At 71.5% G+C, this 57,671-nt stretch carries 51 protein-coding genes (2 of these 51 running past the window's edge); 28 read left to right on the forward strand and 23 right to left on the reverse strand.

Annotated elements, in window-relative coordinates:
- Both IE302_RS01660 and IE302_RS01665 read left to right on the forward strand, forming a co-directional pair.
- Positions 1–306, forward strand: partial view of a hypothetical protein gene (locus tag IE302_RS01660; RefSeq protein WP_229907546.1) — the 3' portion only. 240 nt of this gene lie to the left of the window's left edge; the window shows 306 of its 546 coding nt (coding positions 241–546); its start codon lies beyond the left edge, outside the window; its stop codon occupies positions 304–306.
- 114 nt (positions 307–420) lie between these two features.
- Positions 421–1,827, forward strand: a complete 1,407-nt coding sequence (locus IE302_RS01665) for a PepSY-associated TM helix domain-containing protein (RefSeq protein WP_191251014.1) — start codon at positions 421–423, stop codon at positions 1,825–1,827.
- Here the strand turns inward: IE302_RS01665 and IE302_RS01670 are convergent.
- Positions 1,817–2,728, reverse strand: coding sequence for an SDR family NAD(P)-dependent oxidoreductase (locus tag IE302_RS01670; protein WP_191251022.1), 912 nt, complete (start codon positions 2,726–2,728; stop codon positions 1,817–1,819). The two genes, IE302_RS01665 and IE302_RS01670, sit on opposite strands and share 11 nt — an antisense overlap.
- Positions 2,729–2,808: 80 nt before the next feature.
- Here IE302_RS01670 and IE302_RS01675 point away from each other — a divergent pair, with 80 nt between their 5' ends.
- Positions 2,809–3,384: a TetR/AcrR family transcriptional regulator gene (locus IE302_RS01675; RefSeq protein WP_191251024.1), complete on the forward strand. Its 576-nt coding sequence runs from the start codon at positions 2,809–2,811 to the stop codon at positions 3,382–3,384.
- 28 nt (positions 3,385–3,412) lie between these two features.
- On the opposite strand, the gene IE302_RS01680 is transcribed toward IE302_RS01675, so the two are convergent.
- The 4 genes from IE302_RS01680 to IE302_RS01695 are packed head-to-tail and all read right to left on the reverse strand — an operon-like array spanning position 3,413 to position 5,760.
- Positions 3,413–4,009, reverse strand: a complete 597-nt coding sequence (locus tag IE302_RS01680; protein ID WP_191251026.1) for a maleylpyruvate isomerase family mycothiol-dependent enzyme — start codon at positions 4,007–4,009, stop codon at positions 3,413–3,415.
- Positions 4,006–4,446: an SRPBCC family protein gene (locus tag IE302_RS01685; protein ID WP_191251034.1), complete on the reverse strand. Its 441-nt coding sequence runs from the start codon at positions 4,444–4,446 to the stop codon at positions 4,006–4,008. The genes IE302_RS01680 and IE302_RS01685 overlap by 4 nt, the downstream gene beginning before the upstream one ends.
- Positions 4,443–4,790 (reverse strand): ArsR/SmtB family transcription factor, encoded by a 348-nt coding sequence (locus tag IE302_RS01690; RefSeq protein ID WP_191251036.1) that lies wholly within the window; start codon positions 4,788–4,790, stop codon positions 4,443–4,445. The genes IE302_RS01685 and IE302_RS01690 overlap by 4 nt, the downstream gene beginning before the upstream one ends.
- Before the next feature lie 31 nt (positions 4,791–4,821).
- Entirely contained in the window at positions 4,822–5,760 is a 939-nt protein-coding gene (locus IE302_RS01695; RefSeq protein ID WP_191251038.1) for an AraC family transcriptional regulator, read from the reverse strand.
- 92 nt (positions 5,761–5,852) lie between these two features.
- On the opposite strand from IE302_RS01695, the gene IE302_RS01700 reads away from it, so the two are divergent.
- The gene (locus tag IE302_RS01700; protein ID WP_191251040.1) at positions 5,853–6,773 is read left to right on the forward strand and encodes an NADP-dependent oxidoreductase; all 921 of its coding nucleotides are present in this window, start codon (positions 5,853–5,855) and stop codon (positions 6,771–6,773) included.
- A 34-nt stretch (positions 6,774–6,807) separates the two neighbouring features.
- Here the strand turns inward: IE302_RS01700 and IE302_RS01705 are convergent, their stop codons facing one another.
- A complete protein-coding gene (locus tag IE302_RS01705; protein WP_191251042.1) occupies positions 6,808–7,041 on the reverse strand; it encodes a hypothetical protein in 234 nt (77 codons plus the stop codon).
- A 113-nt stretch (positions 7,042–7,154) separates the two neighbouring features.
- On the opposite strand from IE302_RS01705, the gene IE302_RS01710 reads away from it, so the two are divergent.
- A complete protein-coding gene (locus tag IE302_RS01710; RefSeq protein ID WP_191251044.1) occupies positions 7,155–8,051 on the forward strand; it encodes a MerR family transcriptional regulator in 897 nt (298 codons plus the stop codon).
- On the opposite strand, the gene IE302_RS01715 is transcribed toward IE302_RS01710, so the two are convergent.
- Genes IE302_RS01715 through IE302_RS01730 form a run of 4 tightly spaced genes read right to left on the reverse strand, consistent with a single transcriptional unit; the run spans position 8,048 to position 12,310 of the window.
- Positions 8,048–9,025 carry a methyltransferase gene (locus IE302_RS01715; RefSeq protein WP_191251046.1) on the reverse strand — a complete coding sequence of 326 codons (978 nt, stop codon included), beginning with the start codon at positions 9,023–9,025 and terminating at the stop codon, positions 8,048–8,050. The genes IE302_RS01710 and IE302_RS01715 overlap by 4 nt on opposite strands.
- 45 nt (positions 9,026–9,070) lie before the next feature.
- Positions 9,071–10,246, reverse strand: coding sequence for a 4-hydroxybenzoate 3-monooxygenase (locus IE302_RS01720; protein ID WP_191251048.1), 1,176 nt, complete (start codon positions 10,244–10,246; stop codon positions 9,071–9,073).
- A 32-nt stretch (positions 10,247–10,278) separates the two neighbouring features.
- The gene (locus tag IE302_RS01725) at positions 10,279–11,052 is read right to left on the reverse strand and encodes an IclR family transcriptional regulator (protein WP_191251049.1); all 774 of its coding nucleotides are present in this window, start codon (positions 11,050–11,052) and stop codon (positions 10,279–10,281) included.
- Between the two features lie 25 nt (positions 11,053–11,077).
- A complete protein-coding gene (locus IE302_RS01730) occupies positions 11,078–12,310 on the reverse strand; it encodes an SLC13 family permease (RefSeq protein ID WP_191251051.1) in 1,233 nt (410 codons plus the stop codon).
- A gap of 84 nt (positions 12,311–12,394) precedes the next feature.
- Here IE302_RS01730 and IE302_RS01735 point away from each other — a divergent pair, with 84 nt between their 5' ends.
- Positions 12,395–13,618, forward strand: coding sequence for an FAD-binding protein (locus IE302_RS01735; protein ID WP_191251053.1), 1,224 nt, complete (start codon positions 12,395–12,397; stop codon positions 13,616–13,618).
- A 207-nt stretch (positions 13,619–13,825) separates the two neighbouring features.
- Here IE302_RS01735 and IE302_RS01740 read toward each other — a convergent pair whose 3' ends face one another.
- On the reverse strand, positions 13,826–14,176 hold the full coding sequence (locus tag IE302_RS01740) for a hypothetical protein (RefSeq protein WP_191251055.1): 351 nt from the start codon (positions 14,174–14,176) through the stop codon (positions 13,826–13,828).
- A 111-nt stretch (positions 14,177–14,287) separates the two neighbouring features.
- Between IE302_RS01740 and IE302_RS01745 the strand changes: the two genes are divergently transcribed.
- The gene (locus IE302_RS01745; protein ID WP_229907547.1) at positions 14,288–15,472 is read left to right on the forward strand and encodes an aminotransferase-like domain-containing protein; all 1,185 of its coding nucleotides are present in this window, start codon (positions 14,288–14,290) and stop codon (positions 15,470–15,472) included.
- On the opposite strand, the gene IE302_RS01750 is transcribed toward IE302_RS01745, so the two are convergent.
- Complete coding sequence (locus IE302_RS01750; protein WP_191253028.1) at positions 15,469–16,173, reverse strand: FadR/GntR family transcriptional regulator; 705 nt, start codon at positions 16,171–16,173, stop codon at positions 15,469–15,471. The genes IE302_RS01745 and IE302_RS01750 overlap by 4 nt on opposite strands.
- Positions 16,174–16,333: 160 nt before the next feature.
- Here IE302_RS01750 and IE302_RS01755 point away from each other — a divergent pair, with 160 nt between their 5' ends.
- Genes IE302_RS01755 through IE302_RS01770 form a run of 4 tightly spaced genes read left to right on the forward strand, consistent with a single transcriptional unit; the run spans position 16,334 to position 21,116 of the window.
- Positions 16,334–17,611 (forward strand): SLC13 family permease, encoded by a 1,278-nt coding sequence (locus IE302_RS01755; RefSeq protein WP_191251057.1) that lies wholly within the window; start codon positions 16,334–16,336, stop codon positions 17,609–17,611.
- A gap of 11 nt (positions 17,612–17,622) precedes the next feature.
- Positions 17,623–19,047: an acyl-CoA synthetase gene (locus tag IE302_RS01760; RefSeq protein WP_191251059.1), complete on the forward strand. Its 1,425-nt coding sequence runs from the start codon at positions 17,623–17,625 to the stop codon at positions 19,045–19,047.
- Positions 19,040–20,296, forward strand: coding sequence for a carboxyl transferase domain-containing protein (locus IE302_RS01765; protein WP_191251061.1), 1,257 nt, complete (start codon positions 19,040–19,042; stop codon positions 20,294–20,296). The genes IE302_RS01760 and IE302_RS01765 overlap by 8 nt, the downstream gene beginning before the upstream one ends.
- 10 nt (positions 20,297–20,306) lie before the next feature.
- Positions 20,307–21,116 carry an SGNH/GDSL hydrolase family protein gene (locus IE302_RS01770; protein ID WP_191251063.1) on the forward strand — a complete coding sequence of 270 codons (810 nt, stop codon included), beginning with the start codon at positions 20,307–20,309 and terminating at the stop codon, positions 21,114–21,116.
- On the opposite strand, the gene IE302_RS01775 is transcribed toward IE302_RS01770, so the two are convergent.
- Positions 21,097–22,047, reverse strand: a complete 951-nt coding sequence (locus IE302_RS01775) for a helix-turn-helix domain-containing protein (protein ID WP_229907548.1) — start codon at positions 22,045–22,047, stop codon at positions 21,097–21,099. The two genes, IE302_RS01770 and IE302_RS01775, sit on opposite strands and share 20 nt — an antisense overlap.
- A 101-nt stretch (positions 22,048–22,148) precedes the next feature.
- On the opposite strand from IE302_RS01775, the gene IE302_RS01780 reads away from it, so the two are divergent.
- Complete coding sequence (locus IE302_RS01780; RefSeq protein WP_191251065.1) at positions 22,149–23,150, forward strand: saccharopine dehydrogenase family protein; 1,002 nt, start codon at positions 22,149–22,151, stop codon at positions 23,148–23,150.
- Here IE302_RS01780 and IE302_RS01785 read toward each other — a convergent pair.
- Positions 23,140–23,637 carry a M15 family metallopeptidase domain-containing protein gene (locus IE302_RS01785; protein ID WP_191251066.1) on the reverse strand — a complete coding sequence of 166 codons (498 nt, stop codon included), beginning with the start codon at positions 23,635–23,637 and terminating at the stop codon, positions 23,140–23,142. The two genes, IE302_RS01780 and IE302_RS01785, sit on opposite strands and share 11 nt — an antisense overlap.
- 154 nt (positions 23,638–23,791) lie before the next feature.
- Here IE302_RS01785 and IE302_RS01790 point away from each other — a divergent pair, with 154 nt between their 5' ends.
- The 16 genes from IE302_RS01790 to IE302_RS01865 all read left to right on the forward strand — a co-directional run bounded on the left by IE302_RS01790 (position 23,792) and on the right by IE302_RS01865 (position 48,682).
- Positions 23,792–24,526, forward strand: coding sequence for a response regulator (locus IE302_RS01790; RefSeq protein WP_308436834.1), 735 nt, complete (start codon positions 23,792–23,794; stop codon positions 24,524–24,526).
- On the forward strand, positions 24,523–25,929 hold the full coding sequence (locus IE302_RS01795; protein ID WP_191251067.1) for an ATP-binding protein: 1,407 nt from the start codon (positions 24,523–24,525) through the stop codon (positions 25,927–25,929). The genes IE302_RS01790 and IE302_RS01795 overlap by 4 nt, the downstream gene beginning before the upstream one ends.
- Positions 25,926–26,387: a GerMN domain-containing protein gene (locus IE302_RS01800; RefSeq protein WP_191251068.1), complete on the forward strand. Its 462-nt coding sequence runs from the start codon at positions 25,926–25,928 to the stop codon at positions 26,385–26,387. Before IE302_RS01795 ends, IE302_RS01800 begins: the two co-directional genes overlap by 4 nt.
- Before the next feature lie 636 nt (positions 26,388–27,023).
- A complete protein-coding gene (gene dhbA / locus IE302_RS01805) occupies positions 27,024–27,773 on the forward strand; it encodes a 2,3-dihydro-2,3-dihydroxybenzoate dehydrogenase (RefSeq protein ID WP_191251069.1) in 750 nt (249 codons plus the stop codon).
- Positions 27,774–27,911: 138 nt separating this feature from the next.
- Complete coding sequence (locus IE302_RS01810; RefSeq protein ID WP_191251070.1) at positions 27,912–29,108, forward strand: isochorismate synthase; 1,197 nt, start codon at positions 27,912–27,914, stop codon at positions 29,106–29,108.
- Positions 29,105–30,727 (forward strand): (2,3-dihydroxybenzoyl)adenylate synthase, encoded by a 1,623-nt coding sequence (locus IE302_RS01815; protein ID WP_191251071.1) that lies wholly within the window; start codon positions 29,105–29,107, stop codon positions 30,725–30,727. The genes IE302_RS01810 and IE302_RS01815 overlap by 4 nt, the downstream gene beginning before the upstream one ends.
- On the forward strand, positions 30,724–31,395 hold the full coding sequence (locus IE302_RS01820; protein WP_229907549.1) for an isochorismatase family protein: 672 nt from the start codon (positions 30,724–30,726) through the stop codon (positions 31,393–31,395). Before IE302_RS01815 ends, IE302_RS01820 begins: the two co-directional genes overlap by 4 nt.
- Positions 31,392–31,625 carry a phosphopantetheine-binding protein gene (locus IE302_RS01825; protein WP_191251075.1) on the forward strand — a complete coding sequence of 78 codons (234 nt, stop codon included), beginning with the start codon at positions 31,392–31,394 and terminating at the stop codon, positions 31,623–31,625. Before IE302_RS01820 ends, IE302_RS01825 begins: the two co-directional genes overlap by 4 nt.
- Positions 31,622–32,476, forward strand: a complete 855-nt coding sequence (locus tag IE302_RS01830) for a siderophore-interacting protein (RefSeq protein ID WP_191251077.1) — start codon at positions 31,622–31,624, stop codon at positions 32,474–32,476. The genes IE302_RS01825 and IE302_RS01830 overlap by 4 nt, the downstream gene beginning before the upstream one ends.
- Before the next feature lie 31 nt (positions 32,477–32,507).
- A complete protein-coding gene (locus tag IE302_RS01835; RefSeq protein ID WP_191251078.1) occupies positions 32,508–33,512 on the forward strand; it encodes an ABC transporter substrate-binding protein in 1,005 nt (334 codons plus the stop codon).
- Complete coding sequence (locus IE302_RS01840) at positions 33,509–34,492, forward strand: FecCD family ABC transporter permease (protein WP_191251080.1); 984 nt, start codon at positions 33,509–33,511, stop codon at positions 34,490–34,492. The genes IE302_RS01835 and IE302_RS01840 overlap by 4 nt, the downstream gene beginning before the upstream one ends.
- Positions 34,489–35,511: a FecCD family ABC transporter permease gene (locus tag IE302_RS01845; protein WP_191251082.1), complete on the forward strand. Its 1,023-nt coding sequence runs from the start codon at positions 34,489–34,491 to the stop codon at positions 35,509–35,511. Before IE302_RS01840 ends, IE302_RS01845 begins: the two co-directional genes overlap by 4 nt.
- Entirely contained in the window at positions 35,508–36,284 is a 777-nt protein-coding gene (locus IE302_RS01850) for an ABC transporter ATP-binding protein (RefSeq protein WP_191251084.1), read from the forward strand. Before IE302_RS01845 ends, IE302_RS01850 begins: the two co-directional genes overlap by 4 nt.
- Entirely contained in the window at positions 36,278–46,246 is a 9,969-nt protein-coding gene (locus IE302_RS01855; protein WP_191251086.1) for a non-ribosomal peptide synthetase, read from the forward strand. The genes IE302_RS01850 and IE302_RS01855 overlap by 7 nt, the downstream gene beginning before the upstream one ends.
- Positions 46,243–47,649: a DHA2 family efflux MFS transporter permease subunit gene (locus IE302_RS01860; RefSeq protein ID WP_191251088.1), complete on the forward strand. Its 1,407-nt coding sequence runs from the start codon at positions 46,243–46,245 to the stop codon at positions 47,647–47,649. The genes IE302_RS01855 and IE302_RS01860 overlap by 4 nt, the downstream gene beginning before the upstream one ends.
- Complete coding sequence (locus IE302_RS01865; RefSeq protein WP_229907550.1) at positions 47,642–48,682, forward strand: 3-deoxy-7-phosphoheptulonate synthase; 1,041 nt, start codon at positions 47,642–47,644, stop codon at positions 48,680–48,682. Before IE302_RS01860 ends, IE302_RS01865 begins: the two co-directional genes overlap by 8 nt.
- A gap of 104 nt (positions 48,683–48,786) precedes the next feature.
- Here IE302_RS01865 and IE302_RS01870 read toward each other — a convergent pair whose 3' ends face one another.
- From IE302_RS01870 to IE302_RS01910, 9 genes are all read right to left on the reverse strand, one after another.
- Positions 48,787–49,227 (reverse strand): SRPBCC family protein, encoded by a 441-nt coding sequence (locus tag IE302_RS01870; protein ID WP_191251092.1) that lies wholly within the window; start codon positions 49,225–49,227, stop codon positions 48,787–48,789.
- A gap of 118 nt (positions 49,228–49,345) precedes the next feature.
- Positions 49,346–49,975, reverse strand: a complete 630-nt coding sequence (locus tag IE302_RS01875; RefSeq protein ID WP_191251093.1) for a hypothetical protein — start codon at positions 49,973–49,975, stop codon at positions 49,346–49,348.
- Positions 49,976–50,111: 136 nt separating this feature from the next.
- Positions 50,112–50,654, reverse strand: coding sequence for a hypothetical protein (locus IE302_RS01880; RefSeq protein WP_191251095.1), 543 nt, complete (start codon positions 50,652–50,654; stop codon positions 50,112–50,114).
- Between the two features lie 99 nt (positions 50,655–50,753).
- Positions 50,754–51,410 carry a response regulator transcription factor gene (locus IE302_RS01885; protein WP_191251097.1) on the reverse strand — a complete coding sequence of 219 codons (657 nt, stop codon included), beginning with the start codon at positions 51,408–51,410 and terminating at the stop codon, positions 50,754–50,756.
- Positions 51,389–52,459, reverse strand: coding sequence for a histidine kinase (locus IE302_RS01890; RefSeq protein WP_191251099.1), 1,071 nt, complete (start codon positions 52,457–52,459; stop codon positions 51,389–51,391). Before IE302_RS01890 ends, IE302_RS01885 begins: the two co-directional genes overlap by 22 nt.
- Complete coding sequence (locus IE302_RS01895; protein WP_191251101.1) at positions 52,452–53,555, reverse strand: sensor histidine kinase; 1,104 nt, start codon at positions 53,553–53,555, stop codon at positions 52,452–52,454. Before IE302_RS01895 ends, IE302_RS01890 begins: the two co-directional genes overlap by 8 nt.
- Positions 53,556–53,580: 25 nt before the next feature.
- Complete coding sequence (locus tag IE302_RS01900) at positions 53,581–54,480, reverse strand: TolB family protein (protein ID WP_191251103.1); 900 nt, start codon at positions 54,478–54,480, stop codon at positions 53,581–53,583.
- A complete protein-coding gene (locus IE302_RS01905; RefSeq protein WP_191251105.1) occupies positions 54,477–55,691 on the reverse strand; it encodes an MFS transporter in 1,215 nt (404 codons plus the stop codon). Before IE302_RS01905 ends, IE302_RS01900 begins: the two co-directional genes overlap by 4 nt.
- 16 nt (positions 55,692–55,707) lie before the next feature.
- Positions 55,708–57,671, reverse strand: the 3' portion of a protein-coding gene (locus IE302_RS01910; protein WP_191251107.1) for a metallophosphoesterase. Its footprint extends 157 nt past the window's final position; the window shows 1,964 of its 2,121 coding nt (coding positions 158–2,121); the start codon falls outside the window, past its right edge; the stop codon is at positions 55,708–55,710.

Here is a 57,671-nt window from a genome sequence, read left to right on the forward strand (position 1 = left end):
GCCTCCCTCACCTTCCTCACCTGGGAATCGCACTCCCACCACGCGGACACCCCGGGCAACGGCCTGCCCATGGCGGCCGGGCACGCCGTCGCGACCCTCGTGGTGGTCGCGGCGCTCGCCGGCGCCGAGCGCGTCCTGTTCGCCCTCCTGACGCTGATCGCTTCGGTGCTTCCGCGCCGCCTCACGCCGCGGCCCGCGACGGCACCGCTGCGGATCCGTGTCCCGCTCGCGGTGAAGTTCCCCGCGACCGAGGCGCTCCTGCGAGACGTCCTTTCGCGGCGCGGCCCGCCGGTGTCGTTCGCCTGATCCCCGAAACCCTGCCGAGACCCGTGTCCCGGCAGGGCTCAGCACGCGTGCCGTGACCACCCCGGCGCGCGGCGCAGGCGCACGTCTCCCCACCGACGCCTCAGGAGTTCCCCCATGGCAACGCAAACCGAACCGACCTCGAGCCCGCCGCGCGCGTCCGGCTGGCGCGGGCTGTTCCTCCGGCTCCACTTCTACGCCGGCGTTCTCGTCGGCCCGTTCGTCCTCATCGCCGCTCTCACCGGTGTCCTGTACGCGGCGACACCGCAGATGGAGTCCTGGATCTATTCCGATCAGCTGCGGGCACCCGTCGGGCTGAACCAGGCCTCGCTCGCCGATCAGGTCAAAGCCGCGCAAGCGGCCCATCCCGGCGGTGACCTGGTGGCCGTCCGTCCCGCTCCCGCACCGGGCGACACGACCCGGGTGCTGTTCGCCGAAGAGGGACTCGGCGAGTCCGAACGCCGCGCGGTCTTCGTCGACCCCGCCACCGCGCAGGTGCGCGGCGACCTCGTCGCGTACGGCTCCAGCGGCGCGCTGCCGTTACGGACCACCCTCGACCAGTTGCACCGCAACCTGCTGCTCGGCGAACCCGGACGGCTCTACAGCGAACTCGCCGCGTCCTGGCTGTGGGTGGTCGCGCTCGGCGGTCTCGTGTTGTGGGTGAGCCGCCGCCGCACCCGGCGGAACGAGAAGGCGGAGAAGGCCGCGAAGACCGAGTCCGCACGCGGGAAGTCGGTGCGCCGTCACGGATCCGTCGGCCTGTGGGTCCTGCTCGGCGCGTTGTTCCTGTCCGCGACGGGACTGACGTGGTCGGCGTACGCGGGCGAGAACGTCAGCGCCCTGCGTGAATCCCTCGGCTGGGCCACCCCGGCGCTGAAGGTGACCGGCGGGGACGAACACGCCGGGCACGCGGGTCACGGCGAAGCGCCGTCCGCTCCGGCGCCCGCGCGGCCCGAGAGCGTGGACGCGATGCTGGCCTCGGCCCGCGCCGCCGGGATCGACGCGGCTTCGGTGGAGATCGGTCTGCCGACCAAACCCGGCGCTCCCTGGCAGGTGGCGGAAGTCGAACGCGGCTGGCCGACGCAGGTCGACGCCGTCGCGGTCGACGGGACCACCGGGCAGGTCCTCGGCGAGGTGCGGTTCGCCGACTACCCGCTGATGGCGAAGCTGGCTCGGTGGGGGATCGACGCGCATATGGGCGTGCTCTTCGGCTGGCCCAACCAGATCGCGCTGCTCCTGCTCGGCGCCGGGCTGGTCACGATGGTCGTGCTCGGCTACCGGATGTGGTGGCAGCGCAGGCCGACCCGGGCCACCGGGCTGACCTTCGGCCGCCCGATCCCGCGCGGTCAGTGGCGGAAGGCGCCGCCCGCGCTGGTGGCGGGGCTCGTCGTGCTCGCCGCCGCGATCGGCTGGTTCGTGCCGCTGTTCGGCATCAGCCTGCTGGCGTTCCTGGTCATCGACCTGCTGCTGGGCCTGAGGTCCCGTCGCCGGTCCGAACCGGAATCCACCGACGTCACCGTGTGACCTCGACGCCGGTGAGGCCGACGCTCGCCGCCCACACCCGGGCGGCGAGCTCGGTGTCGGCGAGCTTGCCGCGGACCGGTTCCCGCCGGGGTTCACCGCGCAGGCCGAACACGCGGGGCCCGTACATCTCACCGCCGCGCACGGCCGGGTCGAGCGCGGCGCGGACGGCGGGCCAGGCCCCGGCTTCCTTGCCGTGCAACAGAAGCCCGGCCGGGAACTTCCGTCCGTCCGGCGCCGGGTGCACCGGGCGCGACGGGGTCAGGGAGTCGAGCGCGCCGCCGGGATGGTCCACGACGCTGAGCACCGTGCTCCCGGCCGCGCGCAGCCGCCTGTCGAGCTCGAAGGCGAACAGCATCTGTGCCAGCTTCGAGCGCGCGTACGTGCGTTTGGGCTGGTATTCCCGCTTGTTCTGGAGATCGTCCAGGTCGAGTTCCGCGGACTTGCCCACGAAGCTGCCCGTGGTGACGACGCGACCGGCGTCCGCCGCTTCGAGCAGGGGCATCAGATGGTGCACCAGGACGAAATGCCCGAGATGGTTGGTGGCGAACGTCAGCTCGTGGCCCTCGGCGGTCTCCCTCCTGGGCTGATCCTCCAGGAGCACGCCCGCGTTGCAGACGACGGCGTCGAGCCGCTCGACCCCCAGACCGTCCACAGCGGACTCGAGGGACGGGAGATCGGAAAGGTCGAGCCGCAGGTGCCCGAGCTTCGCGTCCGGGACCAGGGACCGGATCGACGCCATCGCGGCGTCGGCCTTGGCGGCGTCCCGGCTGCCGAGGAGCACGGTGGCTCCGGTCCCGGCGAGTTGTTCGGCGGCGAAGTAGCCGATCCCCGCGTTGCCGCCGGTGACCAGGAAGGTCTTGCCGTCGGCGCGCGGCAAGTGGTGGACGTCCCAGTGGGTCATGCCGGCCCCCTCAAAGTCGAAGTCACTTCGAATATATACTCATTTCGTTTTCGGAGTGACTTCGATGTATCGTGGATCGCATGGCACAGGCCGAGCCGGGCAGGCGTGAACGCAAGAAGGCGGCGACCCGACAGGCCCTGTCGGGGGCGGCGCGAGAGCTGTTCCTGGAACGGGGCTTCGACGACGTCACCGTCGCGGAGATCGCGGACGCCGCGGACACGGCGGTTTCGACGCTGTTCGCGCATTTCCCGGGTGGCAAGGAGGCGCTGATCCTCGGCCACGGGCACGAACGCGAAGCGGCGTTGGCCGCCGCGGTCCGCACCCGGGCCGAGGGCGTTTCGATCCTGCGGGCGTTGCGGGACTTCCTCGCGACCCGCGGCCCGTTCGACCCGGATCCCGATCCGCTGTCGCGCCGGGTCGCGGACCTGGTGGTCGCCACCCCGGCGTTGCGCGCCTACGCCAGGACGCTGTGGACCGGGTGCGAGGACGCGCTCACGGAGGTCATCGCCGAACAGAGCGGGCAGGACGACTTCTCCGTGCGCCTGCTGGCCCGCTACGTCCTGGAGATCCCGGACCTGGCCGGGGTCGAGCCGGACCCCGCCGCCGCGCTGGACGCCGCGTTCGTCTTCCTGGGGCGAGGCTGGCCGGGGTTCTGATCCGTCCGTCCCGAGTCGCCCCGGTGGCTCAGTGCTTCGGTAGTTTCCGGCCGCTGGGCAGTGTGCGGCCGCTGAGAAGCGCCACGAGCGAGCCGCTGTCGGCGCGAACCAGCCGGCCGTTTCCCCAGCTCCAGTCGATGTCGTCGGCTTCGAGCCGGATGTCGGTCAGATCGATGCCGAACACGGCGCCGTCGGCGGCGGTGAGCTGGTCGAGGATGGCGGTCACCGCTTCTTCCGGTGCGACAGCGGGCCGGGCGAGCGCGACCGTGACGTCCAGCGAGTGGACGACGGCGTGGTTCAGCGCACCGGCGGCACCGCCGCCGGGCGGCTGCCAGGCGTGCAGTCCCGGCGAGCGGAGCTGGGCGAGGAGGTCGGCGACCGGCAGCGAGGCGTCCCGCGCGGCCACGGTGTCGGAGAGCGTGGCGAAGTCGCCGCCTGCCGCCGCCATCTCGGCCCCGAACCGCTCGGGTGTCAGCCGCGCCGGCATCGTCACGTGCGCGATCACGTGGCGGACGAGCCACTTCTCGCACAGCGACGGGGCGTCCCAAGTCTCGGCGGGTGCGGCGTCGAGGACATCGGCGAGCCGGTCGTAGGTCGGCGCGACCCAGGCCTGGGGATCGGTCACGGTCGGCCTCCTTGCGTGAGGTGGGTGAGGTGCTCTTCGAGCTTGTCGAGAGAGGTGAGGAACCCGGCGCGGGCCTCGGGCGCGCGCATCGCCTCGGGCACGTGCCGCTGATGGATGACGACCTCGGTGCTGCCGTCGCCGAGGTCTTGGAGGGTGCTGGTGGTGCGCATCCCGCTCTCCGGCTCGACCCAGGCGAGTTGTTCGGGCGGGACGACCTCGGTGAAGGTGGCGACCATCCGGTAAGCGCCGTGCTCGCCGAGCATCCGGGTCTCGAAGCGGCCGCCGGGACGGAGTTCGACGACGATGCCGTCGATCGGGGTGGTCATGCCTCGCGGGCCCCAGAAGTGCGCGAGCTCGGTGGGTTCGGTGAGGCACCGCCACACCAGCTCACGCGGCGCGCGGAAGACCCGGCGGTAGACGAATTCGTCCTCGTTCACTGGTTCTCCTGCCGCTGCAGGTGAGCGAGGTGCGTCTCCAACCGGTCCATTCGCTCCGTCCAGGTGCGCCTGCTCTCCTCGATCCACGACACCGCGGCCTCCAGCGCCTCCGGTTCGAGCCGGCACGGTCTGGTCTGCCGGTGCCGTCCCCGGCTGATCAGACCGGACCGTTCGAGCACCCCGAGGTGCTGCGACACGGCCTGCATGCTCATGGCGTACGGCTCGGCCAGCTCCTTGACCGTCGCCTCGCTTTCGCTCAACCGGGCCACGATGTCGCGCCTGGTGCGGTCGGCGAGCGCGGTGAACAGGGCATCGAGTCGCTCATCCTCGGCGGTGGATCTCATGGCCTTACTCAAGCATTTGCTTTATCAAGTGTCAACTGGAGAAAGGTGCCGTCGATCGCCGGTACCTGCCCGGCGGGGTGTCGTACCGGCGTTTGAACGCGACGGCGAAAGCGAATTCGGAGTGGTAACCGACCGCGCGGGCGATGGCGCTGAGAGGCGTGTCGGACTCGCGCAGCAGCCGGGCCGCGGTGGTCATCCGCCACCAGGTCAGATAGCGCGCCGGTGGTCGGCCGACCAGATCGGTGAACCGTCGGGCGAACGGCGCCCTGGACAGGCCGGCCAGTTCGGCCAGCGACGCGACCGTCCACGGGTGCGCCGGTTCTCGGTGGATGGCGTGCAGGGCCGCCGCGACGGCCGGGTCGCCCAACGCCGCCGCCCAGCCGGTACCCGCCTCGGCCGGTGTGCCGTCGAACCAGGCGCGCAGGGCGTAGAGCAACAGCATGTCCAAGAGCGCGGGAATGACGGCGTCCGTGCCCAGCCTCGGCCGCGCCAGCTCGGCGCCGAGCATGTCCACCACGGTCTTCAGTTCGGTACGGCCGTCGGCACGGGAATCGAGGTGGACGACCTCGGGCAGGTCCCGCAGCAAGGGGTGGTGGCCCTCGGGGGCGAGCTCGTAGGCGCCGCACAGGGTCACGGTGGAGGAGCCCGCGATGTCGGCGATCGCGAGGGGATGGCTCTCGCGGAAGTCGTCGTCGGCCGGGTCGCACGCCCGAGCTGTCGGTGGCGTGGCCGGACTGTCGGCCAGCACATGCCCGCGGCCGTGCGGCAGGAGCACGACGTCGCCCGCGGCGAGCGGTACCGGCGCGGCACCGGCCGGGACCAGAACACAGCTGCCCCGAACCACCACCCGGAACCCGACGGCGCCGGGCACCGGCAGGAACTCTTGAGCCCATTGGCCTTGCCACGTCACGAGGGCCGACCTCGGCCGCCCGGCGCGGACGACCGCCAGCACGTCGCTCAGCACGTCCATGGCGGCGAGCCTAGGCCGCCGAAGACGATCGCGAAGGAAATGAGCGGTTTGACACATGGTTCGTCTCCGGCATGGACCCTACGGTCGAGTTCATGAAAGCCGCACGGATTCATCAGTACGGTGACGAGACCGTCATCCGGATCAAAGAGATCGCCCAGCCGTCACCCGCGGCGGGCCAGGTGCTGATCAAGGTCGCCGCCACCTCGTTCAACCCGACCGAAGTCGCCCTGCGCGCCGGTGTGCTCCGCGACCTGGTGCCGGTGGACCTGCCGCTCACGCTGGGCTGGGATGTCGCGGGCACGATCGTCGAACTCGGCGAAGGAGTGCACACGCACGCCGTCGGCGACCAGGTCATCGGCTGGATCGACGGCGCGGCCGCGGACTTCGCCGTGGCCGACGCCGCGACGATGGTCACCGCGCCCACCACCATCCCGCTCGCCGACGCGGCCGCCCTGCCACTCGCCGGATTGACGGCGTGGCAGGCGATCGAGCGGAGCGGACTCGCCGCCGGGGAACGGGTCCTGATCAACGGCGCGGGCGGCGGGATCGGCGGATTCGCCGTCCAGCTCGCCAAACACGCCGCGGCACAGGTGATCGCCACCGCCAGTCCACGCAGCGAGCACGCGGTCCGGCGACACGGCGCCGACCGGATCATCGACTACACCGCCACCTCCCTCGGTGACGCGCTCGACGATCAGGTCGACGTCCTCCTGAACCTCGTCGGCCTCGACCAGCGGCAGGCCGCGGCGCTGGTTCCGCTCGTACGACCCGGAGGCCGTCTCGTCTCGGTCACCAACGAGATCGAGGCACCACCCGCCGGCGGCGTGACCACGGCGCGCGTCGTGGTCCGCAACGACCCCGCCCAACTCGCCGGACTGGTGGCGTTGGTCGACAGCGGCGCGATGTCCGTCGAGGTGACCGAAAGCCACTCACTCCACGATCTCGCGTCCCTGCACCGCCGAAGCGAAACGGGCGACATCCGGGGCAAAGTCATCGTCGTCCCGTCGTCCTGAGCGCACGAGCGCGGGGAAGCCGGACTCAGGTCGGCTACAGCAACTCCAGGAAGACGCCGTCTTCAGCCTCGGTGCCACCGGGACCGTGGTCGCGGATGATGTCGACGATGTCGTCGAACAGCGTCGGTCCCTCGCCGCGCCGTGCGTTGTCGAGCCTGGTGCCGATGTGCGGCCGGGGCCGCGAGAACTCGCGGGCGAAGCCTTCGAAGTCGGAGAAGCGGGCCCCGTCGACGACGAGCACAGGAAGGTCGTCGCCGCGGCCGGTCATGCTTCCAGCATCGCACGACGGCGTCGTCCATGGCGCCGCTGTCGCCACCCCGGAGAAGGAGGTCTTCCTGTTGTCCTTGTATCTCCCCTGAGGGGAGGTGCGAAGGTGGCGGTATGGACGACTCCGGGTATTCGATCGGTGAGCTGGCCCGGAGGACCGGGCTGACGGTGAAGGCCATCCGCTTCTACTCCGATCGCGGCGTCGTGGCGCCGTCCGGCCGGACCGTGTCCGGTCACCGCCGCTACGGCACCGAGGCGCTCGCGCGGCTGGAGTTCGTCCGCACTTTGCGCGAGCTGGGCCTCGACCTGGCCACGATCCGCAAGGTGGCCGACAGCGAAGTCGCCCTTTCCGACGTCGCCGCGGCGCACCTCCAGGCGATGGAGGTCCAGATCCGGGTGCTGCGCCTGCGGCACGCGGTGCTGACAGCGGTGACCAAGCGCGGATCCACTCCCGAGGAGATGACTCTCATGCACCAGCTGGCCAAGCTGACCCAGGACGAACGCCGCCGCTTGATCGGCGACTTCCTCGCCACCACTTTCCGCGGGTTGGAGCATCCCGCATTCGCCGGGATCGCCCGGTCGATGACGCCCGAACTACCTGACGATCCCGAGGCCGAACAGGTCGAAGCCTGGGTGGAGCTGGCCGAGTTTTCCGAGGACCCGGACTTCCGTGCCCTCATGCGGCGTATCGCCGAACAGCACGACGCCGGCCGCACCGGCATCGGCGTGTGCCGGGACGCGGCCGCGGACATCCGCGACGCGGTCACCCCAGCCCTGGACGCCGGAATCGACCCGAGCTCATCGGAGGCCGCCCGGGTGGTGGCGGCTCTCAGTTCACGCCACGGTCCCGACCGTCTTCTGGCCTGGCTGGACATCGTCGGCGACTCTCGCCGGGAGCGGTATTTCGAGCTGCTCGCCGTGATCAACGGCTGGGCGGCTCCGGACAGCCTGGCGCCGGTGTCGCAGTGGCTTTCCGACGCTCTGCGTGCCCCCGCAAGGGTTGCCGGCTAGCCCGCGACCCGGAACTCGACCGCCGTTCGCTCATCCGAGACCTGCCGGGTGTCGTGGAGGACCAGTCCGCATTCGGCGCCCAGTTCCGCCAGTTCGCCGACCGTCCGTTCCCGGCCGGCGTAACACATCAGCATGAAGAGATCGGTCGCCGTGTCGGCGCCGCGTTCCCGGAGTAGTTCGAGCACGACGACGGCGCCGTCCGGTGCGGCGGCCCGGCGGCAGCCGGTCAGGATCGCGCGTGCGTGCGCGTCGTCCCAGTCGTGCAAGATGTCGGACAGAAGGTACGCGTCGGCGCCCGCGGGCAGCGGCTCAAAGAAGCTGCCGGTGACGGTGCCCGCGCGATCGCCGAGTCCCGCGTCGGCGAACCTGGCGGTGGCCGCCGCGGTCGCGGGCGCCAGATCCAGGACCCGGCCGCGGACGCCGGGGTGCGCCCGCAGGATCGCCGTGAGGATGGTGCCGTCGCCACCGCCGACGTCGACGACGTCCTGGAAACGGCTCCACTCGAACCGTTCGGCGACTTGCGGTGCCTCGCGGTGGATGCGCCAGGTCATCAGGTGGTCGAACGACCGTCGCAGCTCCGGATCGGCGTCGACGTCGGACCAGAAGTCGCGGCCGTAGCGTTCGATGTAGGCGGGTCTTCCGGTGGTGATCGTGCCGAGCAGGTCCACGAAAGCGAGTTCGGCGCGCCCACCGGCGGCGTTGATGTCCAGCAGGGGCCCGAAATCGGCGATCTGGGCGCCGAGCCGCGTGGGGTGGTAGCGGCCGGATTCCTCGTCGAGAGCGAAGACACCGACCGAGACCAGATGGTCGAGCAGACATTCCAGCGGCCCGGGGGAGGTCCCGGTTTCGGAAGCGAGATGCTCGGCCGTGGCTCCCTCGGCGCCCGCGCGCTCGGCCAAGCCGAGAGTCGCGGCCACCCGGATGGCCATCGGGGTGGCCAGGCCCGCCAGGTCCAGAATCGACGATTCGTCCATGGCGCCGAGGCTAGCCAGCGGCGCTCGAAAACCGGACCAGGCGAATCAGAACCCGATGGGCAGGCCCGCGTAGTTCTCCGCCAGTCCCGCCCGGCCCGCCTCGCTCCGCGCCAGCCACCTCAACTGTGAGAGCTGCAGCTGCCGGTCGAACGGATCGCCCGACCGGTGCAGCATCGTCGTCATCCACCACGAGAAATGCGTGCACCGCCAGACCCGGCGCAGCGCGGTGTCGGAGTAGACGTCGGCGAGCGTCGAATCCTTGTCCCGCACCAAAGCAGCCAGGGCGGGGGCGAGGAGGGCGACGTCGGCGACGGCGAGGTTGAGGCCTTTGGCGCCGGTGGGCGGCACGATATGGGCGGCGTCACCGGCGAGGAACAGGCGCCCGTGCCGCATGGGCTGCTGCACGAAACTGCGCATGGGCAGCACGCTCTTGTCGGTGATCGGCCCGGGCGTGAGTGTCCAGCCGTCCTGGCCGTGGCCGAGCCGGGTCGCGAGCGCTTCCCAGATCCGCTCGTCGGACCACGTGCCGATGTCGGTGCCGTTCGGTACTTGCAGATACAGGCGGCTGACGGTGGCCGAACGCATCGAATGCATGGCGAAACCGTCGGGATGCCAGGCGTAGATGAGCTCGTCGGTCGACGGGGCGACGTCGGCGAGGACGCCGAGCCACGAGTACGGGTACGTGCGTTCCCAAGTCTGCTTCGCGGCGTCGGGAATCGCGGTGCGGCAAGGCCCGAAGGAGCCGTCGCAGCCGACGACGACGTCGGCGTCCAGCCGGTGAGGTGTGCCGTCCGGGCCGGTGAAGGTGACGTACGGCTTGTCGGTCTCGATGTCGTGCACGGCGGTCTCGGTGACCTCGTAGTGGATCTGCTGTCCGGCCGCCGCCCGTGCCTTGCCGAGGTCCTTGGTCACCTCGGTCTGGCCGTACACGGTGACGCTCCGCCCGACCAGGTCGACGAAATCGAGATGGTGCCTTTCTTCCGGCCATTGCAGATAGATGCCGCGGTGTTCGTCGCCCTCGCGGTCGAGCCGGTCGGCGAGGCCCGCCTCACGCAGAAGGTCCACTGTGGACTGTTCGAGAATGCCCGCGCGGATCCGCGCCTCGACGTACTCGCGCGAGCGGGTCTCCACGATCACCGATTCGACCCCTGCCAGATCGAGCAGATGCGACAGGAGCAGTCCGGCCGGGCCGGCGCCGACGATGGCGACTGGGGTTCGCATGACCGGAGTCTGGTCGCGCCTCCGCCGAACTCCTAGCGTTCGCTTCCGCTCAGTGAAACCCGCAGGCTCCGCCCGATTCCGGCCGCGGCCACCTGGAGCGCGGAGACCAGCCGCGCCCGGCCGCGGCTGAGATCCGGGACGACCAGGCCGAGCGCCGCGACGACGTCACCGGCGGCGGACGCGCGGATCGGGACGGCGACCGAACAGGCGCCTTGGCTCATCTCCTCGACGGTCTGCGCGTACCCCTCGCGCCGGACCCGCCGCAACTGCTCGCGCAGCCGCCCGGGCTGCGTGATGGTGTACGGCGTGACGCGGGTGAGCGAGGCGAGCACCTGCCGCTGGACGTCCTCCGGAGCCCAGGCGAGCAGGACCTTCCCGACGCCGGTGGCGTGCAGCGGCAACCGCCCGCCGATCCGGCTGACCACCGGTACGGACGCGTTCCCGGACAGCCGGTCGAGGTAGAGCACCTGGCCGCCGTCCCGTTCGCCGAGATGCACGGTGGCACCGGTCGCGCCGTAGAGATCCTGGAGGAAGGGCGCGGCGACCTGGCGCAGTTCGAACTGGACGGGGGCGAGCAGGCCGAGATCCCACAGACGCCTGCCGATGGCGTAGCGATCCTCGCGCCGCTCCAGCGCGCCCAGGCCCACGAGCTCGCGCGCGAGCCGGTGCGCGGTGGGCAGCGGCAGACCGGCGCGGCTCGCGAGCTCGGTCAGCGACAGCTCGCGATGGTCGACGTCGAACGCGCCGAGCACCGCGAACGCCCGCGACGTGACGCTGGCGCCCGGCGTCGAGAGATTCCCGGACATCCGGTCATTCTCTCACTGAGTGGAATCAATGCAGGACGGCGAGGCCGAGCCACAGCCCGGCGACGGCGAGCACGATGGACGCCGGGACGGTGAGCAGCCCGAGCCGGGTGAATTCGCCCAGATCGGGCCGGGTGTCGTGCCGGTGCAGGATCCGCCGCCACAGCAGCGTCGCCAGCGAGCCGACGTAGGTGAGGTTCGGTCCGAGGTTGACCCCGATCAGCACGGCCAGCACCACCGGTGTCCCGCCCGCGGTGGCCAGCGGCAGCAGCACGAGCACCGCGGGCAGGTTGTTGATCAGGTTGGCGAGCACGGCCGCCACCGCGGCGGCGCCGAGCAGGGCGAGGAACGAACTGGAGGTCGGCACCAGATGGCTGAGCGCCTCGTCCAGGCCGTTGTCGACGACGGCGCGGACCACGATCGCCAGCGCGAGGACGAACGCGAGGAACGGGATGCTCGCCGACCGGACGATCGCGGCGGGGGAGGTCCGGCGCTGGGCGAGGGCACGGCAGGCCAGGACGGCGGCGCCGGCGAACGCGGCCCACGCGGGGCTGACGTCCAGCAGTGAGGTCACCACGAACCCGGCCAGCGTCAGGCCGAGAACGACCAGGACGAACGCCGGGACCTTCCCGGCCGGGACCGTCTTGCCGCCGCGCGGCCGGGCCGCCAGATCGGTGGCGAAGAAGCGGCGGAACACGAGGTACTCGGTGAGCACCGCCGCGAGCCACGGCAAGGTCATCAGCGCGGTGAACCGAAGGAACGAGATCCCGGTCGCGGCGACGGCGAGCAGGTTGGTCAGATTGGACACCGGCAGCAGCAACGACGCCGAGTTCGCCAGATGCGTGCAGGCGTAGGCGTGCGGTTTGGCCCGCGCGCCCATCCGCGCGGCGGTGGCGAACACGACCGGTGTCAGCAGGACGACGGTGGCGTCCAGGCTGAGCACCACGGTGACCGCCGCGGCGACCACGAACACCGCGGGCAGCAGCCGTCGCGGCTTCCCCCGGCTGAACCGGGCCATGAGCGTCCCCGCCGCCTGGAACAGCCCTTCGTCGTCGCACAGTTTGGCCAGCACGAGCACCGCGGCGAGGAAGCCGACGACGGGCGCGAGCCTGGCGACCTCGTCGACCGCGTCGGGGAAGGAGATCGCCCCGGCCGCCAGCACGATCCCGGCGGCGGGGACGGCGGCGACCGCCTCCGGCAGGCCGCGTGGCCGGATCACCGCGAAGGCCAGGACGACCAGCAAGAGCGCGATGGACACCATCTCGCCGGGAATGCCCGTCAGGGGAATCCTCCTCCGTAGGAAGCCTTGGTGTTAAGCCGACCTCGGCAATCTAAGCTGGGCCTGGTGCGTGAGACGAACTGGGCGGGTAATCAGATCTTCACCGCGGAGCGGCTCCTCCGTCCGCGCACGATCGAGCAGGTTCAGGAGGCGGTCGCCGGAGCGAGCGCGGTCAAGGCGCTCGGAAGCCGGCATTGCTTCAACGACATCGCGGACTGTCCCGGCGGTGTCCAGCTCGACCTGTCCGAACTCGACGTCGAGACCGAACTGGACGCCGGTTCCGCGACGGTCACGGTGCCGGCGGCGGCGCGGTACGGCGACATCGCCGTCCAGGTGCACGAGGCCGGGTTCGCGCTGGCCAACCTCGCTTCGCTGCCTCACTGCACGGTGGCGGGCACGGTCGCGACGGCGACCCACGGTTCCGGGCTGCGCAACCAGAGCCTCGCGTCGGCCGTGTCCGGGTTGGAGCTGGTGACCGCGGACGGCGAGACGCGGACCTACGAGCGGCACGACGGCGTGGTCGTCGGCCTCGGTGCGCTGGGCGTGGTGACCCGGCTGACCCTCGACCTGGTGCCGTCCTTCGAGCTCCGCCAGGACGTCTTCGACGGCCTGCCCTGGGAGTCGGCCTACGAGCACTTCGAGGAGATCCAGTCCGCCGGCTACAGCGTCAGCATGTTCACGAACTGGGCCCGCGACACGATCGACCAGGTCTGGATCAAGGGAACGGGACAGCCGGACGCGGACTTCTTCGGTGCGCGGGCGGCGGACGGACCGCGGCATCCGGCCCACGCGGCGGGCATCCGGGCGGACAACTGCACGCGGCAGCTCGGGGTCCCGGGACCCTGGCACGAACGGATCCCGCATTTCCGCCTGGACTTCACGCCCAGCATCGGGAACGAGCTGCAGACCGAGTACTTCGTGCCCGTGCGGCACGCGGTCGCCGCGATGGAGGCGCTGCGCGGCATCGGGCACCGGCTGGCGCCCGTGGTGCTCACCTCGGAGATCCGGACGGTCGCGGGGGACGAGCTGTGGCTGAGCCCGTTCCACGGCGGCGACCGGATGGCCCTGCATTTCACCTGGCTGCCGGACGAGGACGCCGTCCGCGGGCTGCTGCCCGTCATCGAGGAACGCCTGGCGCCCTTCGGGGTTCGCCCGCACTGGGGAAAGCTCTTCCACCACGCCGCGGACTACCCGAAGCTGGCCGATTTCCGGGCGCTGGCCGACGAACTGGACCCGGACGGGAAGTTCCGGAGCCCGTTCGTGCGGCGCCACGTCTTCGGAGAGCTTTGAATGCGGCGGGGCAGAGCCGGGGACGGGGTGAAGGGGCCCTTCACCGCGTGAGACGAAGGGAAAGCGTCCTTCGGCCCCGGGACCGAGCCGCGGCGGCCGGCCCAAATCCGTGAAGGCCCCCTTCCCGCGGCTCAGCCGAGGGAAGGGGGCCTTCACGCGCATCGCGGCGCGAGGTGGCGCAAGTAGAGGACGTTCTGTTAGGACCCCCTAGTCCGACTGCGACCACGCGGCGACGGGCAGTGAGAGGTACACGCCGACGTCGTCGATCCCGGTCGCCGATTCGATGCTCGTGCGCAGCAGGTCCACCCGCTCCTGGCGGTTGTCCGCCCGGCTCGGGAACCACTTCGACCGGACCTCGACCAGAAGGTCCAGTCCGAAGCGGTCGAACGGTCCCGGCTGCCGGAAGCGCAACTCCACGTCGCCTGGTTGAAGGTCACCGTCGTAGGGCTCCTCGGGGCATTCCACCGCGACGGACACGAGATGCGGCAAAACCGAACCCAGCTCACGCAGCTTGGCTTCGGGAAGTTCGGGGGAGTAGGTGATTTCCACGAGAGGCACGACACCAGCTTAGGGCAGGCGCGAACTGCTATCGTGGCGGTAGTTGCTTGCTCGCGCGGGAAGATCCCCGGCTGCTGCACTGGGGCCGCACGTTTCTCCCGAGGAGCTTCCATGTCTCTTCCCCTTGCCCGTCGTATGGACGGTGTCACCAGTTCTCCCGTGCGCGACCTGCTCGCGCTCACCGCCCGCCCGGGCGTGATCTCCTTCGCCGGCGGCATGCCCGCGCCGGAACTGTTCGATGTGGACGGCCTCCGTGCCGCCTTCGACCGCGCGCTCGACGGCGAGCCCGGCCGCCGCGCACTGCAATACTCGCCAACCGAGGGGAATCCGCGGTTGCGTGGGCTGCTCGCGGACCGGCTGTCCGATCGCGGGCTCCCGACCACTGTGGACGATCTGCTGATCACCACGGGTTCCCAGCAGGGCCTGCAATTGCTGAGTACCGCGTTGCTCGATCCCGGCGCCACCGTGCTGGTCGAGGAACCGGTGTACCTGTCCGCGTTGCAGTGCTTCCAGCTCGCCGAGGCGAGGATCGTGCCCGTTCCCGGTGACGCGGAAGGGATCGACCCGGCCGCCTTGGACGAGATCGCGGCCAGGGAACGGCCCGCGCTGCTGTACCTCGTCCCGACGTTCTCGAATCCGTCCGGCCGCACGATCAGCCCCGATCGACGTCGTGCGCTCGCGGAAGTCATCGCGCGCCACGGTTTCTGGCTCGTGGAGGACGATCCGTACCACGAGCTGCGGTATCGCGGTGAACGCGAAGAGCCGATGTCGGCCCATCCGGAACTCGCCGAGCGCGCGATCTACCTCGGCAGCTTCTCGAAGGTGATCGCCCCGGGGATGCGGCTGGGCTGGCTCCGCGCGCCGGCCGAACTCCTGCGCCGCGTCGCGATCCTCAAGCAGGCGAACGATCTGCACACCTCGACCGTCGATCAGGCGGCCGCGGCCGAGTACCTGGCCGCCGCGGATCTCGATACGCACGTCCGGACACTGTGCGCGACCTACCGGCTGCGCCGGGACGCGATGCTGGCCGAACTGCCCGCGATCACACCGTCCGGGACCACCTGGACCGACCCTGACGGCGGGATGTTCGTCTGGGTCACCCTTCCCGGCGGGGCGGACACGGATCTGCTGCTTCCCGAGGCGTTGCGCCATGACGTCGCCTTCGTGCCCGGTTCGGCGTTCCAGGTGGGGGAGCCGGACCGGTCGGCGTTACGGCTCTCGTTCGCCACGCACGCGCCGGAGACGATCGCCGAAGGATTGCGGCGGCTGGGAAAGGCCCTGTCCGCGTCGGTCTAGTCGGTCTGCGGGTCCCAGGTCAGCAGGCGGACCTTGCTGACGGTCTGGACGTGCCGTCGCATCGCGTTCGCGGCCGCCTTCGGATCGCCGTCGCGGATGGCGTCGGCGATCTTCTGGTGCTGGCCCAGCGATCGCGACGGCCGTCCGGGCTGCCGCAGCGACTCGTTGCGGCTTTCCGCGATCTGCGCGTCGATCGAGCGCATGAACTCGGCGAGGAGGCTGTTGTTCGCGGCGGCGGTGATCGCTTCGTGGAACCGGCGGTCACCTTCGGCGCCGTGCCCGCCGTCGGCGATCTCGGCCGCCATGTGCGCGAGCGCGGAGTCGATCGCGGCGAGATCGGTGTCGGATCGGCGCAGCGCGGCCAGTTCCGCGAGCTTGGTCTCCATCGCCTCGCGGGCTTCGAGTACTTCCGGAAGCCGTCTGCGGCGGGCCACGAGTTCGTCGACCGGTTCTACGTCGAGGTGATCGTTGCGCAGGTACGTGCCGCCACCGTGACGGGACTCGAGCAGCCCTTGGACCTCCAGCACGACGATCGCCTGCTTGATCGAGGCGCGGCTGACCCCGAGCCGCTCGGCGAGATCGCGTTCGCTCGGGAGCTTGTCGCCCGCGTGCAGGCCGGACTCTTCGACGTGCGCCTTGATCCGCTCGACGACCTGCTCGTAGAGCTTCGCCCGGTTCAACCGGCTCAACGCCTCCGGCACGCGATCCCCCTCGCTGACCCTGGACAAGTGGCTCAGCCAATTTACCACTCATGGGTTGACAGGTGGTCGCCGTCACAGGGAAAGTGGCTCAGCCACTAGTCCAGTGAGCCATCAGTTCGTCCGGCCGCTAGCCAGGGCCCCGCCGTCAAGGAGGACGGTCATGTCCGCCCAGCTGATCTCGATCCTCGTCCTCGTGGTGATCTTCGCGCTCGCCACGACCCGCTCGATCAACATGGGGGCGCTCGCCTTCGCCGGTGCGTTCCTCGTCGGCACCCTCGCCGGTGGCCTGGACACCGATGGCATCTTCGCCGGATTCCCGGGCGACATCTTCGTGGTGCTGGTGGGGGTCACCTATCTGTTCGCCATCGCCAGGGCCAACGGCACCACCGACTGGCTGGTGGCCGCGGCCGTCCGGCTGGTCGGCGGCCGGATCGCGCTCATCCCGTGGGTGATGTTCGTGGTCACCGGCGCGCTGACCGCGATCGGCGCGGTGAGCCCGGCGGCCTGCGCGATCGTCGCGCCGATCGCGCTCGGGTTCGCCGCCCGCTACAAGATCAGTCCGCTGCTCATGGGCGCGATGGTGGTGCACGGCGCGCAGGGCGGCGGGTTCTCGCCGATCAGCGTCTACGGCTCGATCGTCAACGGGATCGTCGAGCGCAACCATCTCGCGGGCAGCCCCGGCGTGCTGTTCTTCGCGAGCCTGGGCATGAACCTCGCCATCGCGGGCGTCCTCTTCGTCGTCCTCGGCGGCACCAAACTGCGGCGCCGCCAGCTCGTCACGGCGGGCGCCGGTGGTCCGGAGACCGACGAGGAACCGCTGCCGCACGAGCAGCGTATTCCCTTGGACGGCCCCAAGATCGTGACGCTGACCGGTCTGGTCGCGCTCGTCGTCGGCACCCTGGTGTTCGACCTCGATCCGGGCCTGACCGCGATCACCGTCGCCGTCCTGCTGAGCGTCGCGTGGCCCAAGACCAGCCGGTCCGCGGTCTCCGAGATCACCTGGCCGACCGTCCTGCTGATCTGCGGTGTGCTGACCTACGTGGCGGTGCTGAAGGAGATCGGCACGATCGACTACGTCGGCAACGCGGTCACCACCGTGGGGATCCCGCTGCTCGCGGCGCTCCTGCTCTGTTACATCGGCGGCATCGTGTCCGCGTTCGCGTCGTCGGTCGGGCTGATGGGCGCGCTCATCCCGCTCGCCGTGCCGTTCCTGGCGCAGGGCACGATCGGGCCGGTCGGCATGATCGCCGCGCTCGCGGTCTCGGCGACGATGGTGGACGTCAGCCCGTTCTCCACCAACGGCGCGCTCGTCCTCGCCAACGCGAAGGACGTCGACCGCGACAAGTTCTTCAAACAGCTTCTCGTCTACGGGGCGCTCGTGGTGGCCGTCGTGCCGCTGATCGCCTGGCTCGTGTTCGTCGTGCCCAACTGGGGCTGAGGAGGAGATCCATGCTGTCCGGACTGACCACCGGGAACGACCGCGTCGCCCTGCGGTTCGGTGCCGAATCCCTGACCTACGGCGAACTCGCGTCCGTCACGGGTCCGATCGCCGCCGGGCTGGCCGGCCGGACTCGGGTCGCGGTGTGGGCGACGCCGACCCTCCGGACCTGCGTCGCGATCGTCGCCGCGCTGACCGCCGGGATTCCGGTGGTACCGATCAACCCGAAGGCCGGATCGCGCGAACTGGCGCATATCGTCGCCGACAGCGCGCCCGATCTGGTGCTGGCCGAACCGGACGCGGCGCTGCCGCCGGAACTCGACGTGCTGCCGCGGCTTCCGGTGGAGTCGGACGTCTCGGGCACGCCGTGGCGAGGCGACGAGCCGGATCCGGAGACCCCGGCGTTCGTCATCTACACCTCCGGGACCACCGGGCCGCCCAAGGGTGTCCTGCTCCCGCGCCGCGCGGTGGCGTCGAACCTCGACGCGCTCGCGGAGATCTGGGGCTGGACCGGCGCCGACGTCCTCGTCCACGCGCTGCCGCTCTTCCACGTGCACGGGCTGATCCTGGGCGTGGTCGGCCCGCTGCGGCGGGGCGGATCGCTCTGCCACCTCGGCCGGTTCTCCAGTGAGGCGGCCGCGAAGGAACTCGCGGGGGAGGGCACGATGCTCTTCGGCGTCCCGACGATGTACCACCGGCTGGCGGCCGACTGCGAAGCCGATCCCGCGCTGGCCGCCGGGGTGGGCGCGGCCCGGCTGCTCGTTTCGGGTTCCGCGGCCCTGCCCGCCACCGACCACGAGCGGATCACCGCCGCGACCGGGCAGCGGGTCGTCGAGCGCTACGGCATGACCGAGACGCTGATGAACTGCGGTGTCCGTGCCACCGGGGACCGGCGGCCCGGTGCGGTCGGCCCGCCGCTGCCCGGTGTCGACCTGCGGCTGGTCGACGACGACGGCGTGCCGTTCGAAGCCGTCGACGGCGAAACGGTGGGGGAGATCGAGGTCCGCGGCCCGAATCTGTTCCTCGGGTACCTGAACCGGCCGGACGCCACCGAGGCCGCGCTGCGAGACGGCTGGTTCCGGACCGGGGACATGGCCGTCCGGGACGCGGACGGCTACGTGCGGATCGTGGGCCGCCGCGCCACCGACCTGATCAAGAGCGGCGGGTACAAGATCGGCGCGGGCGAGATCGAGAACGCGCTCCTGGACCATCCTGGGGTGGCCGAGGCGGCCGTCACCGGGGAACCGGACGACGACCTCGGCGAGCGCATCGTCGCCTGGATCGTCCCCGCCGAGGTCAAGCCGACGGCGGACGAACTCGCCGATCACGTCGCGAGCCTGTTGTCGCCGCACAAACGGCCGCGGGTGGTCCACTATCTGGAAGCGTTGCCCCGCAACGAGATGGGCAAGGTCCTCAAGCGGGCGCTCCATGGCTGACCCGCTCGGCTGGGACGGCTACGCCGCCTCTTTGGCCCGGGCGAGGCAACGCACGGGCACGGCCGAGGCGGTCGTCTGCGAACGCGCGAAGTTCGGCGTCCACGAGGTCGTGGTGATCCGGTTCGAGTTCGGCTTCCTCGGCGGCTCGGTCGGCACCGGGACCGGCGCGCTGATCGAGGGGGCGCTCGATCAGGCCCGCAAGCTCCGCTTGCCCGTCGTCTCGCTGCTGTCCACGGGCGGGACCCGGATGCAGGAGGGCGTTCCCGCCCTGCGGCAACTGCAGCGGATCGCCCGGGGTTTGGCACTGCTGCGTGGAGAAGGGCTGCCGCACATCACCGTCGCACGGCATCCGACGACCGGTGGCGTGTGGGCGTCCCTCGGCGCGGACGCGGACGTCGTCCTGGCGGTGCACGGCGCCCAGATCGGGTTCGCCGGGCGCCGCGTGCGGGAGGAGCGCTACGCCGACGATCCCGCGTACACGGCGGAAAACCAGTACGCGGCCGGGTATGTCGACGAACTGGTGACCGAGGACGCGCTCGACGGCAGGCTGGAGGCGTGGCTCGGTCTTCTGACCGGTGGCGCCCGGAACCGTCCGGCGGACCTGCCCCGGGCACTCGGCGCGCTCGACTCCGCGCGCGACGGCTGGCACGCCGTCCAGCGTGCCCGGTCGGCGGCCCGGCCTCACGCGGGCGCTTATCTCGACGACTACTTCGACACCCGCGTCACCCTCCGCGGCGGCATCGACGACGGCGTCCTCTGCGGGATCGGGAGCCGGGGAGGACGGCCGATCGCGTACGCGGCGCAGACCGGGACCGCGACCACACCCGGCGGCTTCCGGACGGCGACCCGGCTGATCCGCCTCGGCGACCGGCTCGGACTGCCGGTGCTGACACTCGTCGACACCCCGGGAGCGGCCGCCGATCCGGCCGCGGAGGCGGCCGGGGCCGGGAACGCGATCGCCGAACTGTTCGGCGCGGTCGCGGCGGCGGACGTGCCGATCACGACGCTGGTGATCGGTGAGGGCGGTTCGGGAGGCGCGCTGGCCTTCTGTTCCGCGGACCGCGTCTGGATCGCCCCGGACGCCTGTTTCTCCGTCATCGCCCCGGAACTGGCGGCCAGGATCCTCAAACTGGGGCCCGAAGAGATCCCCGCGCTCGCCGGAAAGCTGAAGCCACGCCCCGAAGATCTGCTCGGCCTCGGTGTCGTCGACGGCATCGCGGGATCGGAACCGGTTTCCTTCGTGAGATAAGGGGTTCGAAATGCTCAAGCGAATACTCGTCGCAGCCACGCTCGCCCTCCTGATCGCCCCACCGGCCCAAGCCGGCGAAGCCGCCCGCTATGTCGCGATGGGCAGTTCGTTCGCGGCGGGACCGGGAATCCCGCCGCAGCAGCCGGGGACACCGGCCGCGTGCGGACGTTCGGCGAAGAACTACGCGAGCCTCGTCGCCGCGAGACGCGGGCTCGCCCTCACCGACGTCACCTGCAGCGGCGCGACCACCGCGAACATCCTCACCACCGGACAGGCCGGTCAGCCACCGCAGATCGAGGCCGTCACGCCGGACACCCGGCTCGTGACGGTCACCATCGGCGGCAACGACGTCGGCTACGTCGGCAGCCTGTTCACCTACGGCTGCCAGAACACCGGCGGCGCGAACTGCGGCCAGGTCGATCAGAACGCCGTCCGCGCGGCGCTCAGCACCGTGCATCAGAAGATCGGCGCCGTCGTCGCCGCGGTCCACCAGCGTGCACCGCGGGCACGGGTGCTGGTCGCCGACTACCTGACGATCGTCCCGCGCACCCGGCCCGCTTGTGACGGCGTGCCGCTCACCCCGGAGCAGCTGGCGTTCGAAAACGAGGTCGCGGACCGGCTCGCCGCGGCGACCCGGCGGGCGGCCCGCGAGGAGCGAGCCACGCTGGTCCCGGCGGCCGCCGCCAGCGCGAACCACGACGGCTGCGCGACCGTTCCCTGGATGGAGCGGTACTCGACCGCTCAGGGACGGGTGCCGTACCACCCGAACGAAGCCGGGATGGCGGCCGTCGCGAGCCTGGTCACGGCAAGGATTCCGTAGCCGCGCGGAAGGTGCGGCGGTAGCTGTCCGGCGGTACCCCGACGGTCCGGTTGAAATGCCGCCGCAAGGTGGCGGCGCTGCCCATCCCGGTGGCCTCCGCGATCAGGTCGACGCTGTCGTCGGTGCGCTCCAGGAGTTCCTGCGCCCGGCGGATGCGCTGGTTCAGCAGCCAGCGCAGCGGGGTGGTCCCGGTCGCCGACCGGAAGTGCCGGGCCAGGTTGCGGGAACTCATGTTGGCGCGCCGGGCGAGGTCCTCGACGGTCAGCGGCCGGTCCAGCCGTTCGGTGATCCAGGGGAGCAGACCGCCGAGCGGATGGTCGTCCTGCTCGGGCACCGGGGCGGTGACGAACTGGGCCTGCCCGCCCGCGCGGTGCGGCGGGACGACCAGGCGGCGGGCGACGGTGTTCGCGACCGCCGAGCCGTGGTCGGAGCGGACCAGATGCAGGCACAGGTCCATCGCGGCGGCCTTGCCCGCCGAGGTGAGCACGCTGCCGTTGTCGACGTAGAGGACGTCCGGATCGACCTCGACCAGCGGATGGCGGGCGGCGAGGACGTCGGTGTGCGCCCAGTGCGTGGTCGCGCGGCGGCCGTCGAGCAGACCGGCGGCCGCCAGCACGAACGCGCCCGTGCAGAGGGACGCCACCCGCGCGCCGGCTTCATGGGCGGCGCGGACGGCGTCGACGAGGTCGGCGGGCGGATCGACGTCGATGTCCGCCCAGCCTGGGACGATGACGGTGTCCGCGCGCGCGAGATGGCCGAGCCCGTGATCCGGTTCGAGGAGGAACCGGCCGACCTTCACCGGCGCCGGACCGCAGACACTGAGTTCGTACCGGGAACCGAATCCCGGCAAGGGCGAGCCGAAGACCTCCTGGGCGATGGCCAGCTCGAACTGGAGCATCCCGTCCGTGGCGGCGAGGGCGACCGTACTCATGTCCGAAAGTGTACGCATGATGGCGTTCCGGACACTGTCGGCGGACGTGTCCCGTCGCCAGGATGGTCCACAGTGGATCGGTCGAGGACAGGGAGAACCCCATGGGTACGTACGACGTCGCGGTGTTCGGGGCCTACGGGCACACCGGGCGGTTCGTGGTGGAGGAGTTGCGCGCGCGAGGCTTGGGCGTGCTGGCCGTGGGCCGCGACGAGGCCAAACTCCGCGCTCTGCCCTGGGCGGACCTGGAGATCCGCCAGGCGTCGGTCGACGATCCGGCGTCCCTCGATCGTGCCTTCGCGGGCGCGGACGCGGTGATCAACGCCGCCGGTCCGTTCGCCGGCACCGCCGCGCCGGTGATCGAAGCGGCGCTGCGGGCGGGTGTCCCGTACCTGGACGTTGCCGCGGAGCTCGAAGCGAACATGGACACCTTCGCGCGATTCGGCGACCGGGCGGCGAGCGCGACGGTGATCCCGGCGATGGCGTTCTTCGGCGGCCTCGGCGACCTGATGGTCACCGCCGCCATGGGCGACTGGACGTCCGCCGACGAAGCGCACATCGCCTATGGGCTGAGCAGCTGGCACCCGACGGAAGGGACCCGTGCGGCGGGCAAGGTCTCGCGGGAGCGGCGGAGCGGGAAGCGGATCCGGTTCTCCGGCGGCCGGATCGAACACCGCGACGACGCGCTGCCGGAGTCGGACTGGGATTTCCCCGCGCCGCTGGGGACCCGCGCCGTGCTCGGCGAGTTCTCGATGGCCGACGTCGTCACCGTCCCGAGTCATCTCGACATTCCCGAAGTGGTCACGTACATGACCACGAACGCGGCCCGCGAGGTGGTGACACCCGAGACGCCGGCGCCTCCCGCGGACGGCCCGTCCGCGCAGACGTTCGTGGTCGACGTCGTCGTGCGGTCCGGTGGCGAGGAGCGGCGGATCGTCGCACAGGGGCAGGACATCTACGCGATCACCGCGCCGCTCGTGGTGGAGGCGGTCCAGCGGGTGCTCGACGGGCGGACCAAGGCGACCGGGGTCGTCTCGGCGGGGGAGGTCTTCGACGCGGCCGACTTCCTGGCGGCGCTGGCCCCGCGGGTGACCGTCACCGGGTGACCTCCGCCTGCCAGCCGGGGTGGGGCAGCCGTGCGGGCGGAACCGCGCCGGGCCGGTACTCGAAGTGCCACCATTCGTTGTCGTAGATCCGGTAGAGCGCGAAGCGGGCGCCGTGGTCTTCCAGCCACTGCGCGCCTTCGCGCGGCCGGATGTCCAGCGCGGTACCCCGGACGTGCGCGGAATCCTTCGGCGGCAGGACACGCTTCCCGGTCTCCACGAGGAACAGACGGTGCTGCTCGGCGGCGTCGCGATGGCCCGAGGTGACGCCGAGCAGGGTGCGGTGCCGCCAGAACGCCTCGGTCCTCGCGGCGGTGAACGCGGCCAGGGTCCCGCCGGTGAGCCCGGCGAGGTCCTCGGCCGGGAATCGCAGCGACAGCGCCCATCCGCAGGCCAGTCGCCGGGCGTCGCGGGGTGACCGCAGCCACGCCGGGATCAGCAGCAGTACCGCGAGGACGCGGGTGACCATCGCGAAAACGAGTTCTTTCATACCGTCCACAGTCGACGCCGCTTGTCCCGGCCCGATCGTGACGATGTGCGCGGACAACGAGGAAAACGTCACCGTTCCGCACGGATCGCGCCGTGACAGAACCAGGACATTCCGTGGACGTTCCGCGGAACCGGGACGGGCACGATGGCGTGTCATGGACGAGCGGATTCCGGCCGGCGCTGCGATAGTCGTCGGCATGCCCAGGGTGCTGCTCATCGAAGACGACCAAGCCGTGCGCGACGGGCTGAGCATGGCGCTGGGCGGACGCGGTCACGCGGTCGACGCGGTGGCCACCGGCGAGGAGGGACTGGCCAGGCTCGCGTCGCGGCCGCCGGACATCGTCGTGCTGGACCTCATGCTGCCCGGACTGGACGGATTCGAGGTCTGCCGCCGGATCCGGGCCGGCGGCGATCTGCCGATCATCATGCTCACCGCGCGCAACGAGGACATCGACGTCGTGGCCGGGCTCGCCGCGGGCGCGGACGACTACGTGGTCAAACCCGCCAGGGCCCAGGTACTGGAGGCGCGGATCCGCGCGGTGCTGCGGCGCAGCGGGCAGGCGTCGCCTTCAGTGCCCGTGCCGGCCGGGATCGAGCGGCACGGCGACCTCGGCGTCGACCGCGCGGGGCTGACGGTGACCAAGGCCGGCGATCCCGTCGCCCTCGCCCCGACCGAACTGCGGCTGCTGCTGGAGCTCACCCAGGTGCCGGGCCGCGTGCTCAGTCGCCAGTATCTGCTGGAAAGCGTCTGGGAGCACGGCTATTTCGGCGATTCCCGGGTCGTCGACGCCTGCGTGCAGCGGCTGCGCGCGAAGATCGAGGACGACTCGTCCGCCCCGGTGTACGTCCAGACGGTCCGCGGGTTCGGCTACCGCTTCGGACCGCTGTGAAGCTCGGTGGGCTGCGCACCCGGTTGCTGCTGGCGTTCAGCCTGCTCGTCGTGATCACCGCGGCGACGGTCGCCGGAGGCACCTATGTCCAGTCCCGCACCGTGATCCTCCAGCAGGCGCAGGACGCCACCGCCCGGGTCCTGGTCGACAAGGCCACCGCGCTGTACCCGCTCGGCCCGCTGCCGCCGGGCGACGGGACGCTGGGCCGGATCAGCGGCGAACTGTCCGATCGCGACTTGAGTTCCCTGGTCCTGTACGAGGACCGCGCCAGTGGGAGCGAACAGCTCCGATCGCTGATCTCGCCCGAACTTCGCGAGCGGGTGCGGTCTGGAATCGTCGCCTGGCAACGGGTCGACTCCGGTGGCACGCCGATGCTGGTGGTGGGCACCAGGTTCACCGTGCTCCTTCCCGGCGGGCAGCAGCGGGCTTCGGGCATCGAGGCCTACATCGCGCGCAGCATGGTCCCGGAGGAACAGAGCATCGACGAACTCGCCAACCGGGCGTGGCTGATCGGCGGGGCGGCGCTCGTGTTCGCCATCGGGCTGGCGCTTTTGGCCGCGCGCGGTGTCCTGCGGCCGGTGCGGGAGCTGGGCGACGCGGCGCATCGGCTTGGGGAGGGCGATCTGCGGACCCGGATCGACGTGCGCGGGGCGGACGAACTGGCGGGCGTCGCGCGGACGTTCAACGAGACGGCCGAAGCGCTGGAACGTCACGTCGGTGACCTGAAACGGATGGAGGCCGACGCGCGGCGGTTCGTCGCCGACGTCTCGCACGAACTGCGCACTCCGCTGGCCGCGATGACGGCGGTCGCGGACGTCCTGGAACAGGAGGCCCCACGGCTCTCCGGGGACGCCGGTCGGGCCGCGCGGATGACCATCGAGGAGACCCATCACCTGACCCGGCTGGTGAACGACCTCATCGAGGTGTCCCGGTTCGACGCCGGCGCCGCCGCGCTCGCGCCGGAGGAGGTCGACGTCGCCGAGGTGGTCACGGCGAGCCTGCGCATCCGCGGCTGGGCGGGCGAGGTGGAGGGAGACCTGCCCGCCGGGATCTTCGCCGGGCTGGACCCCCGGCGACTGGACGTCATCGTGGCGAATCTGGTCGGAAACGCCTTGCGGCACGGGGAAAAGCCGGTCACGCTCCGGCTTTCCGAAGCGGGGGAGTGGATCACGCTGGAGGTCACGGATCGCGGACCGGGGCTGGCGCCCGAGGTGCTGCCGCACGTGTTCGACCGGTTCTACAAGGCGGATTCGGCCAGGGCCCGCTCCGGCGGCAGCGGACTCGGGCTCGCGATCGCCTGGGAGAACGCGCGTCTGCACGGCGGCACCCTGATCGCCGCGAACGGCGAGGGCGGTGGCGCGGTCTTCACGCTTCGCCTGCCAAGCCAAGGAGTGACGGCATGAAGAAGACCTGGTTCTTGCTGATGCTGGTGGTTTCGGTCGTCGCCGGGTGCGGTGTCCGGCCCAGTGGCGTGATCCCCGGCGCGCCCGCGCCGGTGGGCCCGGCCGACGGCGCGGTGCTCTACTTCCTGTCCGGCGGTCAGCCGGTCCGGGTGCTGCGCCCGCTCGCCGGCGGACTGACCCCGGCGAACCCCGTCGACCTGCTCGCCGCCGGACCGGACGAGAGCGAGCGGGAACGGCGCTATACCAGCGAAGTCCCGTCCGGGATGGTGGTTCTCGACCAGACGTCCGCGCCGAACGGCGCCACGGTGACCGTCTCGGTCGGTCTCGCCGGGCTTTCGGCGCTCGCGGTCGACCAGATCGTGTGCACCGCCAGGGATTCGCTCGGCGGAAGCCCGCAGATCACCTTGCGTGGCGAGGGAGTCGTACGCGGTCCGTTGTCGTGCCCCCTGCCTGGTTAGGTTCTGGCCGCGGTCGGTCTCGCAGGTCACGGAATCGCGGGCGCCACGTTGGCCTCACCTGTGCCAGCAGTCACAGGGGCCGCGCGTGAAGGCCCCCTTCACGCGGCTCAGCCGAGGAAACTCGACCTTCACGCCAGCCCAAGTACATGAAGGCTCCCTTCCTTGCGCCTAGCTACAGGAAGGGGGCCTTCATGTACTTCAAGCGGGCAAGGGCGCCGGAACCGAGGCGGTCGGGGGACGTGAGTGGTAGGTGGGGTTAGAGCGGACCGGTATTTGCCGCCTACGCCTGAGCTGCCGGCCTCGGACCTTGATCAACGGAGGATCCGGGACACTCAACGTCCCCGATCCTCCGTTGATCATGGTCGCGCTGGTCAAGTCCGGTGACAGACGACGTGACGGGGGACGATTCAGGCCGTTCAACGTCCCGAATCCTCCACGCTTGACCGCAGCCACCTCAGTGGGTAAGCAAAAGCGAGTCCGTTCTAACCTCACCTACCACTCACGGCCAGCTGTACCGACGCCTCACCTCCGCTTTCCCAGGAGTGGCCTGAATCACCGGTGTCGGTCCCTCGCTTTGTCCGGATTCGCCCGCTAGCTTAGGCAAGGCTAAGCAAATGGGACGTGGGGTGGTTTGGCGTGGAAGGGATCGAGGGCAGGGTCGCGCTCGTAACCGGAGGCGCGCGCGGGATCGGCGCGGCCGTCGTGGACGGACTGGCCGAGGCGGGCGCGATCGTGGCGGCGGTGGATCTGGCAGAAATACCGTCCCGGGACGGGGTGACGTCGTTCATCGCGGATGTCGGGGATCCCGCGGCCGTGGCCCGCGTGGTCGACGAGGTCGAACGCGAACTGGGGCCGATCGGGATCGGGGTGTCGGTCGCGGGCGTGCTGAAACCGGGGTCCGTCTGCGAGACGAGCGACGAGGACTGGGCGGCGACCTTCGCGGTCAACTCCACCGGCGTCTTCACCGTGCTCCGCGAGATCTCCCGCCGGATGCTGCCCCGCCGAAGCGGCGTGCTGGTGACGGTCGGTTCGAACGCCGCGGGCGTCCCGCGCACCGGGATGGCCGCTTACGCCGCCTCGAAAGCCGCGGCGACGATGCTGACTCGCTGCCTGGGGCTCGAACTCGCCGGCTCCGGAATCCGCTGCAACATCGTCTCGCCGGGTTCGACCGACACCGACATGCAACGTCTACTGTGGACGGACGAGAACGGTGCGGACCGTGTCATCGCGGGAAATCAGGAGCAATACCGCGTCGGCATACCACTGGGCCGGATGGCGGAACCCGCCGACATCGCCGACGCCGTCCTGTTTCTCGCCTCCGAGCGCGCGCGGCACATCACGATGCAGAACCTCTACGTCGACGGCGGCGCCACGCTCCGTGCGTGATCTCGATGACGCAACGAAGACTTTTCGGGTCCATATGATTAGGTTAGGCTAACCGAAAAGTAGTCTTTGGCGCTTTCCTCACTGAGACACCTTAAGAGTGCCTACCTGGTCAGTAGTATTTGCGAAAGGGAATTCGTCGTGTCCTCACCCGCACCGGCCCGACCAAGGCCGGTCCACCAGGCGGCCGATCTGCTGGCGGCGTACCTGCCCGGATCGTTCTACTACTCGTCCGCTCGAGGATCGCTGCTCGCCGACGGGGTGTACTCCCCGGTCCACGCGGCGCCGGGCGAACGTGCCCGTGCCGCCGCCGAAGTCCTCGACGCCGCCCTGGTCGCGGGCGTGACCGAACCCGTGGTGGCCGGGGCGATCGGATTCCGGCCCGACGCCCCGAGCAGCCTGGTGGTGCCCGCGGTGGTGCGGCGGGCGGGCCCGCCGCGGACGGGGGGACCGGTGGCACCGCTCGGTGGCGGGTCCTGGTCGGTCTCACCGCGCCCCGCGCCGGAGGTCTACACCACCGCTGTCACCAGGGCACTGGACGAGATCCGCGACGGTGACCTGCGCAAGATCGTGCTCGCCCGCTGCCTCGACGTCACCGGCGGCGACCCCGTCGCCGTGCCGCGCCTGCTGGCCCGTCTCGTCCACGCCGACCCGGCCGCGCACGCTTTCGCCGTCGACGTCAGCGCGCCCGGGGATCCCGCGCCGCGCACCCTGATCGGCGCGAGCCCGGAACTGCTGGTCTCCCGCCGCGGGCGGATCGTCATGGCGAACCCGCTGGCCGGGTCGCGGCCGAGGGTGGCCGACGATGCCGAGAACGCCCGGCGGATCGACGATCTGCTGGCGTCCGGAAAGGACCGTGCCGAGCACGCCCACGTCGCCGCGCAGGTGGCCGAGGTGCTGGGCCGGTTCTGCGTCGACCTCGATGTCCCCGCCGAACCCGAGGTGATCGGCACACCCACGATGTGGCACCTCTCGACCCGCATCAGCGGACGGCTCACCGACGCGGGCGACGCCGGCTCTTCCGCGCTCGCGCTGGCCGAAGCGCTGCATCCGACGCCCGCCGTCTGCGGCGTCCCGACCGGACTCGCCCGCGACACCATCGCCGCCCTCGAACCCGAGGACCGCGGCTACTACGCGGGTCTCGTCGGCTGGACCGATCAGGACGGTGACGGCGAATGGGTCGTCACCATCCGCTGCGCCGAGGTCCGCGACCGGACCGTGCGGCTGTTCGCGGGCGCGGGAGTGGTGGCGGGCTCCGACCCGGCGGCCGAACTCGCCGAGACCGGCGCGAAGTTCGGCACCATGCTGCGGGCGCTCGGTCTGGAGGGTGTGGCGTGAACCCGGACCACGTGCCCTGGCCGCCGGAAACCGCCGCGCGCTACCGGGCTTCGGGTCACTGGCGCGGCCAGACCTTCGGCAAGTTGCTGACCAGCCTCGCCGAAGCCTACGCCGAACGGCTCGCCGTGATCGGCGAGACCGCGCGCTGGACCTTCGCCGAGCTCGACGAGCGAGCGCATCGGCTCGCCGCCGGATTCGCCGGAGCCGGGATCCAGGCGGGCGACCGGGTCGTCGTGCAACTGCCGAACGTGCCCGAGTTCGCGTCCGTCATCTTCGGACTGTGGCGGGCCGGTGCGCTGCCGGTGTTCGCGCTGCCCGCGCACCGGGCCAGCGAACTGCGGCATTTCGCCGAGCAGAGCGAGGCCGCGGCGATCCTGACCGTCGGCGAACACGAACGGTTCGACCACGCGGGCATGGCACGGTCCGTCGCGGACGAAATCTCTTCGGTGCGAGACGTTTTCGTCGTCGGCACGGAGGAGTTCGCCGCGCTCGAAGCGACCGCTCCGCGTGCCCTGCCGGATCCGGACCCCGCCGGTGTCGCGTTCCTCCAGCTGTCCGGCGGCAGCACCGGACTGCCCAAGCTGATCCCGCGGACGCACGACGACTACCTCTACAGCGTCCGGGAAAGCGCCCGGATCTGTGGTCTGCGCCCGGAAAGCGTGTACCTGGCGGCGTTGCCCGCCGCGCACAACTTCCCGCTCAGCTCACCCGGTCTCCTCGGCGCCCTGCACGCGGGCGCGGCGACGGTGTTCGCGCCGCGCCCGGACGCCGACACCGCGTTCCGGCTGATCGAAGCCGAGGGCGTGACGATCACCGGCCTCGTGCCGCCGCTGGCCGCCGCGTGGGCGCAGGCGGCCGCGAGGACCACCCGCGATCTGTCCACTTTGGACGTCCTGTTGGTCGGTGGCGCCAAATGCGCCCGCGAGCTCGCCGAGAAGATCGGGCCCGCGCTGGGCTGTCGTCTGCAGCAGGTGTTCGGCATGGCCGAGGGACTGGTCTGCTACACCCGGCTCGACGACCCGGACGAGTACGTCCTCGCCACCCAAGGGCGGCCGATCTCGCCGGACGACGAGATCCGCGTCGTGAACCCGGACGACCCACTGTCCACTTCGGACGACGTCGTCGCGCCGGGTGAGATCGGCGCGCTGCTGACCCGCGGGCCGTACACGATCCGCGGGTACTACCGCGCCGCCGAGCACAACAAGACCGCGTTCACCGAGGACGGCTTCTATCGCACGGGAGACCTCGTGCGGCGACACCCGTCGGGACATCTGGAAGTGGTCGGCCGGGCCAAGGAACAGATCAACCGCGGCGGCGAGAAGGTGGCCGCGGAAGAGGTCGAGAACCATCTGATGGCCCATCCCGGCGTGCTCGACGCCGCCGTCGTCGCGGTGCCGGATCCGTATCTGGGGGAGCGCACCTGCGCTTATGTCGTCCCCGCTGCCGGTGCCGAGCCCGCCGCGGCGGAGCTGCGGCGGTTCGTCCGCGAGCGTGGCGTGGCGGCGTTCAAGGTGCCGGACCTGGTCCAGGTGGTGCCGGAGTTCCCCGTGACCGGCGTCGGCAAGACCAGCAAACGCGAGCTGCGGGCGGCGTTGGCCGCCCTGGCGAAGGAGAAGTGAACGTGTCACTGCCCAAGATCCAGCCGTACGCCCTGCCGACGGAGGCCGAACTGCCCGCCGGGCGAGTGGGCTGGAAGCCCGATCCCGCCCGCGCCGCGCTGCTGGTGCACGACGTGCAGCGGTACTTCCTCGCGCCGTACGAGGGGGCCCCGATCCCGGAGATGGTCGCGAACATCGCCGCGCTGGCCGACGCCGCCCGCGCCGCGGGTGTCCCGGTGTTCTACACCGCGCAGCCCGGGCACCAGGCCGCCGAGGATCGCGGTCTGCTCACCGAGTTCTGGGGCGACGGCATCGGCGCGGTCATCGACGACGACCCCGCGGCCGCCGACGTCGTGGACGAGCTCGCCCCGAAACCGGGCGACACCGTGCTGACGAAGTGGCGCTACAGCGCGTTCCAGCGCAGTACCTTCACCGAACAGCTCGCCGAAGCGGGCCGGGACCAGCTGCTGATCACCGGCGTCTACGCGCACATCGGCTGCCAGGCCACCGCCGTCGAGGCGTTCATGCGCGACGTCCAGCCGTTCCTGGTCGGCGACGCGGTCGCGGACTTCTCCCGCGAACGTCACGACCAGGCCTGCGAGTACGTCGCCCAGCGCTGCGGCGCCCTGACCACCACGGCCGCCGCGCTCGCCGCGCTGGCCCCGATCCACGCCGGAGCAAGTAAATGAGCCTCACCCCAGCGAAGATCCAAGCGGACGTCGCCGAACTGCTCGGCTGCGACCCGGCCGAGCTGAAGCCGGAGACCGACCTCATCGATCTCGGTCTCGACTCGATGCGGATCATGGGCCTGGTCGAGCAGTGGCGCACCGAGGGCGCGGAGAACCTGGAGTTCGCCGATCTCGCCGAGCAGCCGACCTTCGGCCACTGGACCCAGGTGCTCACCGGGAGCGGCGCGTGAGCCGCGCCGACCACCGGCACCGTCACCTCGAACGGATCGCCGAGGTCCGGGAGGGTGCGCACGCGGAGAAGGTGCCGTACCCGATCCGCGTCCGGCAGGCCGAGGTCGTCCGCACCGAGATGATCGGTTCCGGGCTGCTCCGCGTCACCCTCGGCGGCCCCGGAACGACGGGCTTCGAGGCGCATTCGCCCGACGAACACGTCAAGCTCCTGTTCCCCGAACTGGACGCCGAGCCGCGGCTGCCGGTGCAGGACGGCGACATGCTGCGCTGGCCGAAGCCGTCGCCGACGTCGCGCGAGTACACGGTCCGCCGGTACGACCCGGCTTCCGGGGAACTCGATCTCGATGTCGCACTGCACGAGGGCGGCCTCGGTTCCGGCTGGGCCGAGAACGTCACTCCCGGCACGCCGGTGCACGTCGCCGGCCCGCCCGGCGGGCTGATCGTCCCGCACACCTACGACCGTTACCTGCTCGCCGGTGACCTCACCGCGTTGCCCGCGATCGCGCGCTGGCTCGAAGAACTGCCCCGCACCGCCGCGGGCTGGGCGTTCATCGAGGTCACCGACGCGAGCGAGGAGATCGAGCTGACCGCGCCCGAAGACGTCGAGGTGCACTGGCTGCACCGGGGCGACGTCGCGCCGGGCGCCTCCGACGTGCTGGCCCGCGCGGTCCAGACGATCGAGGTGCCCGCCGGAGACCGGCTCTACGCCTGGGTCGCGGGGGAGGCGGGGCAGATCAAACCGCTGCGCCGCTGGCTCAAGAACGATCTCGGGCTCGGCAAGGACGACCACGACGTGACCGGCTACTGGAAACGCGGGGTCGCCGACTTCGACGACGAGCACGACCACTGATCCCCACCCACTGAAAAAACGAGGAAAACCCATGCGCACCACAAGAACTCGCCGGCTCACCGGAGCGATCGCGCTCGCGTTGACGGTCGTGACCGCGGCCACTGCCTGTGGCTCCGGCGAAGACGGCAAGGCGGCCGAAGGCGGCCAGACCCGCGTGTTCGCGGCCGACAACGGCCAGATCACCATCCCGGTCTCGCCGAAGCGGGTCATCGCCACCGGTTACGCCGTGCCCGCGCTGCTCGAAGCCGGCGCGCCGCTGGTCGGGGTGTCCAGCTGGAAGCGCGGTATCCCGCTGTTCAACGAGCAGGAACGCAAGAAGTACGACGAGCTGGCGAAGGTCGCGGGCGAGACGGCGGCGGAGACGAACTACGAGGCGATCGCGCAGGCCGATCCCGACCTCATCGTCATCGGGGTGCCGAAGCCGGTGCTCGCCGACATCGACGTCAAGCGCCTCGAATCCATCGCCCCGGTCGTGGCCATCGGCCCGTCGGTCCCGTCGATGTGGCGTGAACTGTCCCGCAAGCAGGCCGACGCCGCGGGTGCGGTCGCCGGGTTCGACGCCGTCAAGACCGCGTACGAGACCAAGGCCAAGGGACTGGCCGAGAAGTACAAGGCCGTGCTGCCGCAGCTGAAGCTGGGTCACGTGGGCGCGTACGGCGAGGTCGCCAAGGGCAACTTCCAGCGCGAGTTCAACGGTTCGTGGGGCACCAACGCCGCACAGGACATCGGCGCCACCTACTACGGCCAGGTCAAGGTCAAGGGCGGCGGCTCCAAGGACGTCAGCGAATACCCGTCGATCGAAGAGCTGCCGACGGCGTTCGCCGAGGCCGACGCGATCACCTACTCGGTCAGCGCCGACGGTTCCGTGCCCGCGCCGGTCAAGTACGTCCTCGACTCGCCGCTGTGGAAGGAACTCCCCGCGGTGAAGGCGGGCAAGGTCTACGCGTTCCGGTACACCGAGGCCGCCACCTACCGAGCCGCGACGTCCACTTTGGACGCCGTCGACCAGGCGTTCGCGCCGCTGCTCAAGAAGTGACCACCACCGGGCGGTCCGCGCTGCTCGGCGCCGCACTGCTCGGGCTCGTCGTGGTCGCCGTGCTGAGCGTCGGCATCGGCGCGCACGCCATCGCCCCCGGCGAGGTCGTGCGCGCCCTGCTGGGCGACGGGAATCCGAGTGACCGGGCGGTCGTCCTGGACATCCGGATGCCGAGGGCGGTACTCGCGATCGGGGTCGGTGCGGCCCTCGCCGTCGGCGGGGTGCTCGTGCAGGCCCTGTCGCGCAACGCACTGGCCGAACCCGGTGTGCTCGGCGTGACCGCCGGGGCCGGGTTCGCCATCGCGGTGGGGTCGGCGTTCGGCCTCGCCGCGTCGGCGCCCGCCGAACTGGGCCTGGCCGTGGTGGGCGCCGTCGGCGCCTCGACGCTGGTGTACGCCGTCGGCAGCCGGTCGCCATTGCGGCTGGTGCTCGCCGGGACCGCGCTGAGCGCGGTGCTGCTGGGTCTCACCCTCGGCCTGCGGCTGCTGTTCCCGGACACCTTCGACGTCTACCGGTTCTGGTCCGTGGGTTCGCTGGCCGGGCGCGAGCAGGCGCCGACCACGGTCCCGCTGATCGTCATCGGCCTGTCCCTGCTGGGCGCGTTCGCGGTGAGCCGCCAGCTCAACGCCATCGCGCTCGGCGAGACGGTCGCGCACACCCTCGGCGCGAACGTCGCCCGCGTCCGGGCGATCACCCTGCTGCTGATCACGCTGATGGCGGGCGCGGCGACCGCGCTGGCCGGGCCGATCCTGTTCATCGGCCTGATCGTGCCGCATCTGGCGCGGCGGGTGGCGGGCGCGTCGATCCCGTGGCTGATCGCGTTCGCCGCGTTGCTCGGCCCGGTCCTGATGCTGGTCGCGGACGTCGGCTCCCGGGTCCTGCTGCCGACCGGCGAGGTCCCGGTCGCGATCGTGACCGCGTTCCTCGGCGGCCCGGTGCTGATCTGGGCCGTCCGCAAATACGGGGCGGCGCCGCTGTGAACACACTCATCCTGCGGCGCGGACGGTTCTCCGCCCGGATCGAACGCCGCACCCTCTGGTTCGTCGCGGCGATGCTCGTGGTCATCGCCGGGCTGACCCTGCTCGGGCTCTGCTATGGCGCGGCGTGGGCGAGTCCCGCCCGCGTGTTCGCCGCGCTCACCGGTTCCGGTGGCGGTCCCGGCGTGGTCATCCGGGAATGGCGCCTGCCACGGGTGCTGGCCGGGCTCGTCTTCGGCGCCGCACTCGGCCTGGCGGGCGCGATCTTCCAGAACATCACCCGCAACCCGCTCGGCAGCCCGGACGTGATCGGCCTCGACGCCGGCGCCTACACCGGCGCGCTGTTCGCGATCACCGTGCTTTCCGGGACGTCGACCCAGCTGACGATCGGTTCGGTGCTGGGCGGGGTGATCACGGCGGCCGTCGTGTACGCGCTGTCGCTCGGTGGCGGGCTTTCCGGGTTGCGGCTGATCGTCATCGGTATCGCGATCAACGCGATGCTGACGGCGCTCAACTCGTGGATCGTGCTGCGCGCCGAACTCGAGATCGCGATCGCGGCGGTCGGCTGGAACGCCGGTTCCCTCAACGGAGTCGGCTGGGACGACGTCGCCATCCCGTTCGGAGTGCTCGCGGTGCTGTTCGCCGTGCTGTTCACCCGGGCGCCGGCACTGCACCAGGCCGCGCTCGGCGGCGCGCTGGCGGTCACCACCGGTGTCCGCTGGGACCGGCTGCGGCTGGTCCTGGTGCTGATCGGGGTCGGCTGCACGGCCACGGTCACCGCCGTCGCCGGGCCGATCGCGTTCATCGCGCTGGCGGCCCCGCAGATCGGACGACGGCTGGCCCGCACACCCGGCATCGGCCTGCTGCCCGCCGCCCTCACCGGCGCCGTGCTGCTGACCGGTGCCGACCTGGCCGCCCAGATGTTGCTCGCGCCGGAATCGCTGCCGGTCGGTGTGGTCAGCACCGTGATCGGCGGCGGCTACCTGATCTGGCTGCTCACCAAGGAGGTACGGCGCACATGAGTGCCCGCTTGACCGCGCGGGAGCTGACCCTGCGCTACGGCGACCGGATCGTTTCGACCCGGCTGAGCCTCGACTTGCCCGACCGTGCGTTCACCGCCGTCGTCGGACCGAACGCGTGCGGCAAGTCCACCTTGCTGCGCGCGTTCGTCCGGCTGCTGAATCCGGCGAGCGGCGAGGTCGTGCTCGACGGGAAGAGCGTCGGTTCCTTCCACGGCAAGGGTTTGGCGCGGGAACTCGGGTTCCTGCCGCAGGACCCGGTCGCGCCGGAGGACGTCCGCGTCCGGCAGCTGGTCGCTCGCGGCCGGTTCCCGCACCAGTCGCTGTTCGCGTCGTGGTCCGAAGAGGACGAACGCGCGGTGATCGAGGCGATGACCGCGGCCGGGGTCGCGGGGCTGGCCGACCGCCCGGTGCAGGAACTCTCGGGCGGACAGCGTCAGCGCGTGTGGGTGGCGCTCGTGCTCGCGCAGAAGACGCCGTACCTGCTGCTCGACGAACCGACGTCGTTCCTCGACATCGCGCACCAGTACCAGCTGCTGAACCTGCTGGCGCGGCTGCGCGACGAGGGCCGCACGGTGATCGCCGTCCTGCACGACATCAACCAGGCCTGCCGCTACGCCGACCATCTCGTCGCGTTGCGGGAAGGCCGGATCGTCGCCGAAGGCGCGCCCGCCGACATCGTCGACGCGGAGCTGATGAAGGAGGTCTTCGATCTCCCCAGCGTCGTCGTGCCCGACCCGGTGACCGGAACCCCGATGGTGGTGCCTTCATGCTGACCCTGACCGGAGCCCAGCTCGGGATCTGGACCGCGCAGCGCCTGGAGCCCGACTCGCCGTACTACGTCGTCGGTGACGTGATCGAGATCGACGGCGACCGGCCGGTCGACCTCGTCGCGCTGGCCGAAGCGATCCGCGCGACCGCTGAGGAGGCCGACAGCCTGCGGCTGCGCGTCTTCGAGACACCGGACGGGCCTCGCCAGCAGGTGTCAGCGGAACCGTTGCCGTCGCCGGACGTCGTCGACCTGCGTGGTGAGACCGATCCGGAGACCGCGGCGCACGCGCGGGTGGCGGCCGAACGGCGCCGGGTCGCCGAGGCGTGCCGCGGCATGCTGGACCGCCCGTTGTTCGCCCATCTCGTGCTGCGGCTCTCCGAGTCACGGGTGTGGTTCACCCAGCTCGGGCACCACCTGGTGTTCGACGGCTACACCGCGGCGATGCTCGCCCGCCGGACAGCGGCCCGCTACACCGCTGTGGTCCAAGGCAAGGACGTACCGCCCTCGACGTTCGCCCGGTTCGCCGACCTCGTCGAGGCCGATCGCGACTACCGCGCGAGCGAACGCTTCGAACAGGACCGGGAGTACTGGCGTGAGCGGTTCACGCCGTTGCCGGATCTCGACGACGGCGGCAGCACGTCGGGTCCGCCCGAGCACACGGTGACCGCGCGGTCGGTGCTGCCCGCATCCGACGTGGCACGCCTGCGTGAGCTGGGCAAACGAGCCGGGACGACCTGGGGCGACGCGCTGATCGCCTGCTACGGCGCCTTCCTGCACCGCGTGCTCGGCTGGAGCGACGTCGTGTTCGCGATGCCGTTGATGTGCCGCGAGGGCGCGGCGCTGCGGACCCCGGCGATGGCGGTCAACGTGCTGCCGCTGCGGGTCACGGTGCTCCCGGAGGACTCGGGGGCCGCATTGACCGCGCGGGTCGCGGGCGCGCTGAAGGAGATGCGCTCGCACCAGCGTTATCGCGGCGAGGGCCTGCCACAGGATCTCGCGGTGCCCGGCGCCGGGGCGCTGCTGCACGGCCGCGGCATCAACCTCAAGGCCTTCGACCTCAAGCTCGACTTCGCCGGCTCGCACGGCACCATGCGCAATGTCGCGGGCGGACCGCCCGAGGACATGGGCCTGTCCGTGCTCCCGACGTCGGACGGCGGGCTGCTGCTCGGTTTCGAGGTCGACGCGCGGACCCACGACCAGGCCGCCGTCGACGCCAAGCTGACCGCGCTGCGCTGCCTGATCACCGCGCTGACCGAGCCGGACGGCCCGGTCGTCGGCGGCGCGGATCTCGTCCCGGCGGGGGAGCGGGACATGCTGCTGGAGGCGTGGTCCACCCCGGCTCCGGACGGCGAACTCCTTGACGTATCTGAACTTCTCGCTCGGCTCGATCCCGGACAGACCGCTCTGGTGTTCGGTGACAAACGGCTGACCGGCGGCGAACTCGTCACGCGCGTGCACCGGCTCGCCCGGGCGTTGCGGGCTCGTGGCGTCGGGGCCGACGACGTCGTCGCGCTGGCGCTGCCGCGGTCGGCGGATCTGGTCGTCGCCCTCCTGGCGGTGCTCGACGCCGGGGCCGCGTTCCTGCCGCTGGATCTCGCCCATCCGGTCGAACGCTTGCGGGAACTGGCCGCCGAAGCCGGCGCGGTGCTCACCGTGGCCCACGATCCGGAGATCGTGCCGGGGCCGCAGTTGCTGCTCGGCGAGACCGATCTGTCCACACTGGACTCTTCGCCGCTGGAGATTTCCCGCCACCCGGAGCATCTCGCGTACGTCATCTTCACCTCCGGCTCGACCGGCCGTCCCAAGGGCGTCCTCGGCCGGGTCGGCGGGCTGGCGACGCTGCTGCGTCACCACCGCGCGACCACGGTCGCCGAGACCGAACGCGCGGCGGGCAGGCGGCTGCGGGTCGCGCACACCTACTCGTTCGCCTTCGATTCCGCGCTCGATCAGCTGATGTGGCTGCTGTTCGGGCACGAACTCCACGTCTACGGCACCGACGTCGCCCGTGACGCCGACGAGTTGCTGGCCGCGTTCGCCCGCGACCGGATCGACGTCGTCGACACCACGCCGTCGATGGCCGCGCCCCTGATCGACGCCGGACTGCTCGCCGGGCCGGACCGGCCCGCGCTGCTCGTCCTCGGCGGCGAGGCGACGCCGCCCGCGCTGTGGCGCAAGGTCGCGGCGTCCGGTGTCCGCGCCCGCAACATGTACGGGCCGACCGAGGCCACTGTGGACGGTGCCGGATCCTGGCTGGACGACGGGGAACCGACCATCGGGACCGCCGTCCCCGGCACGGCGGTGCGGGTGCTCGACGCCGCGCTGCGGCCGGCGCCCGCAGGATCGCCGGGCGAGCTGTACCTCGCCGGACCGCATCTGGCGCGCGGCTACCTCGGTCGGCCCGGCGCGACCGCCGAGCGATTCGTCGCCGATCCGTTCGGCGCGCCCGGAGAGCGGATGTACCGCACCGGCGACCTCGTGCGCTGGGTCCCCGGCCGCGGGCTGGAGTACCTGGGCCGCCGCGACGGTCAGGTGAAGGTGCGCGGCCATCGCGTCGAACTCGGCGAGGTCGAGGCCGCGCTGGCCGCCGTCCCCGGGGTGCGCGCGGCCGCCGCCGCGGTGCGCGGGCCGCGACTGGTCGGCTACGTCGTCGGCGAGGTCGTCCCGGACGCCGTCCGCGCCGAACTCGCCGGGCGGGTGCCGGAGCATCTCGTTCCCGCGGCCGTGGTCGTGCTCGACGCGCTTCCGTTGACCTCCAACGGGAAGATCGACCGCGTCGCGCTGCCCGCCCCGCGCGCGGCGGCCGGACGCGCCGCGGCCACCGACCGCGAACGGTTGCTGTGCGCGACCATCGCCGAGGTGATCGGGGTCGACGAGGTCGCCGTCGACGACGACTTCTTCGCGCTGGGCGGCGACAGCATCACCGCGATCAGCGTCAGCAGCAGGCTGCGCGCGCACGGTCTCGACCTGCGGCCGCGTGACCTGCTGGCCCGTCGCAGTTTCGAGGCCCTGGCCGCGGCGAGCGCCGAGATCGGCGCACCGGCGGACCCGCCGGACGAACCTGTCGGTGAGGTCCCCGCCCCGCCGATCGTCCGCGCGCTGCTCGATCCGCATCCGGACGTCACGACCATCGCCGGGTACACGCAATGGACCGCGATCCGGCTCGACGAGGACCTTCCGCCCGGCCTCCTGACCGAAGGCGTGCAAACACTCCTGGACCACCACGACGTCCTCCGTCTGCATTTAGAGGACGAAATGCGGGTCCGGGAACGCGGGGCGGTGAAGGCGTCGGACGTGGTCATCGAGACGACCGGCGAACCGGCCGAGGTCGCGGCGGAACTCGCGAACTCGCTCGATCTCCGGGCCGGGGTGCTCAAGGTCGCGTTGCTCCCGGATCACCTCGTCATCGTGATCCACCACCTGGCGATCGATGGGGTCTCGTGGCGGATTCTGCTGCCGGATCTGCGTGCGGCCTGTGCCGGTGAACCGCTCGAACCGGTTGGGACGTCGTGGCGACGGCACGCGCTTCTCCTTGCCGGGCAAGGGACTTCCGGTGCGCGGCGCGGCGAACTCGACCACTGGCGCGGCGCGCTCGACGGCCCGCGGCTCGGCCACCGTCCGCTCGACCGGACCGTCGACACGGTCGCGACCGCACGGCGTTCGGTCACCCTCGCGACACCGGAGCAGACCGACGTGGTGCTCACGAGCTTGCCTGCGGCTTACCGCGCCGGGCCGGACGACGTCCTGCTCGCCGCGCTCGTGCTCGCGCTCCGCTCGTGGCGGGAGGCTCCGGTCGGGGCCGAAACCGTGTCTCTCGAAGGACACGGCCGGGATCAGGACGGCCTGGACCTGTCGCGCACCGTCGGCTGGTTCACCGCCGAGCATCCGCTGCGTGTCCCCGCCGCCGCGGTGGCCGCGAAGACGGACTTCGACAGCGCGCTCGCGGGCGGTGACGCGGCAGGGAAGCTGCTGCGGGCCGCCAAGGAGGCCAAACGTGCGGTGCCGGACAACGGCATCGGCTTCGGCGTCCTGCGCTACCTCGACCCGCTCACCCGGGACGAACTCGCCGCCGTCCCGCCACTGGACGTCGTCCTGAACTACCTCGGCCGGTTCGCCGCACTGCCCGGGACGGGCTGGCGGCTACCGGAGGAAGACCCGTTCGCGGTCACCGAGCCGGACGCGAAGTCGCTGGAACAGGTCCTGGCGCTGAACTGCTTCGTGCGTGAGGACGGCAGCCCCCGGCTCGCCGTCGAATGGACCGCGGCCAGTGCAGTGCTCGACGCCGAAAGCGTTGAAAAACTTCAAGAAGCTTGGTCGCGAGCGCTGGAAGCGCTGGCCGCGCACGCCGCCCGGATCGGACCGGACGGCGGGGGTCTCACGCCGTCGGACCTGCCACTGGTCGGTCTCGACCAGGGCGACATCGACGCGCTCGAACGCGCACACCGGGTCGAGGACGTCCTGCCCGCGACCCCGCTGCAGACCGGGCTTTCGTTCCACACCCTGGCCCGCGGCGCCGAGGACACCGACGTCTACGTGGTGCAGGCCGTCACCCTGCTCAGCGGCTCGCTCGACGCCGACCGCATGCGCGAAGCCGCGGCGGAAGTGCTGCGGCGGCATCCCGCGCTACGCGTCCACCTGCACACCACCGACGCGGGCGAGGTCGTCCAGGTCGTGCCCGCCGACGTCACGCTGGACTGGCGGTTCGCGAGTGTGCCGCCGGAAGAAGTCGCCGCCGAGTGCCGTGCCGAACTGGCCCGCCCGTTCGACCCGGCGACCCCACCGCTGATCCGGTTCCTGCTGCTGACCCTCGGCCCGGACGAACACCGCCTGGTGCTCACCAATCACCACGCGCTGCTGGACGGCTGGTCGATGCCGCTGGTCGGCCGCACCTTGCTGGCCACCTACGCCGAACTCGGCGGCGGCCCGGCGGCCCCGGTCGCCCCGCCGCTTTCGGAGTACCACCGGGTGCTCGGCGAACGCGACCCGGACGCGGCGCTGGAGGCGTGGCGCGAGGCGCTGGCCGGACTCGACGAGGGTACGCGGCTCGCCCCGGCGAGCCTGGAGTCCACTGTGGAGCGTCCGGAACGCGTCATCGTAGAGCTGGGCGGGGAGTTCAGCGAGCGGCTGCGCGGCTTCGCCCGTGCGCGCGGCATCACCCCGACCACGGTGTTCCAGACCGCCTGGGGTGTCCTGCTCGCCAGGCTGACCGGCCGCCGCGACGTCGTCTTCGGCTGCCCGGTCTCCGGGCGCCCGGCCGAGGTCCCCGGTGTCGAGCGCATGATCGGCCAGCTCGGCAGCACGATCCCGGTGCGGGTGCGGTTCGACGCCGCCGACACCGCGGTCACCGTGCTGGAACGCGTGCACACCGAAAGCGTCCGGCTCTCCGAGCACCATCACGCGGGGCTGCCGGACATCCAGCGCGCGGCCGGCGTCGGCGACCTGTTCGACACGATGCTGGTGATGGAGAACTTCCCGCTCTCCAGCCGCGCCCGCACCACGCTGGCACCCGGCCTCGACCTCGTCGGGGTCGACATCACCGACGCCACGCACTATCCGCTCACGGTGATCGTGCTGCCGGGCGACGAGTTCACCGTCGGCCTCGGCTACCAGCCGCAGGCGTTCACCCGCGACGAGGCCGAGTCCTACGGCCGCTGGCTGCGGGCCGTGCTGCACGAGATCGTCACGGATCCGGCGCGGCCGGTCGCCCGGCTGCGCGCGCTCGACGCCGACGAAGAACGCGCCATGCTGCGCCTCGGCGAAGGGCCGGAACCCCGCCGTGACCGCGGCGGCATGCTGGAGGAGTTCGGCCGCTGGGTCCACGCGACCCCGGACGCCGAAGCCGTCGTGTGCCGCGACCGGAGCCTGACCTACGCCGAACTGGACCGTCGTGCCAACCGGCTCGCGAACACGCTGATCGAGGCCGGGGTGAAGCCGCAGGACCCGGTCGCGGTCCTGCTGCGCCGCGACGTCGACCTCGTGGTCGCGCTGTTCGGCGTGATCAAGGCGGGGGCGGTCCACGTCCCGATGGACCCGGACTACCCGGCGGACCGGCTGGCCTACATGCTCGGTGACATCGAGCCGGCCGCCGTCGTGTCCACTTCGGACGTCGAGGATCTCCCGGTGATCCATCCGGACGTACTGTCCACTGAGGACATCGATCCGTCCGTCCGGCTCAGCGAGGACGCGCTCGCGTACGTCATCTACACCTCCGGCACCACCGGCAAGCCCAAGGGGGTGGCGGTACCGCATCGCGGCGTCCCGAGCCTGATCGCGTTGCAGGAGGACATCGTCGGGATCGGGACCGCCGAGCGGTACCTGCACTTCGCCTCGACGAGTTTCGACGTCGCCTTCTGGCAGTTCATGCTGCCGCTGCTGTCCGGCGGCACGTCGGTGATCGCTCCGGAGGAGGTGCGCGTCTCCGGCGACGACCTGCTGGCCTACGCCGCCGAACACCGCGTCACCGGGCTCAACCTGCTGCCGTCGTTCCTCTCCGCGATGCCCGACGACGCGACGGTCGACCCGGACGTGTTCTTCGTCGTCGGCGCCGAACGGCTCGACCCGGAGCTCGCGCGGCGCTGGGGGAACCGGCGGGCGCTGTTCAACGCCTACGGGCCGACCGAGGTCACCATCAACTCGGTCACCTGGCATTACGACCCGGCCGACCCCGGCCCGCTGCCGATCGGCCGCCCGGACCCGGAGGTCCGCGCGTATGTGCTCGACGGCGGACTGCTCCCGGTCGGCACCAACGTCACCGGCGAGCTGTACCTGGCCGGGCCGAAGCTGGCCCAGGGCTATGTCGGCCGGGCGGCGCTGACCGCCGAACGGTTCGTGGCCGACCCGTTCGGGCCGCCGGGGGAGAGGATGTATCGCACCGGCGACCTGGTCCGCTGGCGTCCGGACGGCCAGATCGTCTTCCTCGGCCGCGCCGACCACCAGGTCAAACTGCGCGGGTTCCGGATCGAACTCGGCGAGATCGAGACCACGCTGACCGCGCACGACGACGTGCGCGCCTCGGCGGTGATCGTCCGCGAAGACCGGTTGGTCGCCTATGTCGTTCCCGTGGACGGCGCCGAACCCGACCCGATCGTCCTGCGCGAGTACCTCGCCGCCGAGTTGCCCGCGTACATGGTGCCGACAGCGTTCGTGGCGCTGGACCGGCTTCCGCTCGGCCCGAGCGGCAAACTGGACCGGGCCGCGCTGCCCGCGCCGGAGGCCCGCTCCGACGGCGGGCGCGAGCCCGCCACCCCGGCCGAAGCCGTCCTGCTGCGCGTGGTCCGCGATCTGCTCGGTCCCGACGTCGGCCTGGACGACGGGTTCCTGGACGCGGGCGGGGACAGCATCGCCTCGCTGCGCGTGGTGTCCCGCGCCCGCCGCGAAGGACTGCACCTGACCGCGCGTGACGTCTTCGAAGGCGGCACGGTCGCCGGGATCGCCGCGCGCTGCGGTGAACCGGAACGGTCCGAGGAAGCCCACGCCGTCGGGGACGCCCCGCTCACGCCGATCATGCGGGATCTGCTGTCACGCGCGGGAAAGGCGGCCGACGGGTTCTGCCAGTGGGTCGAGATCTGCGTGCCTTCGGCCGGCGACGTGCGCCGCTGGCGTTCGGTGCTCGACGCCGTCCTCGCCCGCCACGACGTCCTGCGTGCGCACCTGGTCGAGGACGCGCTGCGGGTCCCGGACGTCGAAGCCGTGACCAGCGCCGACATCCTCACCACCGTCCGGGTGTCCGACGATCCGCGTGCGGTGCTGGACGCCCAGGTCGAGCAGATCGTGGCACGGATGGACCCGCGCACCGGGCCGGTGCTGCGGGCGGTGCTGGTGGACGCGGGCGAGGACCGGCCCGGACGCTTGCTCCTGGTCGCCCATCACCTGGTCGCCGACGCGGTGACCTGGCGGGTGCTGCTCGACGACGTCGAACAGGCCTTCCACGGCAACACCCTGCACCGGCGCGGGCAGTCCTTCCTGGGCTGGGCGCGATCGCTGCGCGCCGCCGCGACGCATCGAGAGGACGAAACGCCGTACTGGCAGGGAATCGCCGCCGCGCCGGAGGGCACACTCGGCCGCACCCGGCTCGATCCGGCGCGCGACACCGTGGCGACCGCGCGGCACCACCGGATCGACGTCGGTGCGGACACCACCCGCGCCGTGCTCACCACCCTGCCCGCGGCATATCGCACCGGCCCGGACACCGTGCTGCTGACCGCGCTCGCCCGCGCGGTCGCCGCCTGGCGAGGGACCGAGGCCGATCTGCTCGTCGCCGTCGAGAGCCACGGGAGGCCGGGACACAGCCCGGACTTCGGGGGCACTGTCGACCTGGCGCAGACCGCGGGCTGGTTCACCGCCGTGCATCCGGCGCGGATCGCGCCACCCGCCGGACCGTTGCCGGACGCGCTGAGGGCCGTACGCGACCACCTGCGCGCGGCGGGGGACGGCCTCGGCCACGGAATCCTCGGTGCGCCGGGGCCCCGGCCCGAGATCGCGTGGAACTACCTCGGCCGGTTCCCCGCGCCGCCGGTCACGGAAACCCCCTGGCAGCGGCCACCGGACGCGGATCCGCTCGGTTCGGGCGGCGGCGCGGAGATGCCGCTGCCGTACGCGCTGACGGTGAACGCGATGGTTCCCGACGGCGGCACGCTCGGCGTCCGCTTCACCTGGCCGTCCGCGCTGTTCACCGAGGACGAGATCGTCGTGCTGGGCGGGCATTTCCGCACCGCGCTGGACGAACTCGCCGCCGACGTGCTGGGGCCCGGCGAGGTCATGCCGCTGACGCCGTTGCAGGAGGTGATCCTGCGCGAGTCCCGGGCGGCGGGCGACGCCGACCCGTATCCGGTGCAGGCCGCGTTCACGCTGTCCGGTGACCTCGACGTCGAGGCGCTGCGGGCGGCGGCGGCCGCGCTGGTCCGGCGGCAGCCGAACCTGGGCGCCGTGTTCCCGCCGTCGCACGAGGTCCAGGTCGTCCCCGCGGAGCCGCGAGCGGGGTTCCGGGTCCGTGAAGTGTTCGAAGCGTCCGAAGTGGACGCCGCACTGGACGAGGAGCTCGCGGAGCCGTTCGACCTGGCGAACGGACCGCTGTGGCGCGTCACCGTGCTGCGACACGGGCCCGGCCGTCAGACGCTCGTGCTGACCAGTCACCACCTGCTGTCCGACGGCTGGTCCGCGCCGCGGATCCTCGGTGAGCTGTTCGCGCTGTACGCGGGGAAGCCGTTGCCGGAGCCGGTGCCGCCGGCCCGGTACACCCGCCTGCTCGCCGCGGCCGATCACTCGGCCGACGTCCGGGCCTGGCGGGCGGAACTCGACGGCCTGCCCGAGGGCGACCACCTGCCGCGCACGGGCGGTTCCGCTGAACCCGCTCTGTTCACTGTGGACGGTTCGCTGGTCGCGGAACTGACCCGGCTGGGCGCGGCACGCGGGCTCACCGCCAACACCCTGTTGCAGGGTGCCTGGGCGGCCGTGCTCGCGAACCATGCCGGACGTGCGGACGTCAGCTTCGGGGTGATGACCTCGAACCGGACGTCCGATGTGGACGGTGTCGAGGAGATCATCGGGCTGCTGGCGAACAGTGTCCCGGTCCGCGCCCGGTTCACCGGGACGGTGGCCGAGTCGCTCGCGGACCTGCAGGCCCGGCAGCAGGCGATGACCGGGCACCACCGGATCGGCCTGCCCGAACTCGCGTCGCTCGCCGGTCGCGAGCGGTTGTTCGACAGCCTGCTGGTGTTCGAGAACTATCCGGTGGATCCGGCGAAGCTGCGTGAACCCGCGCCCGGCCTGACCGTCACCGGGACGAGGTTCCGCGAACGGACGCACCATCCGGTGAGCGTCACCGTCGTCCCGGGCGAGTACGGCTGGGAAGGCGTGCTGTACGCGAGGCACACCGACGCCGGGGCACTGGCCGACGCCCTGGTCCGGTTCCTCCGGGAACTGCCGTCGTGGCTGGACGGCGACGCGGCCGGGTTCGTGGGGGAGCGGTGACCGCGCGCCCGATCGACGCCGCGCTGTGGCGCACGGCGGCCGTGCTGGTGCTCGGCACCTTCATGGCGACCTTGGACAGCACGATCGTCTCGGTCGGCGTCGACACGCTCGCCGAGGAGTTCGGCGCGCCGGTCACCGGCGTCCAGTGGGTGACCACGGCGTACCTGCTGGCCGTGGTCACCGCCGTGCCGGCGTCGGGCTGGCTCGCCGACCGGTTCGGCGGCCGCCGCGTCTGGCTCACCGCCGTCACCGTGTTCCTGCTGGCGTCCCTGCTGTGCGCGCTGGCCCCGACCCTGCCCGCGCTCATCGCCTTCCGTGTCCTGCAAGGACTCGCGGGCGGCCTGCTGCCGCCGACCGGGCAGGCGCTGCTCGCGCGGGCCGCAGGACCGGACCGGATCGGCCGCGTGATCAGCGTCGTCGGTCTCGTGCCGCTGCTGTCTCCGGTGCTCGGCCCGCTGGCAAGCGGCACGATCCTCGCCGTCGCCGACTGGCCGTGGCTGTTCTACGTCAACCTCCCGGTCGGCGTGGTGGCGGTGATCCTGGCGCGGCGCTGGGTACCGGCAGGCGAACCGGGCGGCCGGGGCGACCGGTTCGATTTCCGGGGCGCGCTGCTGCTCTCGCCCGGGCTCGCGGTGCTGGTCTTCGGGCTCACCTGGTTCGAACAGGGAAATCCGGTGGTCGCCGGGATCGCGGTCGCGGCAGGGGCCGCCATGCTCGCGGCGTTCGTCCGGCACGGGCTGCGGGCCGAAGCGCCACTGCTCGATCCACGGCTGTTCACCCAACCGCCGTTCGGGGTCGCCGCGCTCGCGCTGGTGCTGCTCGGCGCGTCCGTGTTCGGCACGATGTTCCTGCTCCCGCTCTACCTCCAGCGCGGCGCCGGACTGTCCACTTGGGACACCGGTCTGCTGCTGGTGCCCCAGGGCATCGGCGCGGCGGCCGGATCGGTCCTGGTGAACCGGCTCGTCGACCGGATCTCACCGCGCACCCTGGTGCTGAGCGGGATCGGGCTGGTCGCCCTCGGCACCGCGCCCTTCACCCAGCTCGGCGCGGGTCTCCCGGACTGGGCGATCGTGGTTTCCCTGCTGCTGCGCGGTTTCGGCGCGGCGCTGATCGGCGCGCCGGTGATGACGATCGTCTACCGCCGGGTCGAACCCGCCCGGCTGCCCCGCGCGGCCGGGGCACTGAACCTGCTCAACACGCTCGGCGGCTCGATCGGCACCGCGGTGCTGGCCGTGGTGCTGCAGGCCCGGCTGGCCGCACGCGGCCCGGACGTCGCCGCGGCCTTCGCCGACGCTTTCTGGTGTGTTCTCGGCCTCGCCGTGGTGGCGGTCGCCGGTGCGACGCGGCTGCCCCGGGCCGGGGTGGCCGCCCCCGACAAGAAGAAAGGTCATGCGGATGCCTGACCAGGACACCCTGCCCAGTCCGGCCGAGGTGGCCACGAGCGACGTCGTGCCGGACGAGATCGCGCGGCATCGCGAAACCGTCGCCGACGTCCTCGCCCGGCGCGACTCGCGGCTGCTCGTCGTCGTGGGCCCGTGTTCGGTGCACGACACCGACGGCGCGCTCGAGTACGCGCAGCGGCTCGCCGAGGCGTCCGGGCGCTTCGCCGACGACCTCGTCGTCGTCCTGCGCGCCTACCTGGAGAAACCGCGGACGATCGCGGGCTGGACCGGCCTGGTGCCCGACCCCACCCTGGACGGCAAGGGCGATCTCGCGTCCGGGATCCGGATCGGACGCCGGTTCCTTGCCGACGCCGCCGCGACCGGGCTGCCGCTGGCGTACGAGTTCGTCGACCCGTTCCTGGCGCCCTACTTCGCCGACGCCATCAGCTGGGGCGCGATCGGCGCGCGGACCGTGGCCAGCCAGCCGCACCGGCACCTGGCGTCGTGGCTGCCGATGCCGATCGGCATGAAGAACTGCGTCTCCGGGCGGCTGGACACGGCCGTCGCCGCGGTCCGTGCGGCCGCGCTGCCACACGTGTTCCCCGGCGCCGCCGCCGATGGGCGACCGCGGATCCAGCGCAGCACCGGGAACCCGGACGCCCACCTCGTCCTGCGCGGCGGCCCGAAACCGAACCACCACGCCCACGCCGTCGCGGACGCCCTCGACGCGCTGACCACCGCCGTCCTGCCACACAGGCTCGTCGTCGACGCCTCGCACGGCAACAGCGGCAAGGACCACAACCGGCAGCCCGTGGTCGTCGCGGACCTGGCCGATCAGATCTCGGCGGGCAACGACGCGCTGGCCGGGGTGATGATCGAGTCGTACCTGTCCGACGGCAGGCAGGACGTCGGGTCCACGCGGCCGCGGCCCGACCTGAGCATCACGGACGCCTGCCTGGGCTGGGAGCGGACCGTGCCGTTGCTGGAGTCCCTCGCTTGCGCGAACGCTGTGCGGCGCCTCAGCGCTCCGCGCAAGGCGAGCGCGCGGGCGTGACTCGCGTGATCAGACGGCGAACTCGAGAGTTCCGGCTCTGATCACGCGAGGTTCGGCTCTGATCACGCGAGGTTCGGCTCTGATCACGCGAGTGCGGTGTCGCGTCACGAGACCTCAAGCGCTTCCAGGACCGACTTCATCGTCGGCACCAGCTCGTCGCCCATCTTCTCGAACTGCCGCTTCAGGAAGGGATCCGCGAGTTTCGCCAGCCCGTGGAACTCGATGGTGGCGTGATAGCTGACGGTCGTCGTGCCGTCCTCTTCGGACACCGTCAGATCGTCGGTGGACGTGGCGGTCTTGTTGTCGCCGACGAACACGATCCGCCCCGGTTCCAGCCGGTCGAGGCGATAGGTGAGCTCGGTCTTCTTGCCGCGGAACTCGGACACGTTGTGCCACTGGCTCCCGACGGCGATCGGGCCGGTGCCGGTCCGGGTGCATGACACGGTGCCGGGGTCCCACGCCTCCGCGTGCGCGAAGTCCTTCAGATAGTCGACGACGGTCTGGGCGGGGGTACGGACGGTGATCGTCCGGTGCACGTGAACCACCCGGTCAACGGTACTTACCCGCTCCCGTCCCCGCAGCGCGACCGAGTACATGAAGGCCCCCTTCCTGTACCTAGGCGCAAGGAAGGGGGCCATCATGTACTCGAAGCGAAGCGGAGACTTACTTCTTCCAGACGACCGGCTTGTCCTTGTAGCCGTCACCGTCGCCGTAGGTCGCGCCGCCGACCTCGTCGCCGTCCTTGACGGCCTGGAGCACGCAGGTCTCGAACGTCGCGCCGACGGTCTTGAAGTCCTTCTTCGCCGTCTCGGACTGGCACTTCGGGGTCTCGCCGGTGATGATCACGCCGGTGCTCTTGCCGTCCGCGCCCACCGCGCGCAGCCGCACCGAGCTGTAGGTGAGGTCCGTGCCGCCGACGTTCTCCACCGAGATCCGGAGGTACACCGGCGTCATGCCCTTGGCCTTGTCACCGTAGGCGGCGAGGTCTTCCTTCGCGCCCAGTTCGATCGACTTGACGGTGATCGCGATGGTGCCGCTCTTGTCGTTGCCGTACTTGAACGGGACGACGGCGCGGTCGCCGACCTTCAGTTCGCTGCCCGGCGCGGTGGCGTCGGCGTTCGAGACCGGGACGGTGCCGCTGGTCGCGGGCGAGGACTCGGGGGCCGCGGACGACGTCGGGGCGGCCGAAGGAGCGGGAGCCGCGCTGCCCGTCTCCTCTTTGCCGCCGCAGGCGGAAAGCAGCAGCGCGGCGGCGCAGCCGGTGGCGATCAGGGCGATGCGGTGGGACTTCATGGATCTCCTCGGACTTCTCGCCGAATCGGCTCCGGCGTGCTCGCCACGCACCGTAGTCGATACCGGAGTACAGCGGTGTGGCCCGTTCGCACCACAAACGATCACGAATCGATTGCGCCGATCGGCCCAGCCGTGGTCACTTCTTCCAGATGATCGGCTTGTCCTTGTAGCCGGCGCCGTCGTTGAAGGTCACGCCGCCGACCTCGCCGCCGTCCTTGACGCCCTGGGTGTCGCAGGTCTCGAAGGTCGCGCCCTTGGCGGCGAAGTTCTCGGGCGCCTCACCTTTGCAGGCGGGGGTGCCACTGGCCATGATCACCTTGGTGCCCTTGCCGTCCGCGTCGACCGCGCGCAGGGACACGTCGGCACCGGAGAGATCCGTGCCGCCGACGTTCTCGATCACCATCCGGACGTACACCGGAAGCGTGCCTTCGCCCTTGTCCTTGAACTTGGCGAGGTTCTCCTTCGGCCCGATGTCGATCGACTTGACGGTGATCGCGATGGTGCCGGACTTCTCGGCGTACTCGAACGGGACGACGGCGCGTTCGCCGACCTTGAGCTCACTGCCGGGCGCCATGGTGCCATCGGCGTTGACGGTCTTCCCGCCCTCTCCTCCACACGCGGAAAGCAGCAGCGCGGCGGCGCAGCCGGTGGCGATCAGGGCGGTACGGGCGGACTTCATCGATCTCCTCGGACTCCCCGCCGGATCGGCTCCGGCGCGCGCTACGCAGGGTAATCACCGAAGAGGGGCGACGCTGTGGCCCGTTCACACCACAAACGATCACAAATCGCTCACGCCGATCAGCCCGTCCTGGATCGCCCGCGCGACGAGCGCCGCCTTGGTGGGCGCCTCGCGGCCGATCTGGGCGTACTTGACCCGGATCCGCTCCAGATGGGAGTTGACCGTGTTCGGCGAGATCCCCAGCCGGTGCGCGACGAAATCCTTCGACTCGGACTGGAACCACTCGATGAGCACCTCGGTCTCCCGCGCGGAGAGGGCGGGACGCCGCTCCGAGCGGTCCCCGGCGAGCGCGCCGGCCAGCGACGGCGGCGTGTACGACCGGTCGGCCGCCGCCGCGCGCACGGCTTCGAGGAGGTGTTCCGCGCCCTCGGCCTTGGTGAGATAGCTGAGCGCGCCGAGTTCGAGGCACTGCAGGACGGTCTCGTCGTCGGCCCGCATCGAGTAGACGACGACGCGGCGGCCCGCCTCGGTGAGCCTGCGCAGATCGCCCATCGCCGGGGTGGTGCTGTTGAGGTGCAGGTCGAGGATGACGACGTCGGCGCGCGCGCCCTCGCCGATCCAAGCTGCCCGGACGTCCTCGCCCTCGGCCACGACGGTGACCGGCGGGGTGCCCGAGGACAGCCAGTGCACGACCCCGGCCCGTACGGCCGGATGATCGTCGACGACCACCGCGGTCAGTTTGGTCGCGAACGCCATTTCGCCTCCATCCACGATCGTTCTCCGAGTGCGTGCCATTCGACGTCGACGGCGCCGGATCCGTTCGGTGCGGCGCCGGGTTCACCGTCGGTGATCGCCGCGACGCGGATCTCGTCACCGGTCCGCAGGACGCTGACCCTGGCCTGGGACCGGGCGGCGACCAGCGCGGTCATCAGCGGGCCGGTCAGTTCGCGGCGGACCGCGGTCGGCACGGGCGCCGCTTCGCCGCTGACCGCCAGTGTCACCGTCAGGCCCCGCCGCTCGGCGAGATCGACGCAGGCCGAAACCTCGTGCACCAACGGATCCGGGACGTCGTCGTTTTCCGCGAACAGCCGTCGTAGCTGCGTCGCGGCGAGCGCGCATCGTCGCCGGACCTCTTCGTCACGCGGGTCCAGGGTGCGGTCGGCCAGACCGGCGAGCAACGGCAGGGTGGCGCCGAGCTGACCCGCGAACCGGCTCCGCTGGTCGGCTTCCCGCTGTTCGGCGAGCGCCTTGCTGTGCGCTTGCCGGTCCCGTTCGGCCGAGGCTTCCGCGGCTTCGCCCGCCCTCCGGTTGACGACCCTGATCAGCGTCAGCGTCGCGGCCTGGAAGGCGAGCACGCTGAGCCCGACGATCACCGCGCTGCCGATCTCGCCGCGATCGGTGGGGGCGGAACCGATCTGCCGGAGGAAGGTGAGCGTCATGTGGAAGACGAGCGCGGCCATCGCGAGCACGGGCCGGTCCAGCAGCAGTACCAGCATATGCCAGCCTGCGAGGCCGGACGCCCAGTCCCCGTCGCCGAACAGCTGATCCGGGGGCATCGCCCAGGTCGCGGTCGCCGCCGCGGCGAGGACGACCACCGCTCCCGGGAGTGCGACCGGCCAGGGGACCGGCTTCCAGCGCAGCACCCACCACGCCGCCACGACGAGCACCACCGCGAGCGCGGCGAACGCGATCCGGCTCGCGGTGTCGTCCAGCCGGACCAGGCTGAGCCCGACCTGGACCACCGCCGTCGCGAGGAGGACCGCGATCCGGCAGCCGCCGAGTACGCGGTCAGCTGTCTCATTCATGGGGCCACACCAGATCCACCGTGGTCCCCGCGCCCGGCGCGGAGGTCACCTCGGCCCGGCCGCCCGCCGCGGCCATGCGTTCGACGAGCGAGCCGCGGACACCCCGCCGCTGCGCCGGGGTCGCCGCCGGGTCGAAACCGCGTCCCTCGTCCCGGACGGTCACGCGGACGCCGTCCTTCACCGTCAGCCGGGCCTCGCCGACCCCGGCGTGCCTGTCGACGTTCGCCAGCGCCTCCCGGACGGCCCGGACGAGCGCCAGGGCCGCCGACGCCGGGATCGGCGCGATCGGCGACCACCGCGTCTCGACCTTCACCGGGCTCTGCGCGAGGACGCCGCGCAACGAGGTTTCGAGGTCGACCACGCTGCCGGGACCGGATTCGCCGGTGAGGATCGCGAGATCGCGGCGGGCGTATCCGGCGACCTCGGCCGGGTCCGTCGTTTCCCCGCGCTGGGCCACCGTGAGGAGGGTGGCCGCCGCCGTGTCGTGCAGGACGGCCAGATACTCCCGTTCCTGGCGTCGTCGTTCCACGGCAAGGGATTCCTCCCGCGCCAGCCGGGCACGGCGCTCGCGGAGAGAGTCGATCCGGCGCGTCGTCCGGGACAGCAGAAGGAACGCTCCCCGCGCGAGGGTGGCTTCGAGCAGCACCCGCAACACCACCGAGAAGCCGTCCTCGAACCCGAGCGGCACCACCTCGATCGCCAGCAGGCAGGCGACGGCGGGTACGGTGATCTTCGGCGGCCACTCCCATTGGAGGGTGATCGCGGTGATGGTGAGGACGTTCAGCGCCCACTGGTTCAGTTCGCCCGCTTCGGGCGCGGTCAGGAACTGGGTGCCGCAGATCGCCCCCGCGCGCGTCAGCGTCAGCGCGAAGGCCACCGGCCTGCCCCGGCCGGTCTTCCCCGCCAGGAGTTCGGCGACCGCGGTGGCCAGCGCCAGCGTGAGCAGGCCGAAGGCCAGCGGGAGTGCGCCGGTCGGCGTCGCGAGCACCCCGAAAACGCTGATCACCACCAGCCCGGCACCCCGTGCGGGGCCGGCGAACCGGCCGACGACCGTCAAGAACTCCGCTTGGACGGAGTTCTCACGATCGGACGGCACGGGCAGCAGTCAAGCAGGCGAACGGTCACCGCACCACCGCGGGGGAGGAGGCGGCCGGGCGGACGAGGACGGGCGCGCCGGTCCCGTCGGCGGGCACCGCGTGGATCGCCTTGTCCCGGCCGTAGGCGACGGTCCGGTCGTCCAGCCACTGTGGCTGGTCGTCCAGATGCGCCGGGTCGGCGAGCGGGACGTCGCGGCCGTCCACGAGGGACAGCACGTGTAGCCGCCAGCGGTCGCCGTCCCGGAACTTGTAGGCGACGCGGGTGCCGTCCGGCGAGAGCGACGGGCATTCGACGTTACGCCGCAGCGAGGTCAGCGTCCGGCTTCCGAGATCGCCCCGTACCAGCCAGGTGCCGCCCGCCGATCTGGCGGTGGCGTAGAACGTCCGATCGTCGCGGGCGAAGGTCACGCCCCAGTAGTTCAGATCCTGTCCCTCGTACGGTTTCCCGTCCACGACGAGCGCGAAGTCCTCCAGGGAGCCGTAGTGGTTTCCGGTGGCCAGGTCGAAGATCCCGGCGGTCGTGGAGAACGTGCCCGCCCCGCCCAGGTAGGAGTCGCCGGCCCGGAACACCGTCCAGCCCACCAGCCGTCCGGACGGCGACACCCGGACCCGCGACGGCGTCCCCCATTCGGAGATCCGCCGCGGTTCGGCCCCCGGTTTCGTGACGACCAGCTCGGCCTGGTCGGGGATCGCCGTCGCGCGCAGGCACGCCAGCGTCCCCGCGGCGACGTCGACGCGCTGACAGGACGGCCCGACGCGGTCGTCCTGCCGCACCCGGCCCGACTCGTCCACGGAGATCATCCCGCCGTGGGCCAGGTCCAGCTGCTGTTCCGCGACCGCGTCGCCGGAGCGGAGCCCGACGAAGACCGCCCCGGCCGCCACGGTGAGCACCACGGCGGCGATTCCCGCCCATGTCCGTTTCATTTCACCCTCGTTCCGGCCAGGACCGACACCAGCAACACCACGGCGAAGACCGCGAACGCGGGCCGCAGCGCAGTCCCCGCCGCGAGCGCGCCGAACAGGACCGCGCCCGCCGCCCTGGCGAGTGACTGTCCTGTTTGGACGAAAGCCAGACCGGTGGCCCGCAACGACTCCGGTACCAGCGGCGACGCGTGTGCCATCAGCACGCCGTCCGTGCACGCGTAGAACACGCCGTGTGCGGTCAGGACGACCGCCGCGACGAGCCATCCGCTCGCGGAAGCGGCCAAGACGACGTACGCGGCGAGCAGCACGACGTGGCCGCCGAGGAACACCTTCCACCGTCCGGCCCGATCGGCGAGCCGTCCGATCGGCGACGCCAGAGCCATAAACGCGAGCGCCGTCGCCAGCGGTAGCAGGGGGAGCGCCGACGGCGGCAGCCCGGCGGACTGCTGGACGCCCACGAACAGGAACATGTCGCCGACCGTGCAGACGCCGAGCGACGCGGCCGCCAGGCACGTGCCGCGCAGGCCGGGCTGACGCAGCAGGGCGAGACCTTCCGGCAGCCGCACCCGCGACCGCTCCGCCGTCCCGGCGGGGGCCCGGACGAACATCGCCAGCACGATCACCGCGATCACGGCGAGGCAGAAGCTCACCCCGAACACCGCCGGATAGTCGCCGACGAGGACGGTCAGCAGCCCGAAGGCGATGATCGGCCCGAGCAGCGCGCCGGCGGTGTCCATCGCGCGATGGACACCGAACGCGCGGCCCAGGCCGTCGGCAGGGGTGGCGAGGGTGATCATCGCGTCCCGGGGCGCGGTACGGATGCCCTTGCCCGCGCGATCGGCGCCGATCACCAGGCCGATCGCGCCGAGCGAGGAACCGGCGGCGGGGAAGGCGAGTTTGGTCGCCGCCGAAAGGCCGTAGCCCACCAGGGCCACGGCCTTCGGACGGCCGAGGCGGTCGGCGAACCAGCCGCCCGCCAGCCGCAACAACGCCGTCGCACCCGTGTAGAGCCCGTCGATCGCGCCCAGCTGCAGGTAGCCGACGCCGAGCCCGTAGACGAGGTACATCGGGAGGACGGCTGTGACCATTTCGGCGGACATGTCCGTGATCAGGCTGACCACGCCCAGGCCGAGCACGGTGGCGGGTACGGCGTGCTTCGCGCGCCCGGCGGGCCGGGCGGGGTCAGTGGAGCGAACACTGGAGAGGTACATGTCCGGCCTTCCCTCGCTAGGCGGTGACGCGGACGTCGTCGACCGCGGACTCCCACAGCGACACGGTGCTCGCGTCGGCGGCCTCGACCACCAGTCGCACGCTCCGCCCGGCGAACGACGCCAGGTCGGCCGTGCCGCTCTGCCAGGCCCCGGCGACCTCGGTCGCGGCGCCGAGTTTCTCGAACACCGTCGTCGCCGTGGTGCCGTCGAGCACGCGGAGCCGCAGGTAGTCGGCGGAGGTCGCGTTGTCGCCGTGCGCGAAGGTGTAGGAGAACGTCAGCTTCCCGCCCGCGGGCACGGTGAACGCCGGTGAGGTCATCGACGACACCCCGCCGTCGAGGTCGTCGGCGCCGTACTCGGATCCGGCCAGCCGCCCGGTGACCAGGCAGTTCGCGCCACTGGGCGTGTCACCGCGTTGCTTGATCTGGTTGCTGTAGGTCGACGTCGTCTGCTCGGGATCGCCGCGTTCCCATTTGCCCGACGTGGCGGTGTCCGTCGCGGCCGCGTTGACCTGCCAGCCCTTGTCGGTCTCGAAGTCGTCGGCGAACGCCTCACCGCCGCCCGAGCCCACGCTGACGGCCACCTTCGCGGTCTGGCTGACTGAACCGGAGGACCCGGTGACCGTGGCGGTCGCCGATCCGCTCGCCGAGTCCGACGCGGTCAAGGTCAGCGTCGCGGTCGCGGTGCCGTTGGCGGGCGGGGTGACCGACGACGGCGAGATCGTGCCGGTGACTCCCGAGGGCAGCTCCGAGACCGACAGGGCGGTGGCCGAAGAGAAGCCGCCGGTGCTGCCGACGCTCACCGAAACCGACGCCGTCCCGCCCGGCTTCACCGAAACCGACGACGGGCTGGTGCCGACGGAGAACGCGGGGGAGGAGACGCCCTTCTTGCATTTGCCGGTCGTCGTGTCGGTGAAGGTCCGGCCCGACACCGGCACGAAGTCGCTGCGGTAGTCGGACGCGGTCAAGGTCAGCCTGCTCACGCCGAAGGTGTTGGTGTTGCCCACTTCCTGTACGGCGGCCGACGACTGGTCGAAGTTGTAGTAACCCCGGCCGCCGGTGCCGATCAGCAGCTGGCGGACGCCGTTGACGTCGTCGCGCTTCCCGTCGGGCCGCGACGGCGCGAACCGCTGGTAGTTGTGATCGTGCCCGACGACGATCAGGTCCGCTTTCGCGTCGTACAGCGTCTGGAAGAACGGGTTCACCGACGTGTCGTCGCCGTGGGTTCCGCGGCTGAACCGCGGGTGGTGGAAGTACGCGGCCGTGCACGGTTTGGTGCTCGCCGCGAGGTCGTTCTTGAGCCAGGTCACCTGCGCCGAACCGCTGCTGTGGGTGATGTTCGAATTGAGCGCAACGAAATGCCAGTCGCCGACGTCGAAGCTGTAGTAGCCCTTGCCGCGTTCACCGGCCCGCGTGCCGAAGTAGTCGAAGTAGCCCGAGGCGCCGGAGGTCTTGTACTCGTGGTTCCCGGGTGTCGGGTAGGTGATGGACCTGAACTGGCCGTAGTACGGGTCGAACTTGCTCTTGTATTCGGACAGCGAGCCCGAGTCGTAGGCGTTGTCCCCGGCGAGGATCAGCGCCTGCGGGTTCATGTTCTTGATCAGCGGGGCGGTCTGGTTGCACGAAGACCCGCAGACGTCGCCGACGGCGGCGACGGTCGTGGTCGCCTCGGAGAGCGGACGGGCACCCGACTGATAGGAGTCGATGGCGAACCGGCTGGCGGGGTCGGACAGCGCTGCCGAGACCCGCACGCAGTCGCCCTCGAAGGCCCGGGTGTGGAAGGCCTTGCCCGGCCAGTGCTGGGCGGTGAGGGTGAACGAACCGGCCCGGCTGCCGGTCAGCGTCACGGAGTCGTTGCCGCGCAAGGAAAGCTCGGTGAACCGGACGCGCAACCACTGTGCGCCGGCAGCGCAGACGGAACGGGGCGAGGCGGCCTGAGCGGACACCGACACGGGACCGCCGGTGACACCGGACTCGACCA

The sequence above is a fragment of the Amycolatopsis oliviviridis genome (genome assembly GCF_014654365.1).
GTDB lineage: Bacteria > Actinomycetota > Actinomycetes > Mycobacteriales > Pseudonocardiaceae > Amycolatopsis > Amycolatopsis oliviviridis.

Bases quoted from the DNA above. Each gene is read 5' to 3' on its own strand.
- IE302_RS01770 (WP_191251063.1), top strand. From the start codon at position 20,307: ATGCTCAAGCGAATACTCGTCGCAGCCACGCTCGCCCTCCTGATCGCC.
- IE302_RS01755 (WP_191251057.1), top strand. From the start codon at position 16,334: ATGTCCGCCCAGCTGATCTCGATCCTCGTCCTCGTGGTGATCTTCGCG.
- IE302_RS01875 (WP_191251093.1), bottom strand. From the start codon at position 49,975: ATGAAGTCCCACCGCATCGCCCTGATCGCCACCGGCTGCGCCGCCGCG.
- IE302_RS01790 (WP_308436834.1), top strand. From the start codon at position 23,792: ATGGACGAGCGGATTCCGGCCGGCGCTGCGATAGTCGTCGGCATGCCC.
- IE302_RS01745 (WP_229907547.1), top strand. From the start codon at position 14,288: ATGTCTCTTCCCCTTGCCCGTCGTATGGACGGTGTCACCAGTTCTCCC.
- IE302_RS01905 (WP_191251105.1), bottom strand. From the start codon at position 55,691: ATGTACCTCTCCAGTGTTCGCTCCACTGACCCCGCCCGGCCCGCCGGG.
- IE302_RS01710 (WP_191251044.1), top strand. From the start codon at position 7,155: ATGGACGACTCCGGGTATTCGATCGGTGAGCTGGCCCGGAGGACCGGG.
- IE302_RS01885 (WP_191251097.1), bottom strand. From the start codon at position 51,410: ATGGCGTTCGCGACCAAACTGACCGCGGTGGTCGTCGACGATCATCCG.
- IE302_RS01785 (WP_191251066.1), bottom strand. From the start codon at position 23,637: ATGAAAGAACTCGTTTTCGCGATGGTCACCCGCGTCCTCGCGGTACTG.
- IE302_RS01765 (WP_191251061.1), top strand. From the start codon at position 19,040: ATGGCTGACCCGCTCGGCTGGGACGGCTACGCCGCCTCTTTGGCCCGG.
- IE302_RS01690 (WP_191251036.1), bottom strand. From the start codon at position 4,790: ATGAGATCCACCGCCGAGGATGAGCGACTCGATGCCCTGTTCACCGCG.
- IE302_RS01800 (WP_191251068.1), top strand. From the start codon at position 25,926: ATGAAGAAGACCTGGTTCTTGCTGATGCTGGTGGTTTCGGTCGTCGCC.
- IE302_RS01850 (WP_191251084.1), top strand. From the start codon at position 35,508: ATGAGTGCCCGCTTGACCGCGCGGGAGCTGACCCTGCGCTACGGCGAC.
- IE302_RS01695 (WP_191251038.1), bottom strand. From the start codon at position 5,760: ATGGACGTGCTGAGCGACGTGCTGGCGGTCGTCCGCGCCGGGCGGCCG.
- IE302_RS01670 (WP_191251022.1), bottom strand. From the start codon at position 2,728: ATGACCCACTGGGACGTCCACCACTTGCCGCGCGCCGACGGCAAGACC.
- IE302_RS01730 (WP_191251051.1), bottom strand. From the start codon at position 12,310: ATGGTGTCCATCGCGCTCTTGCTGGTCGTCCTGGCCTTCGCGGTGATC.
- IE302_RS01705 (WP_191251042.1), bottom strand. From the start codon at position 7,041: ATGACCGGCCGCGGCGACGACCTTCCTGTGCTCGTCGTCGACGGGGCC.
- IE302_RS01725 (WP_191251049.1), bottom strand. From the start codon at position 11,052: ATGTCCGGGAATCTCTCGACGCCGGGCGCCAGCGTCACGTCGCGGGCG.
- IE302_RS01760 (WP_191251059.1), top strand. From the start codon at position 17,623: ATGCTGTCCGGACTGACCACCGGGAACGACCGCGTCGCCCTGCGGTTC.
- IE302_RS01675 (WP_191251024.1), top strand. From the start codon at position 2,809: ATGGCACAGGCCGAGCCGGGCAGGCGTGAACGCAAGAAGGCGGCGACC.
- IE302_RS01825 (WP_191251075.1), top strand. From the start codon at position 31,392: ATGAGCCTCACCCCAGCGAAGATCCAAGCGGACGTCGCCGAACTGCTC.
- IE302_RS01900 (WP_191251103.1), bottom strand. From the start codon at position 54,480: ATGAAACGGACATGGGCGGGAATCGCCGCCGTGGTGCTCACCGTGGCG.
- IE302_RS01855 (WP_191251086.1), top strand. From the start codon at position 36,278: ATGCTGACCCTGACCGGAGCCCAGCTCGGGATCTGGACCGCGCAGCGC.
- IE302_RS01880 (WP_191251095.1), bottom strand. From the start codon at position 50,654: ATGAAGTCCGCCCGTACCGCCCTGATCGCCACCGGCTGCGCCGCCGCG.
- IE302_RS01700 (WP_191251040.1), top strand. From the start codon at position 5,853: ATGAAAGCCGCACGGATTCATCAGTACGGTGACGAGACCGTCATCCGG.
- IE302_RS01665 (WP_191251014.1), top strand. From the start codon at position 421: ATGGCAACGCAAACCGAACCGACCTCGAGCCCGCCGCGCGCGTCCGGC.
- IE302_RS01720 (WP_191251048.1), bottom strand. From the start codon at position 10,246: ATGCGAACCCCAGTCGCCATCGTCGGCGCCGGCCCGGCCGGACTGCTC.
- IE302_RS01835 (WP_191251078.1), top strand. From the start codon at position 32,508: ATGCGCACCACAAGAACTCGCCGGCTCACCGGAGCGATCGCGCTCGCG.
- IE302_RS01780 (WP_191251065.1), top strand. From the start codon at position 22,149: ATGGGTACGTACGACGTCGCGGTGTTCGGGGCCTACGGGCACACCGGG.
- IE302_RS01865 (WP_229907550.1), top strand. From the start codon at position 47,642: ATGCCTGACCAGGACACCCTGCCCAGTCCGGCCGAGGTGGCCACGAGC.
- IE302_RS01775 (WP_229907548.1), bottom strand. From the start codon at position 22,047: ATGAGTACGGTCGCCCTCGCCGCCACGGACGGGATGCTCCAGTTCGAG.
- IE302_RS01715 (WP_191251046.1), bottom strand. From the start codon at position 9,025: ATGGACGAATCGTCGATTCTGGACCTGGCGGGCCTGGCCACCCCGATG.
- IE302_RS01890 (WP_191251099.1), bottom strand. From the start codon at position 52,459: ATGAATGAGACAGCTGACCGCGTACTCGGCGGCTGCCGGATCGCGGTC.